The sequence below is a fragment of the Microbulbifer discodermiae genome (genome assembly GCF_040742695.1).
Taxonomy (GTDB): domain Bacteria; phylum Pseudomonadota; class Gammaproteobacteria; order Pseudomonadales; family Cellvibrionaceae; genus Microbulbifer.
Genome location: NZ_JBFLAB010000005.1, coordinates 57,672 through 112,155, shown reverse-complemented (window position 1 = coordinate 112,155; position 54,484 = coordinate 57,672). Strand labels below are relative to the sequence as shown.

Annotated in this window: 71 protein-coding genes (2 of these 71 only partly in view); 35 read left to right on the top strand and 36 right to left on the bottom strand. The window is 55.9% G+C overall.

What is annotated here, in order from left to right:
- The 29 genes from AB1S50_RS03275 to AB1S50_RS03135 form a co-directional block, all read right to left on the bottom strand.
- A protein-coding gene (locus AB1S50_RS03275; protein ID WP_367148984.1) for a hypothetical protein crosses the window boundary here: on the bottom strand, positions 1–422 show its start. The gene continues 523 nt to the left of window position 1, outside the view; 422 of the gene's 945 nt are visible here — the first part of the coding sequence; it begins with the start codon at positions 420–422; the stop codon falls past the left edge of the window.
- Between the two features lie 9 nt (positions 423–431).
- Positions 432–944 carry a hypothetical protein gene (locus tag AB1S50_RS03270; protein ID WP_367148982.1) on the bottom strand — a complete coding sequence of 171 codons (513 nt, stop codon included), beginning with the start codon at positions 942–944 and terminating at the stop codon, positions 432–434.
- Positions 945–973: 29 nt separating this feature from the next.
- Positions 974–1,357 carry a hypothetical protein gene (locus AB1S50_RS03265; RefSeq protein ID WP_367148980.1) on the bottom strand — a complete coding sequence of 128 codons (384 nt, stop codon included), beginning with the start codon at positions 1,355–1,357 and terminating at the stop codon, positions 974–976.
- 9 nt (positions 1,358–1,366) lie between these two features.
- A complete protein-coding gene (locus tag AB1S50_RS03260) occupies positions 1,367–3,358 on the bottom strand; it encodes a hypothetical protein (RefSeq protein ID WP_367148979.1) in 1,992 nt (663 codons plus the stop codon).
- On the bottom strand, positions 3,355–4,890 hold the full coding sequence (locus AB1S50_RS03255; RefSeq protein WP_367148977.1) for a hypothetical protein: 1,536 nt from the start codon (positions 4,888–4,890) through the stop codon (positions 3,355–3,357). Before AB1S50_RS03255 ends, AB1S50_RS03260 begins: the two co-directional genes overlap by 4 nt.
- Positions 4,887–5,585, bottom strand: a complete 699-nt coding sequence (locus tag AB1S50_RS03250) for a hypothetical protein (RefSeq protein ID WP_367148976.1) — start codon at positions 5,583–5,585, stop codon at positions 4,887–4,889. The genes AB1S50_RS03255 and AB1S50_RS03250 overlap by 4 nt, the downstream gene beginning before the upstream one ends.
- 109 nt (positions 5,586–5,694) lie before the next feature.
- A complete protein-coding gene (locus tag AB1S50_RS03245) occupies positions 5,695–6,306 on the bottom strand; it encodes a phage adaptor protein (RefSeq protein ID WP_367148975.1) in 612 nt (203 codons plus the stop codon).
- Positions 6,307–6,636: a hypothetical protein gene (locus tag AB1S50_RS03240; protein WP_367148973.1), complete on the bottom strand. Its 330-nt coding sequence runs from the start codon at positions 6,634–6,636 to the stop codon at positions 6,307–6,309. It lies immediately after the preceding gene.
- A 54-nt stretch (positions 6,637–6,690) separates the two neighbouring features.
- The gene (locus tag AB1S50_RS03235) at positions 6,691–7,608 is read right to left on the bottom strand and encodes an SU10 major capsid protein (RefSeq protein ID WP_367148971.1); all 918 of its coding nucleotides are present in this window, start codon (positions 7,606–7,608) and stop codon (positions 6,691–6,693) included.
- Between the two features lie 9 nt (positions 7,609–7,617).
- Complete coding sequence (locus AB1S50_RS03230) at positions 7,618–8,619, bottom strand: hypothetical protein (protein WP_367148970.1); 1,002 nt, start codon at positions 8,617–8,619, stop codon at positions 7,618–7,620.
- A gap of 6 nt (positions 8,620–8,625) precedes the next feature.
- Positions 8,626–8,871 (bottom strand): hypothetical protein, encoded by a 246-nt coding sequence (locus AB1S50_RS03225; protein ID WP_367148969.1) that lies wholly within the window; start codon positions 8,869–8,871, stop codon positions 8,626–8,628.
- A gap of 9 nt (positions 8,872–8,880) precedes the next feature.
- Positions 8,881–10,917, bottom strand: a complete 2,037-nt coding sequence (locus tag AB1S50_RS03220; protein ID WP_367148968.1) for a portal protein — start codon at positions 10,915–10,917, stop codon at positions 8,881–8,883.
- A complete protein-coding gene (locus AB1S50_RS03215) occupies positions 10,917–12,398 on the bottom strand; it encodes a phage terminase large subunit (RefSeq protein WP_367148967.1) in 1,482 nt (493 codons plus the stop codon). The genes AB1S50_RS03220 and AB1S50_RS03215 overlap by 1 nt, the downstream gene beginning before the upstream one ends.
- A complete protein-coding gene (locus AB1S50_RS03210; protein ID WP_367148966.1) occupies positions 12,391–12,915 on the bottom strand; it encodes a terminase small subunit in 525 nt (174 codons plus the stop codon). Before AB1S50_RS03210 ends, AB1S50_RS03215 begins: the two co-directional genes overlap by 8 nt.
- 12 nt (positions 12,916–12,927) lie before the next feature.
- Positions 12,928–13,176 carry a hypothetical protein gene (locus tag AB1S50_RS03205; protein ID WP_367148965.1) on the bottom strand — a complete coding sequence of 83 codons (249 nt, stop codon included), beginning with the start codon at positions 13,174–13,176 and terminating at the stop codon, positions 12,928–12,930.
- Entirely contained in the window at positions 13,166–13,390 is a 225-nt protein-coding gene (locus tag AB1S50_RS03200; RefSeq protein ID WP_367148964.1) for a phage holin family protein, read from the bottom strand. Before AB1S50_RS03200 ends, AB1S50_RS03205 begins: the two co-directional genes overlap by 11 nt.
- Positions 13,387–13,896: a hypothetical protein gene (locus AB1S50_RS03195; protein ID WP_367148963.1), complete on the bottom strand. Its 510-nt coding sequence runs from the start codon at positions 13,894–13,896 to the stop codon at positions 13,387–13,389. The genes AB1S50_RS03200 and AB1S50_RS03195 overlap by 4 nt, the downstream gene beginning before the upstream one ends.
- Positions 13,896–14,273, bottom strand: coding sequence for a D-Ala-D-Ala carboxypeptidase family metallohydrolase (locus AB1S50_RS03190; RefSeq protein ID WP_367148962.1), 378 nt, complete (start codon positions 14,271–14,273; stop codon positions 13,896–13,898). Before AB1S50_RS03190 ends, AB1S50_RS03195 begins: the two co-directional genes overlap by 1 nt.
- Positions 14,274–14,357: 84 nt before the next feature.
- On the bottom strand, positions 14,358–14,768 hold the full coding sequence (locus AB1S50_RS03185; RefSeq protein WP_367148961.1) for a hypothetical protein: 411 nt from the start codon (positions 14,766–14,768) through the stop codon (positions 14,358–14,360).
- The gene (locus tag AB1S50_RS03180) at positions 14,765–15,628 is read right to left on the bottom strand and encodes a DUF6731 family protein (RefSeq protein ID WP_367148960.1); all 864 of its coding nucleotides are present in this window, start codon (positions 15,626–15,628) and stop codon (positions 14,765–14,767) included. Before AB1S50_RS03180 ends, AB1S50_RS03185 begins: the two co-directional genes overlap by 4 nt.
- 389 nt (positions 15,629–16,017) lie before the next feature.
- Positions 16,018–16,710 carry a hypothetical protein gene (locus AB1S50_RS03175; protein WP_367148959.1) on the bottom strand — a complete coding sequence of 231 codons (693 nt, stop codon included), beginning with the start codon at positions 16,708–16,710 and terminating at the stop codon, positions 16,018–16,020.
- Entirely contained in the window at positions 16,694–17,134 is a 441-nt protein-coding gene (locus AB1S50_RS03170) for a hypothetical protein (protein WP_367148958.1), read from the bottom strand. The genes AB1S50_RS03175 and AB1S50_RS03170 overlap by 17 nt, the downstream gene beginning before the upstream one ends.
- The gene (locus AB1S50_RS03165) at positions 17,106–17,603 is read right to left on the bottom strand and encodes a recombination protein NinB (RefSeq protein ID WP_367148957.1); all 498 of its coding nucleotides are present in this window, start codon (positions 17,601–17,603) and stop codon (positions 17,106–17,108) included. Before AB1S50_RS03165 ends, AB1S50_RS03170 begins: the two co-directional genes overlap by 29 nt.
- The gene (locus tag AB1S50_RS03160) at positions 17,596–17,835 is read right to left on the bottom strand and encodes a hypothetical protein (protein WP_367148956.1); all 240 of its coding nucleotides are present in this window, start codon (positions 17,833–17,835) and stop codon (positions 17,596–17,598) included. The genes AB1S50_RS03165 and AB1S50_RS03160 overlap by 8 nt, the downstream gene beginning before the upstream one ends.
- A gap of 1 nt (position 17,836) precedes the next feature.
- The gene (locus AB1S50_RS03155) at positions 17,837–18,196 is read right to left on the bottom strand and encodes a hypothetical protein (RefSeq protein ID WP_367148955.1); all 360 of its coding nucleotides are present in this window, start codon (positions 18,194–18,196) and stop codon (positions 17,837–17,839) included.
- Complete coding sequence (locus AB1S50_RS03150; protein ID WP_367148954.1) at positions 18,153–19,004, bottom strand: helix-turn-helix domain-containing protein; 852 nt, start codon at positions 19,002–19,004, stop codon at positions 18,153–18,155. Before AB1S50_RS03150 ends, AB1S50_RS03155 begins: the two co-directional genes overlap by 44 nt.
- Positions 18,994–19,203, bottom strand: coding sequence for a hypothetical protein (locus AB1S50_RS03145; protein ID WP_367148953.1), 210 nt, complete (start codon positions 19,201–19,203; stop codon positions 18,994–18,996). Before AB1S50_RS03145 ends, AB1S50_RS03150 begins: the two co-directional genes overlap by 11 nt.
- A 60-nt stretch (positions 19,204–19,263) precedes the next feature.
- Positions 19,264–19,578 carry a CII family transcriptional regulator gene (locus tag AB1S50_RS03140; protein WP_367148952.1) on the bottom strand — a complete coding sequence of 105 codons (315 nt, stop codon included), beginning with the start codon at positions 19,576–19,578 and terminating at the stop codon, positions 19,264–19,266.
- 51 nt (positions 19,579–19,629) lie between these two features.
- Positions 19,630–19,890 carry a helix-turn-helix domain-containing protein gene (locus AB1S50_RS03135; protein ID WP_367149023.1) on the bottom strand — a complete coding sequence of 87 codons (261 nt, stop codon included), beginning with the start codon at positions 19,888–19,890 and terminating at the stop codon, positions 19,630–19,632.
- 83 nt (positions 19,891–19,973) lie between these two features.
- Between AB1S50_RS03135 and AB1S50_RS03130 the strand changes: the two genes are divergently transcribed.
- From AB1S50_RS03130 to smrA, 15 genes are all read left to right on the top strand, one after another.
- Entirely contained in the window at positions 19,974–20,645 is a 672-nt protein-coding gene (locus AB1S50_RS03130) for a LexA family protein (RefSeq protein WP_367148950.1), read from the top strand.
- 208 nt (positions 20,646–20,853) lie between these two features.
- Positions 20,854–21,243 carry a hypothetical protein gene (locus AB1S50_RS03125; RefSeq protein ID WP_367148948.1) on the top strand — a complete coding sequence of 130 codons (390 nt, stop codon included), beginning with the start codon at positions 20,854–20,856 and terminating at the stop codon, positions 21,241–21,243.
- Positions 21,240–21,734 (top strand): HNH endonuclease, encoded by a 495-nt coding sequence (locus tag AB1S50_RS03120; RefSeq protein ID WP_367148946.1) that lies wholly within the window; start codon positions 21,240–21,242, stop codon positions 21,732–21,734. The genes AB1S50_RS03125 and AB1S50_RS03120 overlap by 4 nt, the downstream gene beginning before the upstream one ends.
- Positions 21,731–22,057: a hypothetical protein gene (locus AB1S50_RS03115; protein WP_367148944.1), complete on the top strand. Its 327-nt coding sequence runs from the start codon at positions 21,731–21,733 to the stop codon at positions 22,055–22,057. The genes AB1S50_RS03120 and AB1S50_RS03115 overlap by 4 nt, the downstream gene beginning before the upstream one ends.
- Before the next feature lie 10 nt (positions 22,058–22,067).
- The gene (bet, locus tag AB1S50_RS03110; protein ID WP_367148943.1) at positions 22,068–22,835 is read left to right on the top strand and encodes a phage recombination protein Bet; all 768 of its coding nucleotides are present in this window, start codon (positions 22,068–22,070) and stop codon (positions 22,833–22,835) included.
- Positions 22,832–24,433, top strand: coding sequence for a YqaJ viral recombinase family protein (locus tag AB1S50_RS03105; RefSeq protein ID WP_367148941.1), 1,602 nt, complete (start codon positions 22,832–22,834; stop codon positions 24,431–24,433). The genes bet and AB1S50_RS03105 overlap by 4 nt, the downstream gene beginning before the upstream one ends.
- Before the next feature lie 79 nt (positions 24,434–24,512).
- Positions 24,513–24,965 (top strand): hypothetical protein, encoded by a 453-nt coding sequence (locus AB1S50_RS03100; protein WP_367148940.1) that lies wholly within the window; start codon positions 24,513–24,515, stop codon positions 24,963–24,965.
- A gap of 107 nt (positions 24,966–25,072) precedes the next feature.
- Positions 25,073–25,429: a hypothetical protein gene (locus AB1S50_RS03095; protein ID WP_367148939.1), complete on the top strand. Its 357-nt coding sequence runs from the start codon at positions 25,073–25,075 to the stop codon at positions 25,427–25,429.
- 59 nt (positions 25,430–25,488) lie between these two features.
- Entirely contained in the window at positions 25,489–26,313 is an 825-nt protein-coding gene (locus AB1S50_RS03090; protein ID WP_367148937.1) for a DUF2303 family protein, read from the top strand.
- Positions 26,314–26,381: 68 nt separating this feature from the next.
- On the top strand, positions 26,382–26,915 hold the full coding sequence (locus AB1S50_RS03085; protein ID WP_367148936.1) for a hypothetical protein: 534 nt from the start codon (positions 26,382–26,384) through the stop codon (positions 26,913–26,915).
- 453 nt (positions 26,916–27,368) lie between these two features.
- Positions 27,369–27,935, top strand: a complete 567-nt coding sequence (locus AB1S50_RS03080) for a BRO-N domain-containing protein (RefSeq protein ID WP_367148935.1) — start codon at positions 27,369–27,371, stop codon at positions 27,933–27,935.
- Positions 27,936–27,988: 53 nt separating this feature from the next.
- On the top strand, positions 27,989–28,723 hold the full coding sequence (locus tag AB1S50_RS03075; protein ID WP_367148934.1) for a phage antirepressor KilAC domain-containing protein: 735 nt from the start codon (positions 27,989–27,991) through the stop codon (positions 28,721–28,723).
- 573 nt (positions 28,724–29,296) lie between these two features.
- Entirely contained in the window at positions 29,297–29,749 is a 453-nt protein-coding gene (locus AB1S50_RS03065; RefSeq protein ID WP_367148932.1) for an acyl-CoA thioesterase, read from the top strand.
- Positions 29,750–29,779: 30 nt separating this feature from the next.
- On the top strand, positions 29,780–30,643 hold the full coding sequence (locus AB1S50_RS03060; RefSeq protein ID WP_367148931.1) for an SDR family oxidoreductase: 864 nt from the start codon (positions 29,780–29,782) through the stop codon (positions 30,641–30,643).
- Positions 30,644–30,860: 217 nt separating this feature from the next.
- Positions 30,861–31,457, top strand: a complete 597-nt coding sequence (smrA, locus tag AB1S50_RS03055; protein WP_367148930.1) for a DNA endonuclease SmrA — start codon at positions 30,861–30,863, stop codon at positions 31,455–31,457.
- A 178-nt stretch (positions 31,458–31,635) separates the two neighbouring features.
- On the opposite strand, the gene AB1S50_RS03050 is transcribed toward smrA, so the two are convergent.
- The 4 genes from AB1S50_RS03050 to AB1S50_RS03035 form a co-directional block, all read right to left on the bottom strand.
- A complete protein-coding gene (locus AB1S50_RS03050; protein ID WP_367148929.1) occupies positions 31,636–32,139 on the bottom strand; it encodes an META domain-containing protein in 504 nt (167 codons plus the stop codon).
- A gap of 61 nt (positions 32,140–32,200) precedes the next feature.
- A complete protein-coding gene (locus tag AB1S50_RS03045) occupies positions 32,201–32,674 on the bottom strand; it encodes an META domain-containing protein (protein ID WP_367148927.1) in 474 nt (157 codons plus the stop codon).
- Between the two features lie 140 nt (positions 32,675–32,814).
- On the bottom strand, positions 32,815–33,621 hold the full coding sequence (gene znuB, locus AB1S50_RS03040; protein WP_367148925.1) for a zinc ABC transporter permease subunit ZnuB: 807 nt from the start codon (positions 33,619–33,621) through the stop codon (positions 32,815–32,817).
- A complete protein-coding gene (locus tag AB1S50_RS03035) occupies positions 33,622–34,473 on the bottom strand; it encodes an ATP-binding cassette domain-containing protein (RefSeq protein ID WP_367148923.1) in 852 nt (283 codons plus the stop codon).
- Positions 34,474–34,496: 23 nt separating this feature from the next.
- Between AB1S50_RS03035 and AB1S50_RS03030 the strand changes: the two genes are divergently transcribed.
- Positions 34,497–35,357: a metal ABC transporter solute-binding protein, Zn/Mn family gene (locus tag AB1S50_RS03030; protein ID WP_367148920.1), complete on the top strand. Its 861-nt coding sequence runs from the start codon at positions 34,497–34,499 to the stop codon at positions 35,355–35,357.
- A gap of 54 nt (positions 35,358–35,411) precedes the next feature.
- On the opposite strand, the gene AB1S50_RS03025 is transcribed toward AB1S50_RS03030, so the two are convergent.
- Positions 35,412–35,723, bottom strand: a complete 312-nt coding sequence (locus AB1S50_RS03025; RefSeq protein WP_367148918.1) for a hypothetical protein — start codon at positions 35,721–35,723, stop codon at positions 35,412–35,414.
- A gap of 304 nt (positions 35,724–36,027) precedes the next feature.
- Between AB1S50_RS03025 and polA the strand changes: the two genes are divergently transcribed.
- The 5 genes from polA to AB1S50_RS03000 all read left to right on the top strand — a co-directional run bounded on the left by polA (position 36,028) and on the right by AB1S50_RS03000 (position 42,336).
- Positions 36,028–38,769, top strand: coding sequence for a DNA polymerase I (gene polA, locus AB1S50_RS03020; protein WP_367148916.1), 2,742 nt, complete (start codon positions 36,028–36,030; stop codon positions 38,767–38,769).
- 547 nt (positions 38,770–39,316) lie between these two features.
- Positions 39,317–39,976 (top strand): phosphoribosyltransferase, encoded by a 660-nt coding sequence (locus tag AB1S50_RS03015; protein WP_367148915.1) that lies wholly within the window; start codon positions 39,317–39,319, stop codon positions 39,974–39,976.
- Between the two features lie 136 nt (positions 39,977–40,112).
- Positions 40,113–41,078 carry a ribose-phosphate diphosphokinase gene (locus tag AB1S50_RS03010; RefSeq protein ID WP_367149022.1) on the top strand — a complete coding sequence of 322 codons (966 nt, stop codon included), beginning with the start codon at positions 40,113–40,115 and terminating at the stop codon, positions 41,076–41,078.
- 603 nt (positions 41,079–41,681) lie between these two features.
- Positions 41,682–42,140 carry a hypothetical protein gene (locus AB1S50_RS03005; RefSeq protein ID WP_367148913.1) on the top strand — a complete coding sequence of 153 codons (459 nt, stop codon included), beginning with the start codon at positions 41,682–41,684 and terminating at the stop codon, positions 42,138–42,140.
- 16 nt (positions 42,141–42,156) lie between these two features.
- Positions 42,157–42,336 (top strand): hypothetical protein, encoded by a 180-nt coding sequence (locus AB1S50_RS03000; protein WP_367148911.1) that lies wholly within the window; start codon positions 42,157–42,159, stop codon positions 42,334–42,336.
- Between the two features lie 120 nt (positions 42,337–42,456).
- Here AB1S50_RS03000 and yihA read toward each other — a convergent pair whose 3' ends face one another.
- Positions 42,457–43,104: a ribosome biogenesis GTP-binding protein YihA/YsxC gene (yihA, locus tag AB1S50_RS02995; protein ID WP_367148910.1), complete on the bottom strand. Its 648-nt coding sequence runs from the start codon at positions 43,102–43,104 to the stop codon at positions 42,457–42,459.
- A 153-nt stretch (positions 43,105–43,257) separates the two neighbouring features.
- Here yihA and AB1S50_RS02990 point away from each other — a divergent pair, with 153 nt between their 5' ends.
- The 8 genes from AB1S50_RS02990 (at position 43,258) to AB1S50_RS02955 (ending at position 49,048) form a co-directional block, all read left to right on the top strand.
- On the top strand, positions 43,258–43,920 hold the full coding sequence (locus AB1S50_RS02990; RefSeq protein WP_367148909.1) for a c-type cytochrome: 663 nt from the start codon (positions 43,258–43,260) through the stop codon (positions 43,918–43,920).
- A 133-nt stretch (positions 43,921–44,053) separates the two neighbouring features.
- Complete coding sequence (locus AB1S50_RS02985; RefSeq protein WP_367148908.1) at positions 44,054–44,728, top strand: thiol:disulfide interchange protein DsbA/DsbL; 675 nt, start codon at positions 44,054–44,056, stop codon at positions 44,726–44,728.
- Between the two features lie 119 nt (positions 44,729–44,847).
- Positions 44,848–46,077 carry a c-type cytochrome gene (locus AB1S50_RS02980; RefSeq protein ID WP_367148907.1) on the top strand — a complete coding sequence of 410 codons (1,230 nt, stop codon included), beginning with the start codon at positions 44,848–44,850 and terminating at the stop codon, positions 46,075–46,077.
- Between the two features lie 44 nt (positions 46,078–46,121).
- Positions 46,122–46,586, top strand: a complete 465-nt coding sequence (locus AB1S50_RS02975) for an ecotin family protein (RefSeq protein ID WP_367148906.1) — start codon at positions 46,122–46,124, stop codon at positions 46,584–46,586.
- A gap of 226 nt (positions 46,587–46,812) precedes the next feature.
- On the top strand, positions 46,813–47,373 hold the full coding sequence (locus AB1S50_RS02970) for a hypothetical protein (protein ID WP_367148905.1): 561 nt from the start codon (positions 46,813–46,815) through the stop codon (positions 47,371–47,373).
- Positions 47,374–47,436: 63 nt separating this feature from the next.
- Positions 47,437–48,063: a hypothetical protein gene (locus tag AB1S50_RS02965; RefSeq protein WP_367148904.1), complete on the top strand. Its 627-nt coding sequence runs from the start codon at positions 47,437–47,439 to the stop codon at positions 48,061–48,063.
- Positions 48,064–48,141: 78 nt separating this feature from the next.
- Entirely contained in the window at positions 48,142–48,291 is a 150-nt protein-coding gene (locus tag AB1S50_RS02960) for a hypothetical protein (protein ID WP_367148903.1), read from the top strand.
- 28 nt (positions 48,292–48,319) lie between these two features.
- A complete protein-coding gene (locus tag AB1S50_RS02955) occupies positions 48,320–49,048 on the top strand; it encodes a hypothetical protein (protein ID WP_367148902.1) in 729 nt (242 codons plus the stop codon).
- Positions 49,049–49,354: 306 nt separating this feature from the next.
- On the opposite strand, the gene AB1S50_RS02950 is transcribed toward AB1S50_RS02955, so the two are convergent.
- On the bottom strand, positions 49,355–50,068 hold the full coding sequence (locus tag AB1S50_RS02950) for a 4'-phosphopantetheinyl transferase family protein (protein ID WP_367148901.1): 714 nt from the start codon (positions 50,066–50,068) through the stop codon (positions 49,355–49,357).
- A 718-nt stretch (positions 50,069–50,786) separates the two neighbouring features.
- Here AB1S50_RS02950 and AB1S50_RS02945 point away from each other — a divergent pair.
- The 6 genes in view from AB1S50_RS02945 to AB1S50_RS02920 are tightly spaced (at most 11 nt apart) and all read left to right on the top strand, a layout consistent with a single transcriptional unit that may run on beyond the window.
- A complete protein-coding gene (locus AB1S50_RS02945) occupies positions 50,787–51,515 on the top strand; it encodes a beta-ketoacyl synthase chain length factor (protein ID WP_367148900.1) in 729 nt (242 codons plus the stop codon).
- A complete protein-coding gene (locus tag AB1S50_RS02940; RefSeq protein ID WP_367148899.1) occupies positions 51,505–52,290 on the top strand; it encodes a lysophospholipid acyltransferase family protein in 786 nt (261 codons plus the stop codon). Before AB1S50_RS02945 ends, AB1S50_RS02940 begins: the two co-directional genes overlap by 11 nt.
- Positions 52,287–52,544 (top strand): phosphopantetheine-binding protein, encoded by a 258-nt coding sequence (locus tag AB1S50_RS02935; RefSeq protein WP_367148898.1) that lies wholly within the window; start codon positions 52,287–52,289, stop codon positions 52,542–52,544. The genes AB1S50_RS02940 and AB1S50_RS02935 overlap by 4 nt, the downstream gene beginning before the upstream one ends.
- Positions 52,545–52,555: 11 nt before the next feature.
- On the top strand, positions 52,556–52,807 hold the full coding sequence (locus AB1S50_RS02930) for an acyl carrier protein (RefSeq protein WP_367148897.1): 252 nt from the start codon (positions 52,556–52,558) through the stop codon (positions 52,805–52,807).
- Positions 52,807–53,370, top strand: a complete 564-nt coding sequence (locus AB1S50_RS02925; RefSeq protein WP_367148896.1) for a COG4648 family protein — start codon at positions 52,807–52,809, stop codon at positions 53,368–53,370. The genes AB1S50_RS02930 and AB1S50_RS02925 overlap by 1 nt, the downstream gene beginning before the upstream one ends.
- A 5-nt stretch (positions 53,371–53,375) precedes the next feature.
- On the top strand, positions 53,376–54,484 hold the 5' portion of the coding sequence (locus AB1S50_RS02920) for an AMP-binding protein (RefSeq protein WP_367148895.1). Its footprint extends 607 nt past the window's final position; the window shows 1,109 of its 1,716 coding nt (coding positions 1–1,109); its start codon is at positions 53,376–53,378; its stop codon lies beyond the right edge, outside the window.

The window sequence follows — 54,484 nt, the reverse complement described above, 5'->3', positions numbered from 1 at the left end:
TGTTCATTCAGACCACGATATATATCCCGGGTACTGGCGGTGATTTGCGAATCCAGCAGGTCGTTATCGATCAGTGAGTTCACGGTGTTCATATTCACACCGTTCTGCATAGGGGCGTTGAACCCCCCATTCCCCATCACCTGGCTCAAATAATCCTGCATGGCGTTGGCGGTATTCCCGAATCCACCAGCCATATCCGCCATCTGGTTGCCATATCCCTGGGCTGTATTGCCAAAACCCATCGCCGCCTGAATGTACTGCTGCATCTGAGGCGATAGATCCGCTACCGGCGACTGCCCGGAATTGTATAGTTGTTGAGCCTGGCCCCATATATCCTGCAGGTAGGGAAGCTGATCCCCATCCAGGAAAGTGTGGCTTTTACTCTCGCCATTGCCACCAAAAAGACTGTCCAGAAAACTCATAATGTCACCCTATGAAAAGAGACTCAGTATCCCCTTGACCAGTGGATCCTTTTTAAGAGAATCCTCAAACGATTTTCCAGCGTTGGAAAAATCAAATGTAGCCAGATCCCCCACCATGCGCATGGTATCGCCGGTATTGGTGCCGAGCTTCCCGTCCAACTTGTCCAGTGCTGGCGCCCAGCGTTGATGCGCGTCCTGCTCAAACACTTTGCCGTCGATTAGATCAAGTGCGTAGTCACTGGTTTTCTCGTCCCTGTAGCCATTCTTTTGGGCATGATTCTCGTTAATGGCAATGATTGCCGCCAATGCTGCCCAAGGCCCCATTGAAGCCATCCAGCTCGAGCCACTCCCGACTGAGCTTCCCGCCACAGATTCGCCACCCGCAAATTGCTGGTACATATTCCAGCCCTGCATCGGGTTTAGGCCACCGTTCTGTTGCCCGGACTGCTCCAGCAAAGGCAGTAGCTCCGCCTGCTCAACTTCCCAGTCAGGTAAATAGGGGTTGTAACTGTAATTGATCATAATCAGTCATTCCGACTTTCTAATGGCCTTCAGGCACCCGGTATTCCCATTGTCGCGATCGACTGGTGCACTGCTAGGCGATTGCACACATCGACAATACAGCTGGACACCAGGTCGCTGACTTCATTGGCGACCTGTATTTCGCCTCCGTCAGTCTGCAAGGTTTTAGTGGTCACATAGATTCGATCCATCTGATCGCCGGCCGCGTCGGCCTGCACGTTGTTTTGGTCGTCTATGACCGCAATGGTGCACTTTAGTACTGCTGTCGCGGGGGATTCGCTGTTGGCCATCTCGTTGGTTTGTGTCACTGAGGCCCGCAGGATGGTGCCGGCGGAGTGGCCATCATCGATCACATAGGCAAATTGCCAGGATTCCAGTCCGGGCACCGTATCCAAAGGGGAAAAGCTTGGCATGTCTGTTTCCTATGGCTTGTGCGGTTGGTTGTGGGTAATCACCCGGTGTTGGGGATCGATGCCAGCTGCATAGCTGATACCGCCCACACTGATCTTGTACACGGTGCGCAGACCTGCGCATTGGACATGGGTAACGGTTTCCCAGGTCAGTGGCTGGTCTTGGTGCAACACGCCCAGCAGGACACCTTTGGCATTCTGGGCTTCGTAGACGATGCCCTCCCGGTCGGTGACTGGAGTTTCCCGGCTGCAGATGACCCGGGCACCACTGCTGGTGGTAAGTTGAACACAGGGCACGGCATCCTGGGGTTTCACGGATTGAATAGCGCCCTGATGAATATCCGGCTGTCCAGTATCCCAGCAGCCGATCAGATCGTCCACGCTACAGTGGTCCGCTTTTAGGTCATCCCGCAACCACATGCCTGCAGCAACGCACCAGGGGTCCGGCGGTGTGGTGCTGCCGCCGCCATTAGCGGGTGTGGTGATAGTGCCCACCTGGCGACGCCAGGTGTGGGCGGCAAGCGTATGAAAGTTCCTGGTGGCTTTATAAGTGACGGCCCCACCTTTGGTGCCTGGGTCATCGCAGTAGACATAGTATTTCCGGCTGAACGACAACCCGCTAATACTGCCGGCGTTGTAACTGACCAGACCAAAATCAAACTGCACGTTATGGGCAGCAATATTAATTCTGGCGGTGCTGCCGGCATCGACGGCGGAAAGCGCGGAGCTGGTGGGCAGGCTGGCGATGCCGGACTGGATCAGCGGCAGATTGCGCTGGTCCTGAACTTCCACCACATCCACCTTGACGTAATCCACCAGCATACGGCCGCCGTTGCCCTGGTAGTTGTGCCAGATCATCGGCTGAAAAAATCGCACATCCTTCTGCAGCTTGGCGGGACTGCCGATATGGTTGCCACCGAGTGTATTGCTGTATTCCGCATTACCCGCTGCGTTGCCCTTAAAATAGGCCACAAAGGTTTTCCAGTACAGATGACTGGCGGCCACTTGGCTGTAGGCGGCGATATAATGCTGGCCGCTATAGCTGTCCAGCGAACCACTTTTGCCGCACAACCGTCCTTCGTAGTTGAAGCCGTTTAAACCAAGGTAAAACCGTCGGGAAGTGTCGCCAGTGCTGTAGTTGTAAATGCGAAATTCAATCCGATAGAGCTTATCCGGGTCGAACGGCACCCGCTGATCGAGCGGCGGGCAAATGCGTATCAACGCAGTGTTGGCGGAGTCGCTGCCTAATCTGGCTGCGCCACCGCCAACCTTAGAGCTGCCCGCATTGTATTGGGAGATAGACCCACCTGCGCCGGCCGAGTCTATCCACACATTCCTCCAATCACTGGTCGGTGAAAAATCCTCCAGAAATGTATTGCGCATAGAGCCGATCAGCTGTCGCTCACTTGCCGTGGCGCCCACAGTGGCACCGTCTTCCGGCTTGCCAGGACCGTAGACTTTCCCCCAATCCGCCAGGGAGCCGGCAATCTGGTCGATTTTGTTGAGCAGGATTTGTCGGCGGCTATAAACCTCCTGCCATTTTCCGTTCCAGGAGCTGCGACCAATACTCGTGGTGCTATTGGTTGCATTCCACGTTGGCGTCAGGCCCTGCAGATAGCTGGTGAGCGCAGAAATTGCACTGCTGTAATTGGCTTTTTCGGTTGATATGCCCAAAGTCTCGGCCTGGCTCTCAATACCGGATTGCTCTGCAATAATTTCATTGTATTCCCGATTCGCAGTTAGTTTCTCTGCAGGGTGAAGCTGGCCATCCGCAGCGATGTTATCGAGATCTTCGAGAGCCTCCTCGGCGTCAGTCTGGGCGGTAGCGGCTGCCTGTGCAGCGTTGTCAGCCCGCGTGCGCGCATCATCCGCATCACCTTGGGCATCCTTCGTCTCTTTCTCGACACGGGTGTACAAACGCTCGATGGACATGAATTCGCGGCGAATAAACTGCCAGAGTTCAGCCAGGGAACGCGGGACACCCGGCCCCGTCCTATAACTCATCGCCCATCCGCCGGCATTAAATCAAGATCCCAGCCGGTCAGCCGCCAGAAACCACCGCTCACAGACTCCACCTTGATGGCCAGATAACGCGCCTTTATACGAAAGTGCAGGTCCAGGCCGCTCGCAACGTCGAAGACCTTGGGGTTTTTCCAGCGCACTGGACCCGTGGCGGTCTTGGCGCCGCCCACTGTGATCTTCACCTGCCCTACACCACTAAACTGCGGAATAATGCGGCGCAGGCTTTTCAATCTACCCGCCGCTTGTGGCAATACTTGATCGAGATCGATACCCGAGCGCTCCAGGTACACCGATTGGGTGGCATCACCCGTCGCCAGAAAGTCCGTTTCCATGAGGTCCGTGTCAGTGAGGTAATACATCACCGGGAAATAGGAGGTGTCGGTCAGCTCGCCAAAGGTCAGGTTGAGGTCTGAAAAGGAGACACCCATCGCATCCAGATCATCAAACGTAATGACCTCGCCGGCTTTGGCCGCAAAGAATGCGCAATGTACTTTGGGCAGGTCGCAAAAGGTGAAGGTATCATCCAGCCAGTTGTACACCAGCGCCCGATTCGCCGGACCCTCGGCGTTGGTGCTGTAGATGGTCCAGATCTCTTTGGTTTTATGGTTGGTGACACAGCGTACGGACTCGCGTTGACCAAGCTCACCGTAAAAGGTCCGGTTGACGCGACGGTGCGCCATGGGCCTTATGGAAAGGCCGTCATGTACGAAAATCTCTGTGGCGCCCACCACAAAGTGCTGCCGGTCAAACGCCGCCACGGCATCGCGACAGAGTATCCCTTGATCGAAAATAGTTTCGAAGGAAAACACATACTCCCCACCCACCAGCTGCATCAAATAGGTGGCATCACGGCTGTAGACGATGTTGGCGGAGCCCATTGGAAGGCAGTCGACCAGCTTACTCGCCCCGGAATCAATCGGATTGGCGCCCGCCAGATTGGATGTATCGGCAACGTCCCACGTCTCAGGTACAGCGCCCGGCTCAGCCTCATCACTCCAGCGCACAGTATTGGGGTATTCCACTCCGCCCTCTATGACCCCCAACGCGATCAGAAAATTCTTATACGGCCGCACACAGTCGGCTCGCAGGTCCGAGGGCCAATTGGGCAGGTCGATAAACGCTATATCATTGGGGCCCTTGATCTGTGGTACATCCACGCCGTTGTTGAAAATAACGGACTCACCCCAGGTGGTGGAATGCCAATCACTTCCCGTATAACCCCCATCGGTAAAAGCGGCGCCTGTACGATCGACAAAGGATTCGTTCTCACGGAAGTAGAGCCGGCTTGCACTGGCATAGGCGAGCTGTGGGGTCTCATTGGCGATCCAACCGGTGCCCCATACCGGTACATCCGCCAGGGATTCAATAGAGACAGGAGCCGGCATGGTCTGCGCAGCGCCATTGGAAAAGCGCACGTTTTGCGCCTGGCTGAATTCGTTTATTTGCAATTCATAGGCAGGCGAGTCCGCATTGACGCCACGCTCGCCGAGTTGCCGCACTGGTATCAACGTCATTCGTCCGGATCCGCGTCACTCAAGCTGGCCTCGATCATGGCGTCAGCAATCGCTGTGCCAATCGATTCAGAGGTCACTTCGGAGGTCTTAATGATCCAACTCAGCGCCATGCTAGGCGGAATAGTGCTGACTTGGTGCTTGTGTTTCCCACTATCGGGAATCCCGTGTGCATGGGGCTTTCCGCCACCCTCGCTTCGAATGGTGAGGGTCTCGCCATCTTTGTCGGAAGGGTCATAGTCAGGACCGAAGTTCGAGCCCTCATTGCCAGGATAGGCGAGCACCCGTTGACCACCCGCGCCGTGGCCGTGTTCCGGTATCTCCTCGATGGTTAACGTATGTCCTTCAGTCTTCCCGTCGTGGTTGTGGTCACCTGCCTCGCTGGTGTCGGCAGTGGCACTACCGTAATTGCTGCCCTCTTCGTATGTGGTGTCCGCACCGATAACGGCCCGACCGCGCAGATCGGGCGTATCATTGGTACCATCCGCCAATTGCCAGCCTTCGGGAATGGGTGCGTAGCTGGTGAGCCAGGGCTTGATAGACCCCTTTTGCTCCAGATGAGGCAGGATCGCCACACCAAGAGCGGTACTGACGGCAGACACACCTGCCGGCAGGGCGTTGACCCTCTCCTCTGACAAGGTGACATTCTCGGTACCAGTGAAACCGCCAAAACTGCTTTTGAGCGCAGCTTTAATCATCCGCACATGGTCATCGGCCGTGCCGGCGGCGTCCCCTCGAACCGGGTTTGTCGCCACCAGTTCAGAAATGTTCGTAGCGTTTTCTAAAGCCATGGGCCGCTCTCAGTTTTTAGTAGGCCGCGCTCGATATGGACGCGGAACCGGAAATCTCTTCCGTACTGGCCGCGTCGTTGAGCATTTCGATAGCGTTGGCAAATTGTGATTCCCACAAACTTATCCGTTGATCGTTCTCAAGGAATGGCTCGGCAGCCACCAGAGCACCAAACAGGTAGGCGTCAGGCGCAACGCTTAACACTGCATTCGAGGTCTCGGTGGTGGACAACTCGAAACTCCGCCAATACGAAAGCATCCATCGATAATCCGCATCGGGAACCGGCCATACCTTCAGCGTATCGCCATAGCGAATAAAGCTGGTTGGCATGCCGACCTTGGCTGGTTTACTAAAGAACTGTACGTCCGTGAGCCTGGTTAGCGGTAAACCGTTGATGTAGAACCGCCTCGCCTGCCTGTAACCGACGGGAAGCGCCCACTCGTCACCATCAATCGCGAGGCGATCCGTCACAGCGATACTGGAGTTTTCGGCAATACGCAATTCGCGAAAGAGACGCGCTTCACCCAACCGGATAAAGTCGGGCACCCGCGTCAGGATCTCATCGTCATCACTGCGACTTATCCAGTCCGCAACGGCTTGCTGCAGTTCCCTATAGTTGGAAATCGCCATTTAGGCCCCCTGGAAGTATTTTTGGGACCATCCCCCCACAACACACTGGGGATATTCGCTATGGATGATCCGGTCAAATCTGCGTTGCATGGCCGGAGACATTTTCCCGTAGCTGGCCGCATCCATGTCCCTGCCGTGTTTCTTCCAGATTTCCATCTGCACAGTATTAGGGATACGAAAACGTGTGCGACGGTATTCGCCATCAACCGCACCTGCTTCAACCTGGTGCCGGCAGTTTTCCATCATGGTGCGAAAGGCGGCATCATCGTCCCGACGCACCTGATAGACCTTGCCATCCTCGACACGGAAGTCTTCTACGGTTCTAGTCATCATCCACCCAATAAAAAAGGCGCCCGGAGGCGCCCTGCTGCTGCGATTTATGAATTAAGCGGCTGGATCGATATGGTCGATCACAAACCACGTCTTATTGTTGAGGACATCGCCACAACCCTCCCATTTCCACATCATCGGCTGGGAGTGACCAGTGACCGCCAGAGTCTTCAGCTTGGCCGGCTGCAGGACGGCCACATCAGCGTACTCGGAATCGATTCCAAGAATGGTGGTACTGTCCATGAAGCGGCCCTTCACCACCGACAGGGAGCCGTGTGGCGTGTCGATAATGTCGATACAGTCCACAAGGCGCTTGTCCTCAATATCGCGGTTGCGGCCGGTCTGCTGAGCAAAGCCGGCAATAGCGTCCGCGTGCTCTGGATTGATCAACAGCGTATCCGGGTTGCCGCCGGAGTTGTACGCCACCAGTTGACCCTTCTTGATAGAAGCCTCTCCGTTGGCGGCTGTGAATTTGGTCGGTGTAGTACCGCCATCCCCGGAGTGATCCACACGGTTGTCCGCATGCACTTGACCAGCGAGGCCCGCCATACGTGCCGCCGTGCTGGAACCATCACCGGCCACTGCGGCCTGAGTGGGCATACCGGTCATGGCGTGCTCGCCATCGTTCTTGAGTTCCCGCAGCTTTACTGCTGACTGGTCGCGCAACTCGGATTTGCGGCCGTGCTTTTTAATCTCCTCCAGGGTATCGGAGATTTTGAAGGCCTTGTCCATCAGCTGCACGCGATTGGAGCGCGGCACAGTCGGGGTGTAGGTCTTGGTGGGGTTATCGTCACCTTCCACAACCGCATTGTCACCGGCCGCAGTCAGGTCGCGCTGCTGCCACTCGTGCAGTTTGCCGGTCGCCTTGGCTTTCTTGGCGATGTTCATATAGGGGGTGTCGATGGTTTTGGTATCAAAGATCGCGTCTTTGAAGTCCTCGGCATTGCCGACGGAATCATAAGTAGTCGTCATGGTAATTCCTCAGAGCCCAAGCTGGGCATCCACCTCTGCCGCAATCACCCGGTTCTGGGCGCTGCGATCACCTTTGGCGGCCAAAGTGCGGTCACGCTTCAGTTGATCGGCGCGCTTCTGCGCCTGGGTGCGGGGCTTCGATGCTGCCTTTTGCTTGATAGTTCTCTTAACAGATTGGGGTTTGGGTTCGGCCTTGACCTTTTGCGCCTTTGCGGAGCGCATATTGGCAAGCAATGCGCTAATCACCCAGGGGCGAACCTCCTGCGCGATCTCTTCACGCGGCACGCCGCTTTCCACGGCGTAATCCAGTACCTGGTGATAAAGTGTGTTGCTCCAGTCCGCATGCATCTCCTTCAGGGTGGCGACAGCCTCTTGAGCCTTGCGCTGAAACTCGGAATCGCGCTGCTCTTTCGCCTTGTCCTGTAGTTGCTTGACGGCCTGCTCTACTTGCCGGTGGCTAGTCATGGCCTGCTGAAACTGACCCTGCAGCGCCTGGTATTTGGCCGGGTCGCTGACTTGCAGCGCTTGCCAGTCAATACCCTGAAACTGCTGTAACGGCGCTTTCAATTGCGCCTCCAGGAATCCCAGAATTTGCTCCGATTGCTCCAGCTTGGAGTCCGCGCTCTTCTGGGTTTCGGCCAGCTTTTGATACTTCTTGGTGTACCCCACCTGAAAGTTTTTCTCGGCATCGCGCCAGGCTTTCACCTGCTTAACCGATACCTCTTCGCCGTCGATATTGAGCGTGGCGCCGTCGGACAGCTCAGTGCCACTCTCGTCATCTTCGGTGTTCTCTGACTCTTCTTCCTCAGTATCGGCATCGTCCTCGGTCTGCTCCTCTTCGGAGTCCTCGGATTCAACCTCCTCCTCGGTTTCAGTGTCAGCTTCAGGTTGGGATTCTTCCTCATCTGCGGTCTCGGCTTCTGGTTGGCCTTTCGGCTCCTCCACCTCACCCATGATTTCGGAAAGTGCGTTGTCGAGCGCGTTGCGCTCTGTGTCTTCGGAGTCCAGCATGACTGGTTATTCCTCGATTGGTTGGTAATAGGCTTTTAACTTTTCCGTAACGCGGGACAAAGCGCGGGTCTGGCGGTGCAGCTCTTCCCGCTGATTGGCGTTCTCGCAGTACAGCCACTCCCGCTGCAGGTCCGCCATCACATCCTTGACCGCCTGCTGAAAAACCGGCTGTTCCAGCAGTTCCCGGGCCCGCGCCTTGCGGTCAAGCGGGTGCAGGCAGGTCGATCCGACCCGCTTCAAAAGCTTTTTCATGGGGGTTTCCTATACGCTGACAGGACGCTGTTGGGTGCGCTCCAGTACCAGCTCAGCTTCGTCGATCATCTGCTCATGCGCCTCGGCATCTTCGGCCAATGTCTGCTTGCGCTCACCGAGCGTGAAGTCCTGGCTCTGCTTCTGCGCCTTCAAGGACAGGTCGCCTTGCACCTTGGCTGCACGGGTCTGGGCGTCGGTCTGCTTAATATCCAACTCGGCCTGGCTGACCTGCTGCACCACACCCTGCAGTTGCTGATTCTGCATTTGCAGCTGCTGCATCTGCTGGCCCATCTGTGCCAATTGGTTCTGCAGTCCTGCTAGATCCGACTGTGGGTCGGTCAGGAACTCCGGCGATGGTTGACCGGAGAGCTTAAATACTTCGCGCAACAGCGCGTACTTGTTCTGGGGGCCATAGAGTGTGGCCATGGACGGATCCAGCTGCATCCCTTGACTCAGGGTGTTGTGCAACACCAGAAGTGTCCGCGCACGGCTCTCGGCATCGTCAGGGGTGAGCGCCGTGGTCACCTCCATATCCACCGCGTCCCCCAGCTGCTGCGGCACCAGCTGCTGCCATTCGCCATCCACCTCCGCCATCAGGCCCTGCTGGTCATGCTCAAGACCCAGGGTGTAGATTTCCTGGAAGATCGGAATCAGGAACAGTTCGGCATAGCGCCTGGCCATACCCATAACACGGCGCATGGCGGCGGTGGTCATGCGGTTGATCATGTCGTCAGCGTTTTGATTGCTGATCACGGCCTGATTAAGGCCGGCGGTCAGACGCGAAACACCGGCCCGGTGCTCTTTGTCCTGGTTCAGCATCTCTAGCGTGGGCATGGTGTGCGCGGAGAGTTGGGGCGCCGGCGCGGGCAAGGCCACATCGGCCATAGTGCCGTTGAAGTCTTTCTTCACCCAGTGAGTCGCACCCACCGGGTTATCAATCCAGTCTGCAGGGTTCACAAACGCGCCCTGGCGAGCAATGCGAGACTGGTTATTGGTGATCATCAGGTTATCGACGATCTGACGCTTGATGGTAGATTTGAGCTTTTGAATATCGCCAATGATGTCGCAGGTCGACAGACCATCGTATCGATGCGCGACCCGCAACGCCGCCCAATTGAAATACGGCATGCGCTGGACCTCCTCCACATCGAGGAGGCTGTTGCCCACCTTGAACACCTGGTGCAACTGGGCGGTGCCATCGTCCTCGGCGTCCCACCAGATAAACAGCTCATAGAGCTCCAGTGTCTCCTGTGAGGGCTCGCCCAATAGATCCTCACCAGTGGCCACACCTTCGCGCGCCTGCTCTTCCATCTCGTGCTGGGCATCACCATCGGCGGTCAGGCCGGCAACCAGCTCAGGATCAAAACCCATCTCCACCAGCTCGGCACGGGTCACATCGCTTTTCTCACCCCAGAAACGAGCCTCGCCCGGCTCGGTAGCGTTCGGATCCCGAATCACCCGCTCAGGCGCAATAATCTCAACAGCGATGTGGGAGGCATCCACCGGGACTCTGACCTCGGCATCAATCAGGCTAGTGGTTTCGTCCTGCTCGGCCTGAATGATCTCGGCGTCCGAGTGTTCCAGCTGTGCATAGTCCTCCGGGGGAATGCCTTGCATCAGCTTGGTTTTATATTCGGTCTCCTCACTCCAATACACCTTCGCCGTGCAGTTCTTGGCCAGCAGCGCATCCTGGATGGAATCGTGCAGGACGGAATAGCCGGCGTTGTTTTTGTTGAACACCCGATTGCAGTAGTTGGTGCGGAGCTTGGCCTGCAACACATCGTCCTGGTCCTGCGGGGTGAACTTCACCGTCTCCCGGTTGGAACCAAATACCTCCAGCAGAATCTCTTTGGTGTCCTCCACCGCATCAAACACATCGCGGCTCACATAGTCGGAACGGTCGCCACGTTCATTACCGAAGGGCTCGCCGTAGTAATACTTGTACGCCTTGGCACGGTCATCCGCGTTGGTGGAATCATCGTCACCCTCAGATAACCGGATGCACTGCTCGGCCAGCTTCAGAATGTCGGTTTTGCTTTTTGCCATCAGTAACGGATTCCAGGGTTGGAGCGGGAGTAGTCGAAGTCGTCATCATCGACTGCCACTTCGGCCATGCACATCATCAGTGCGTCGGCCATGTTCGGGGACTCGATCCCCAGCTTTTTCATATCGGGCTTGCTCAGCAGTTGAATCTTACCGCCGGCCACGTATTTGCGTGGGATACGGCACACCTCGGAACGCAGCTGCGCCAGCTCCTCAATATCACCACGGATGCTGATCAGCTCATCAGGGCTGATATACCTGCCCTTTTCCACCGCCAGCCAGGTCTTGAACATCCGATCCCGCAGCATCCAGTAGAACTGGGCTCTCCGATTCGCGAATGTCTCTCGATTGGTCTTTGGCTCCGCTATCTCGCCATCTTCCGGCTTGTAGATAGCGTCCGGGGATTCTGGAATAGCGGCACCATTGAAGCCCACCAGCTCGATCTTCTTGCCGGCCAGGCCGCTACTGACCTGCCCTTTAAGGCCGGCGCCAATACCGACCACATCCCAGATAAAGGCGTCCGGCTTGCGCCGATTGGCGTAACTCAGGGCCCAGTTGGTCGCACTGTCCACATCACCGGCATTGGTTGATCGCACATCCAACACCACTGAGCCGTGAACATGGGCCACTGCTTTTGCATCGCCAGCATCAGCGGGGTCGTAGCCGATACGCTCCTGGCCTACAGGCTCGAAGCCCAGCTTTTTGTGGGCATCCACACAGGCATCGAACCACTCGGGTTCTATGATGGCGTTGTCCACGGTATCGGCGTAAGCACCCAGCCAAATGTGGTTGTATTTCGCCCGGGGGAGTAATTCAAAGTCCCGCGTGCGGTCCCGTTCCAACACCTCCGGGAACCAGGGGTTGTCCGGGTAGTTGATCTCGATAATCAGCAGGTCGTCATCCTGATAGATGCCATCCTTTGCCAGATGCTTCTCATAGGGGGCCAGGTACCGCTTCGCAAACGGATCAGCACTGGCACCCCGATTCAGAGTAAACAGCAGCTGCGAGCCCTCTTCCCGTACCGTGGGCGCCAGAAGATCCAGGCTCTTTTCCGACAGGGTTGCCGCTTCCTCCACCCACACGCCATCGAGCGCAAAGGTGGACTTCATCGACTCCAGGTTGCGCGCAAGACCCCGATAAAAGCCCTCGCCACCGCAAGGGCCATACACCCGGGTTCCGTCGTAGCGACAGCCCGACAATTGCAACTCGTCCACCTGCGCCTTCACCAGCGCGTGGACGGAATCATCAATACTGTTTTGGAACTCCCGCGCCATCATCCAGCGCTGGCCGGAATCAATGCGCCTCGCCACAAACTTTGCGGCTGTATAAGACTTGGCGGATCCACGGCCACCGACCAGGATGATGGTTCGCTGCCTGGCACTGAAAATACATCGAAGACGTGGAGGGATACCCTGCAGAAACACACGCTCGCGCTCCAAGACCTCCAGGGCCTCGGCGAGCTCTACTTCCTCCGCCTCAGTCACTGCCGCCGACTGTCTCCGGGTCTATGCCGTGACGCTCCAGCACCTCCCGGGCCCTTGTCGGGGTCATCCGGTGTTCATGCTTGATGGGGCCGCCGTCCTTGCCGGTCAGCTCCTGTGTGGATTGATCCTTCAGGCCCAGGTCACGAGCGATGATGTTGGAGTTGAGCAGCCCTGCCGCAGCGCCTGTGAACTTCTGCTCTCGAACCACGTTATCAACCCTATCTACGACTCGAACGAAATCTTCACTTTCGTTTTCCCGCCAACGCTGCCAACACCTTGTGGTAATTCCCAAAAACAGGCAAAGCCCTTCAATCGTCATGGCCCGCATCTTAAACATGGGCATGCTGACAGGCTCACCGTTGGAGCTGACGATCTTGTCTTCCCAAAGGGGGTTGGCCTCCACCCACTCGAAGTACTGGCAGCAAGCCTCCCACAAAGCGTCAGCGCTGGAGAACAACTTCTCTCGGCCGTGCCTTGTTCTGGCCTTCCAGAACTGATTACCTTTGGGTGCTGCCATAGTGTTCGCGTCTCACTGGGGAAGAATGAAGATATGACCACTGTCATAGCTGTTCAGCCATGCGCGCTTCCACACAGACGGCATGCCATCCACATTGAAAGTAACCGTCTCCCGGTCACTCTCCAGTACGCGCAAGGTTTTTGTTTCGATACGTACCAGCACTCCGGGCTTGAAGGGATCCGGCTGACCCTTGAAGAGGGTCGCGATCAGACCCCGCTTCTCCACGGAAGCTTTAGGTGCTTTGCGGTCTTTACGCGCCATTACGTTCCCTCCTGTTACGCTCTCTGGCCAGTTTGTGGCGCTGGTAGCTGTAGTACCAATTCATCACAAAAGAAGCGACCGCTACCAAAGCACAGATGAAGCCAATGGGGTTTTGGGTAAATAGGCTGTAGAGACTACCAATCGCACCGGCGGTTACCGTAGTGGCGTGGCCAGCCTTCTCCGCCAGCTCCCGCATCAGGTCGTGTAAGGTCATGGTTTCACCATCGCCTTTGTCTTTTCCTTACTTCCTTGGCTGGAGCCGTACCAGAACTGCAGGATCATTGGTATTGCGCCGGTGATCACGCCGAGCATCAGGGTTCCGGTCTGTTCGAATGCCGGAGTTACCTCTACGCTGCCGGAGAACAGTAGGTAGGTCAGGAAGAAATAGCCGCTGATAAACACAAACGACAGCACCGCCTGAACCCACAGGCCCCCTTTAATGCCTAGTTCCCGTGCACTCTTGCGGTCCTCCACTTCCAGCTGGTACACATTGATGTCCAGCTCGCGCATCTTGAGCTTGAACTGGCTATCGAGGCTGCGCAGTTCCAGTAGCTGTTCGGGGCTCGCCGTCAAAATGGTGTTGGCAATATCCTGTTCAGTGGCCTTCTCATCACCCAGTAGGGTGCCGGCCAAGAATTTGACTGCCGTTCCTGCAACAGGGCCACCCAAAGCAGCACCCAGGGTCGGCGCCACGCTTTTAACTATCGCTTTCCAGTCCATTAGTAGCTCCAGATTATGGGGCGGATACGCTCACCCGGTACGGGTTCAAGATCATCCAGGTGGAGGAATCGTCCGCCATAAGTGCCCTTCTGCTTTACGCCGATACCGGTAAACCCCTCCTTCTGCGCGATACTCAGCAGCTCATAGGCCCGCCCACCAGCAACTGATACATCCACCGCCTGCCCCGTAGTGTGCGTCATGGTGGAGCCAATCTTGGCGCAGTGCGCGGGGCAGCGAAAACCCGAGTTGATCACCATTGGTTTCTTAAACCGCTCCCTCACCCTGACCAATCGGCGCAAAGTGTCATCCGAGAAGTGGTTCTTGCCACAACAACGGCAAGCCAACTCCGCTTCCGTGAAGTAGTCGTTCTTGAACATGGGATCACCAGATACGAAAAAGCCCGCACTAGGCGGGCTTGGGGCTTGCTTAAGATTTAAGTCTGAGTATATCTAATCAAATGTTTAGCTATATTTAAATACTTTCAACATAATGTGCGTAACACGCACAAATGCTAGTAACGATCCAACTGCAAGAGAAATCCAAATTATTGAATACCACTCAGCCGCACGGTTTACAAAGTAGCCAACTACGTTGGCTGTGCAAAATATTAGGTTAAACCATATGGCCTGACCTATATAAGAAACAAGCTCATTGATATAACCGCTTTTTCTCAATTCGCAAACTAATGGAGAGTTCATGCTGATTAGAATTGCCTTGCTGGTTGCAAGAAAACCAACAAAAATGCCCGAAACGCTCAATGTAGAGGATATTATTGCGTTGTCAGACGGAAAGCCTATATTGATTATCCACCACAAACTGCCGGCAATAATCGCTAGAATATAGGGGTAGGCTTTCTCAAATTTTAGTTTCATGATGTGAGCAGGCTTCTCCACCCATTTTTAGCGCGCATTAAGATATTCCATCGTTCATTTCGCGGATACCTCAAATCGGTACCGGGCTCTATATCATTAAATTCAGAGGACAGCCTATGGCTAATTAAATCAAGCGCCTCCGTAACAGAATCTCTATCCTCTTTGCCGGCCACTTCAAGCTTGGTAACTGCATCTGGATTTTGCCCGAAAATACTTTTCAGTGGGTCGATAGCCGCCTTTGCTTTCTCCAAAAGTCCTTTGCCTTTATCACCTTTCACAGAAATTTCTAACTTTATTTTATCAGCCCCAGTTTCTCTTCCGTAGCTAATCACCTCAGAAAGGGCCTCTCCACGCTGCCTATCTTGTTCCGACATTTTACTCACATCTAAGGTAAAACCGATTTTTCTGGTAATACCTTGATTTAACAATCGACGCTCCACATCTTCATCATACTTTGGTTTAAAGGTATAAAGATTATTTACGGTCTCGTCAAAAGCACTTAAATAATCGGCTATAGCTCCAGCGCGAACACCAAAGTGGTTATATTGAATTAATATATAACCTGTATCTGGATCATACAAAGCGGCTGTTTCTTCTCCAAACCCTTCTTCGTCATCGAAATCAAAACCTTCAACTTCCGTATCTCGACTTACCCGTCCTGGGCCATGGCTTGTGCGAATTCTAACAAAATCAAGAAACCAACAATTATCGCGACGCGCAATGGATTCCGCACGAAATTCCGTTTGATTAATCATTCTAATACGTTCACGTAAGTTTTCTTCCGCCTCGATAAGTGACAAAACACTTACTAAATCTGCACTTTCAGACGTTTTTTCTACTTTAAATGCATGAACTTTCACAACTACTCCTTGTAGACCAGAATCATAGTTTTCTAAGCAATTTTTATAATCATATATATCCGTCTTACTTTTTCAAAAAGTAACGACATCAAAAAATTTTTATTATCATTCCGCACAAATTTATTTGTGAATTTTTATTATCACTAATTCCACGATACTTTTTATGCCGTCAAATAAATAGAATAAATTTCTGAGAAAGAAATGATCTTGGGTAGTACTATGGCACCAAAATTCGCCAATCCCAAATCTAGCGCAAGTATTTTCCACAGAGTATAGGAGTAGACCCCTGAATTGCAAGCACAAAAAAACCCGCCTTTAAGCGAGTTCTTGAAGTACAATGCGGAGTAACCGCAAGCTAGAAAAAAAGTAGCACTCTGGCACAAACCCTGTCAACCACTCGCATGCAATTTTTCTTTGTATCTTTCCACCACATCAGAAACCGGCCCTAATGCCTTGGCCGGAAGTGGGTCCAGACGTCTCTGAAACCGTTGCCACAAGCTCTTCCAGCGCCGATCCCAGGTGGACTTATTGCAGCCTAAAATCGTGCGGGCCTGCCTTAGATCGATAGGCCGCCCATTCACATCCCGAAGGGCACAGGCGTTGATACAGAAGAAGGCCAGCTTGCTGACCTGGGTTCTGTTGTGCGGCTCACCCCATTGGTCAAATTCGGTCATCAGATAGTGAAGGAGCACGGCACGCTCTTTGAACCGCGCTGCCGGCGGCGCGTAAGCAGCCATACCCCAGCTGTAGGCCAATGGATCGGTTTGGCGTAGCTTGGCCACCACGTTTTGAACCAGGCCCTTTTCACAGGCGTCCATGATCCGGTCGCTACTACCCTTCCCTGCTCGAGTTTCGACCGCATAGAGAGTCTGTGCTGGCATCCTGGCCGTTATTTTGCCATCTTCATCTCGAATCTCGTCCGTATAGCGCTTGGCACTCCGACCGAACACCGCTTGGGCTTTAAGGGCAGCCGCGTAGTCGGATTGCTGTGTGGGGCTATCGAAAGCATCGTGCCACGCTTGACGAGCGGTATGAAATCTCATGGTTTGACCGTAATGATACGCCTCAAAAATAGCCAACAAACTCTATTCGTCCCATATCGCCGTCCTTCTTCAGCGCCAGCATACGGCGGTACTCCTCTCGGTAATGCCTCGATATTTCGCTCTTGTGTCTTTGCTTCACATCCCGCCTAGCGAATCGGGCATTGTCCACCACCTGCTTTTTCTCCAGCAGGATGTCGTAGGCTCCCTCCCCGAGTCTTTCCCTTACCCACCGGGTGAACTCGTGAGGGTTACCCTCAAAGAAGTAGTGACAGCGGGTGCAGTGCGCAAAGGCGTTGTCCGGGTCGAACCGAACGGCGTAGCTGCCTCGCCCATGAAAGTGGGAACATTGCAGCCCGGCGCTGTTTTCAGGGTATTCGCTTTGACAGCCCTCACACCGCCACCCAGCCCTTTCCCGCACACACCTTGAGAACCATTTATCCGCGCTTGTGATCTTTACACCCACGGCTCAACTCTCCCCAAATGGCCTTGTATTCCCCCGCATAGGGGTCCGTCACGGTGATGTGCCAAAAATCAAAGACAAAACGGCGCACATCTTCCAAATACTCTGAGAACTTCTTTTTCGTCAGCTTCGTGGTGGAGCTGTACAGCGTGATGCTTTTGCCCTTCGCCTCGATGCTGCCAATGGCTAGGAACTTCTGCTTGAATATCTCGTGCAGTAGCTCCTTGGTGTAAGGATGCTCTCTGCCATCATCGCAAGGGATGACTATGCCGGCCTCATCCAGCTGGCGGGCAATCTCTGCATATACCCAGCCCCACAAGAATCGGTTCTGCAAACTGCTGCGAGTTTCCTTGAACGGTTCCACCTTGACCGCCATCGGCTTCTCAGAATCCGGTGTCAGGCGGTTCAGGTGGTCCAGGGCATTGGCCTTCTGTACCGGAGTCCGCACCACCCAGAATTCACCCTCAATCATTCATTTCACTCCTCACGAGCGCCTCAGCTAATTGGGACGGTCTGGAAAATACGCCGATCAAGCTATTGCCCTGCTCAATCCGCTGCTGAGCTCTAGCAGTGTTGGCGAATACCACGTCGTATAGCCCCTCGCACCTGTGCCCCAGCTCTTCAACACTGAAAACAGCCAAGGGGCTTTCCTCGCTTGCGGATTTCAGCCGCTGTGCAATGTCACTTACAGTCATCCAGGACATATCAGGCCTCCGCAAGCAGGGATCTCAGGTCGCCCAGTGTCTTGCTACCAATCGACCTGGAGCGCTCCTGCGCGGCCTTGTCAGGTAAAGCAAGCGGTTTGAATAGCTTGTGAGCCATTTCTCCATGAGGTTTTTCACACATTCCCAAAAAGGCGGCATAGCTCGGGGGCCACACTTCGTCGCCCTGCCTCCCCGCTTCCCTGACCATAAATTCCAACCGGTCAAAGCCCCGCTTCCATGCTGCATCGTTGAGGTGAGCTGTCTTCTGCGCCCACAGCAGGAAGTTCGGAGAGTAGCCTTCCCGCTCATTGCCCGGCTCACCCTCCTGAGACACCCATTTGTGGCCAAACAGCTGCGTCATTCGTGCCCACATCGCGTTCAGCAGCTTCTGCTGCCTCGGCGGCGGCAAAGTTGGCCGCGCATTGCTGGCGGATACGCTCGAGCTTGCTGGGTTGGCCAGAACTTGATTGATACTTCGCATGATCACTCCTCTGCTCATGGTTTTTTAGCCACTCAAGGCGGAAACTTCTCCAGCCGCGCTCACAGCACACACTGAGGCAGTCATCAACGGAGTAACCGGCGGCAGCGGCTTTGCGGAGTTCAATAGCCATCCGGTTGACAGCAGTTTGTGTAAGCTTGGCCTTGCGGGTGGCTTTCCAGTCACTCAGCACGCTAGCACTTGGCACCTCAGGCCAGGAAGCAAAGTCCAGGGAAGATTTTTTCCGTTTAGCAGGGGCGTGATTTTCTGCATTCCCCTGTATTACTCTTACTGTATTGCTCTTATCTGTACTGCTCTCTTCAGCGTTTTCCGAATACCCCCCTTCGGGATTCCGAATAGGGTTCTCCGCGTTTTCCGAATACCCCCTTCGGGATTCCGAATACCCTCCGCTTACAAAAATATTACGTTCACAAATACGCTTTCCGTCGCGTTTTTGGGTGATCGTCAAATAGCCTTTTTTCTCCAGGCTGGAGATGATTTCAGACACCCGGGATGGGGACAGATTGAAGAATTCGGCGAACGCCTTGTTGGACTTGTAACAGCCTCTGACAGGATCTACGGACAGGCTATTGATTTCCACCAGCATAACCTTTTCCTGCAGGCTCAAGTCTTTAGACAGCCACAGTTCCGCTGGAATCCAAACGCCTTCAAACGCGCGTTTATCGCTCATTGACACCTCCGCCCAGTTGACACAAATCAGCTATTCGCTTGACACAGACTCTAGGGATACGCATCAAGCCGGATGCTTGAGCGCTCTCGGTATTCACGTCTCCGAGGTTCTGGGCCAGCATCAGCACCTCATCACTCTCCGCAACCAGCCATCCCACCGTCTTGCACTCCACCACTTCCAGCGGTGGCAGGTCGCCCACCCAGGTGACTCCAGCAGCCGTAGGGCTGGGCGCTGTCCACCCAATCCACCCTCACGAGCTTCAGTCGTCCCATACCAGTGATTGACACCTCTCTGTCTGCTCCAACGCGGCCCGAGCAAATACCAGGGCAGCATCAATAATCTCGGGCTTTGCACAGCGATAGGTCGTTGGAACCACCTTCAACTCACACGCCGCCAACATCTTTGCGAACATCTCAAGGTCACCATCCTTCATCTTGCTGACCTTCGCCTCGGAGCAGCCAAGCGAACGCGCGACATTCACCTGCCCCACCCGAGAAAGGCCGGTCAATAGAGCGGAAAGGTTCTTTCTGGCTCTTTCCGACACTTGCCGCGATTCTTCACTCAACAAATCCATGCGAGGGTTCCTGTATGTTGCTCTACTCAGCTATCGCTTCGACAAATAGCCCTATGAGTCGCTACAACCGCGATTCGTCACTGTTTGCGTGGTGACAGAACCTTCTTCGGGTGCTGAACCAAAAATATCGGGGCGCAGGTCGTAGCGAGTGACGACGCCGTTAGTAGCCTGTTCTATTCTCCTACAGTGGCGGGGCGGTACTCCCCGAACACCGTTGCACCACTGTGATACACATGCCGGAGGGATCTTCAGCATGTCGGCAACTTTTTTCTGCGTCCCAACTAGAGAAACGGCTTTAGAGATAGCATTCATACAAAAAACGATAGCATACGCTATCGCATCCAGCAATAGCATTCGTCAATTTACGTTTTGCTAACATCTGAAAGAATACCGGGATGGATATAGGTGAGATCAGGCGGGAAAATCTCCGCCAACTAGTTAATCAGTACAAAAGCAAAGCGGAATTTGGCCGCCGCCATGGGGTGGATCCAACCTATGTTTCTCAGCTCCTAAACAAGCACCGAAACTTTGGGGAAAAAGCAGCCCGAAAAATGGAGGGAAAGCTGGGGCTGAAGCCCTTGACGCTTGATGATCCATCTGAAGAGAGCTCTAGTGCGAAAAAGAAATTAGTCACCCCCCATGCTAACTTGGCCCCAGGTCCTGAAATTTGCGCCAGGGTACCCCTTATTAGCTGGGTGCAAGCTGGGGACTGGGCCGAGGCTGTCGATACATTCCAACCAGGAGAAGCGGAAGAGTGGCGCGAAACAACTGCTCGCGTCGGCCCACACGCTTTCGCATTGCGTGTTCAGGGCGACTCTATGACTGCCCCTGTTGGACTTTCAATACCCGAGGGCTCCGTAGTAATCGTCGACCCTGATGCGGACTACACAAACGGCTCTATCGTCGTTGCCAAATTAGAAGATACCCAAGAAGCCACCCTTAAGCGCTTAGCCATCGACGGCCCGAACAAATACTTGAAGCCACTTAATCCGACTTACGCCCCCATTCTGATCAATGGCAACTGCCGCATCGTGGGCGTAGCCAAGAAGGTAGAGTTCGACCTATAAGCACCACCCAGGGCATGGCAAGAGGCATAGAATGTCGCTAAATGCCCCTTTACTTTTAAAAGAAGCCTCCAAGCCTATTTCTTCATACCCCCCTCTTGACGCCTTGCTCATATAGCTTCTCCGACACTCTTTCTTAAAACTTTAGCATTTGCTATTGCCTTTATGGATAGCTATTGCTATTGTTTCGATAGCAATAGGGAGAACAGTTATGTACGCCACCAGCTCAGCCAGGCCAGTAGAGGAAGCCCTGCCCGACTACGAGTGTCACCAGGACAGCCAGCGGGAAATCACCCAAAAGGACATCGAGGCAGTCGCCGAGTTCATCGAGTGCCGCTTGTTTAAAGAGCGCGGAGTTTTGAGCAAAGCTGCTGTGCGCGCCTACGAATTGTTCGCCGATGCAATGGCAGATCGGATCGACAGCCTGGCCGGGAACTTCGATAGTACCGGCCCTGAACACATCGGCTGGTTATCACTTCAAGACGCAGCAAAGGCTGGACTCAAGCTTCAAAAAGCCGCCCGCAACGCTATTGCACACATTGCCGAGGAGCATTTTGAGGAGTTCTCAGCCGAGGCTCGCTGCTGGGGTTGGCTGGAATGAGCAAGAAGCTATCCGACCGCCGCATTATCCGGTTCATAAAGTGGTTGACAGCCCAGGGCGCTGAAATGTTGCCAACGACGAATGAGCTTGAAGTAATTCGTTTCCGATGCGCTCAAGGTGTTGGCGTCCTCTATCGAAACACCAAAAACAAAAATATCTACAACAGCGGCCCAATCGTGACGGAAGCGCTAAACGCCTATTTAAACGGCAGCAAGTGGGCTGGAAAAGGAAAGCCAACGAAGCGGACCTATTGCAGTAGGCGCAAGCAACAGCTCCTGAACCGAGACGGTGATGAGTGCTTCTACTGTGGGCAACCGCTTGGCCGCGATGTCACGGAGGAGCATCTGGTTGCACTCAATCAGGGCGGCCCAAACCGATTAGAGAACCTGGTGCTGGCTCACAAACCCTGCAATCTCAAAGCCGGAAATCTGCCCGTGATGGAGAAGGTTCGGCTGCGCGAAGCAATGCGAGCGGAGGTGGCTGAGCAATGAAACCCATACGACTCAACCTCGATACATCCAGCATTAGCGCCACTGTGGTCGCCGCCAGTCGTCGGGCCAGCTACCCGTTTCCTGACCTGAAAGTAACCGTGGTTCGCGCTTGTGACATGGAATGGTGGGAAGGGGTCTGCAAAGCCATTCGCGAGCGATGCCGCCAGTCCTATCAGCGCTGGGGTCACTGTGAAAACCCTTACCCCGTCGGCGATCTGCGCCGTGGTATCTGGGTGGGTGAAAGCGAGGTCATCTTAAACGAGTCGCAGCAGAAAGCGGCCAAACGCAAAGTCAACTGGGAATGCGAAGAAACATTCATTTAAGGGAATTGCAATGAACACGAAGAAAAGCTTGGTGGAGAAATTCTCCGACCGCTATGCAGTTGACGGGGCAAAGATGTTCGAGACTCTGAAGGCCACTGCATTTAAACAGCGTGACGGATCGGCCCCTAGCAATGAGCAAATGATGGCCCTGCTAGTGGTTGCCGACCAGTACAAGCTAAACCCGTTCACTCGGGAAATCTATGCCTTCCCCGACAAGCAAAACGGCATTGTGCCGGTTGTTGGTGTGGATGGCTGGAGCCGGATCATCAACAGCCACTGCGAATTCGACGGGATGGAATTCCGATATTCGGACGACACCGTGACCCCTCGCAGCTGCGACAAGCCTTGTCACGAGTGGGTCGAGTGCGTCATGTACCGGAAAGACCGCAGCCGCCCCGTCGTTGTCCGTGAATACTTGGACGAAGTTTACCGGGAACCGTTCAAGCAAGGCATGAAAGGCCCCTGGCAGACCCACACGAAACGCTTTCTTCGCCACAAGGCCATGATCCAGTGCGCTCGCCTAGCGTTCGGATTCGTCGGAATTTACGACGATGACGAAGCCCAGCGGATCGGAGAGCAGACTGAGCGCGACATGGGTAAGGCGGAGATTGTGATCGAGGAGCCCGCCGAGCTGCCTCATTGCCCGCAGGAAACTGTCGAGAAGTACCTCCCCGTAGTTGAGTCCGGCAAGAAATCAGCCAGTGACGTTATCGCGTCGCTGGCCAGCAAATACACCCTCAGCGATGAGCAGGTCGCCAAACTGGAGAAGACCGCATGAAAACCATCAACGTCACCCAGGGTAGTCCCGAGTGGCGCTCTCTGCGCGCACAACATCACACCGCCAGCGAAGCCCCAGCCATGATGGGCAGGAGTAAGTACCAGTCCCGTTCCGCGCTGCTGGAGCAGAAGGCTACTGGTATCGCACCAGAGGTTAGCGCTGCCCAGCAGGCTATTTTCAACAAGGGTCACGCAGCAGAGGCTGCCGCCCGTGTGATCGCTGAGGAAATCATCGGCGACGAGCTATTCCCGGCCACTGCCCTTGATGATGATGAAAGGCTTCTGGCCAGTTTCGACGGCATCACGATGCTGGAGGACGTGATCTGGGAGCACAAGCTGATTAATGAAGAACTGCGTACCGCCACGGTGGAAACCCTGGACGAACATTACAAGATCCAGATGGACCAGCAGCTGCTGGTAGCTGGTGCCGAGAAATGCTTGTTCATGGCCAGCGACGGCACCCGGGAGAACTGCAGCTGGTTTTGGTATACCAGCACCCAGGTACGACTGGCAGCTATTAGAGCTGGCTGGAACCAATTCGACGTGGACTTGGCCAGCCACCAGCCGCGAGATATTGCAGAGAACCCGGTGGCGGAAACCCCGAAAGACCTGCCGGCTGTATCCATCCAGGTCGACGGCTCGCTGATCGTTACCGACAACTTCGATCGCTTCGAGTCTGCCCTGCAGCACTTTGTCAACAAGATGCTGATCCGTGATCCCCAGACCGACCAGGATTTCGCAGATCTCGAAGCCCAAGTGAAAGCGCTCAAGAAAGCGGAATCCGCCCTGGAACAAGCAGAAGCTCAGCTACTGGCCCAGGTCGAAGCCGTGGACAATGCCAAGCGCCGCAAGGACATGCTGCACCAGCTGGCCCGCGATAACCGCTTGATGGCCGAGAAGCTGGTAAAAGAGCAGAAGAAGGCTATCAAACTCCAAATTGCCCAGGATGGCCGCCAAACGGTGGACACGCACATTGCAAAGCTGAACGAAGGGCTGTCCGGCGCTACCCTCCCGCAGATCATCACCGACTTCAATTCTGCCATGAAGGGCAAGCGCACTATTGCCACCCTCCGTGATGCCGCAGACAACGAGGTCGCCCGGGCAAAGATCGAGGCTACCGAAACAGCCGCGTTGATCCGGAGCAACCTTGAGACCTTGACCGAAGTTGGCTGTGACTTCCTGTTTGCAGACCGCCAGCAGTTGGTTCTGAAACAGCCGGAAGACCTGCAGGCCGTTATCAAGAACCGAATCACAGAGCACGAAACGCAAGAGCGCACCCCCCTGGAGGAAGAGCGTCGGCGCATTTTTCACGAGGAACAGGCCAAGGCTCAAGCGAAATCGGAAGAAGCTAACCAAGTCGCCCTGAATTGCCCAGAGCAGTCGACAACCGCCCGTCATCCGTCAGTGGCAATAACTGAAACGTCCAAAAGCGACTCGGCTAATCACGGACCCTTCGCGTTGAAGCATGAGCGCCCAACCGACAAGGAAATTATTGGGATACTTGCCCAGCACTACCGCGCCCCTGAATCAGAAGTCATTGAGTGGCTTTTGGGTATGGATTTACAGAGGACCGGTGACGCCCTTGCAAGCAATTTTTAACCAACACCCTGGACATTGAAAAACGCAGTAACAGTAAGGGTAAGTAAACTCAGCTGTAATTAAAATTAAGGAGAGGGACATGTACGTTTATAAGAAAATGGAATCCGAACTTTGGACCGTTGGATTCTATACACCAGATGGTCAGTGGGAGCCGGAGTCGGATCACTCAAGCCAAGAAGATGCAGCCAATCGTGCAGCTTTTTTGAATGGCGGCAGTCCTGAGAAACAAGAAAAGCCCAAAACCAAGCACTACTACCTGCAACTGGACAATAACCCATTGTTTGTTAGTGGGCCAGAAACAGCGATTATCATCCTTGGGTATTCCCCCACGTATGAAGACAACAGCTTGCGTCTCATTTTGAAGGGGGACCATTACAAGGAATTATCCAAGCTAAGTGACAATGGCGGATTTGAAGCCTGCCTTGCATATTTTGAGGAACACATTGACCAAGCATCGCCCTACAGTGAACACCATATCCCTGCCAACAGAAAAATAATCACCAGGGTCAAAGACGATTTTGGGTCACGGTAGTACACGGTAGTAGTAATCCATTTTATCCAGCGCCCCGGCGCACTCAGTCAGCAGTAACCGTTAGGGCCGCCAGTACGGGGCCTATTTTTTACAAATTGGAGCATTTTATGACCACTAGCGTAAACCAGTTTATTTCAGAACTTGATGGTGGCGTCTTTGAGGAAAAGCTTGCTCATATTTTGAGCGATGTTGCCTCTGCGGTAACTGACTATGACCGCAAAGGCGAAGTTCAGGTCACCCTTAAGATGGGGAAAATCAAGAATAGCCATCAGGTGCAAATAGAGCATACCCTGAAATATAAAAAACCCACCAACCACGGCTCTATCTCCGAGGACAATGCCACCTCTACCCCCATGTATGTCGGTACCAAGGGCGCCCTGTCTTTTTTCCCTGAAAAGCAGGATCAGATGTTCGACAAGAAAGGGGGTATCAATAGCGAAGTAACCCCAATCCGAAAGTCGTAGCTCAAAGAGTCACCGGCTTTCACTAACCACCCGCCAAGATCATTAAAGGAAAACCCCAAATGTCCATGGATCAAAGCGCAATCAAGGAGATCAAGGAATCTCAAACCACTGCAGAGCTGGCAGCCATTATTGGCAATGCCAAACTAGATGTGCCTGTACTCGCCACTCCAAGGGATTTTGATGTCCGCAGCCTGGAAAAGTATCTCCCTGGCCGTAACCGCTATCGTGGCAGTATGGAAACCACTTCACTAGGGGATTTTATGTCCTACTGCCTGGAGTTTGGCAACGACAAGTCCGTCTGTTTTGTCAATCCTGAACGCATGGCAGCAGTGACTGTTTTCAACCTGGGCAGTGTATCCCAACCTGGCCACGGTGACTTCACTGCGAATCTTGGTCTAGTCAAGACCGCAGAATTCCAGAGTCTGCTGCAACTGAACGGCGAGCGTTATAAACAAAAGCGCATGGCGGAGTTTATGGAGGACTATTCGGAAAATATTACCTTCTATTCCAGTGACAGCGAAGCAATCCCGAACAGTAAAGCCATTGCTGCCATACGCCGACTTACCATCGAATCCTCCAGAAAAGAAGAGCACGAGGCTCAGGACTTCAATACAAGTCGTAGTGCTTTGGAAAAAATTGAAGCTCGTAGTGATGAAGGCTTACCAGCAGGCTTTAAGTTTGAATGCATCCCCTATAACGGCCTGGACTCTCGCGACTTTTATCTGCGTTTGTCCATTCTAGCGAGTGGCGATGAACCCGCGCTTACCGCCCGTATTAAACATCTGGAAGCAACCCAAGAGGATATGGGAAAAGAGTTGCAGGAAAAGCTGGCTGGTGTATTCAATCCAGATATCAGCACCTATATCGGCAGTTTTGCTGCGTAATTAACAGTCGGATGTACCCCCAAGCTTAGGGCCGCAGGTACTGGGCCCCTTTTTAAAAGGATCTAATTATGGATGTAAGAATAGAAAGTGCCCAACCCCACGAAACTGCTGAAGCATCACAGGCTGAAATCTCTGGGTGGACAAAGTTCGCAGGGAACGAAACTGGGAAACTTCCTGCAGGAATTGAAGCGGGTACCCCAATCGCCATCCGTCTGTGTCAGGGCGCAGAGCATGCTGTATTTGCCAGTGACTCGTTTGAACTACCCCTTGGGGAATGGGATCACATCGATCATGAAAAGGACATCGTGGCCTACCGCCTTATGTCTGCCAAGGAGTCGCGTGAACTTATAGAGGCCCAGGCTGTTACCGACCACGTCTCAGAAGAGTTGACGAAGATGTTGGATCAATGCGAAGCCGCTATCAACGATTTGCAAGCGAAATTCAGTAATCCCCTATTGGAATACATGATGCCAAAACTCGCTGCCGCTCTCCACACTCCTGGAAGCTTCGGATATAGAGCAGCCACTGCCAATATTGGCAAATCAGGTTGCTGGGTGTTGCAGCAAGCCATGCCAGCGTTTAGCGAACCATCCAAGGATTGAAAACTCCGAGCATTAGCAGCACTACAAGCCGCAACCACGCTGGACGAGCAAACAGATTAAGCCAGAAGAGTTGGCGCAAGCGGGCTAAGTGGAGGAAGACGTGAGATACAGCAGCGTATGCAGTGGTATGGAATCATGACAACTCAAAAGGCGCCAATACGGAAGATCATTGCCCCCCAGTTGACAGGAATTGGGGAACAGTGCCATGCTTATCCCGCTCTCGCAAAATCGAGAGTCGGGATTGGTAACCCGTATTTCTCAGGCGCCGGGAAGACGCCTTTAGCTGTATGCGTCTTTTTTTGTGCGCGAAACCTCCTTGTTATGGTGGGGTATTCGGGGGGCACTTATGCCCACCGTTTCCTGAGAGCGGTATTACCAACCCGTTTACCCCGCCACCATTTCGAGATTGGTAACTCCTTGGTGGCGGATAACCCGCTCTCTCAGGAGGCTACCATGCCTAACTCTCCTGTCATTCCGTTTGACTTTCACTCCCATACTGTTCGTGTCATAGATATTGATGGCGCAGTCTGTTTCGTTGCTGCTGATATAGCGGCAGCCTTGGAGTACGCAACAGCCAAGGATTTAGCACGCAACCTAGATGACGACGAAAAGGGTAGGCACATTGTGCCCACCCCTGGCGGTGATCAAGAAATGACCGTCATCAATGAGTCCGGCTTGTACCATGCTGTACTCAAGAGCCGCAAACCCAAGGCCCAGGAGTTCCGCCGTTGGGTTACTTCGGAAGTCCTGCCCTCCATCCGAAAGACTGGCGGCTACCACACCACTCAAACCACAGACGCCGACAAATACGCCCTGCTAAACGCCATGGTGGCCCAAATGCGCCTGCCAGATAACCCGGTGGTAGTGCCCTACCTTGACCTGATCCGCCTCGCCACCCGCTGCGACGCAATGATCAAGATAAGTCAAAAAACGGCCGCCCTGGCTGAATGCCTGACGCAAGATCTGCAACAGCTCAAGGCCGCAACCGGGCGAGGGCTTCTATTGGAGGATGGCGCATGAACTATTCACCGAATACAAGCAAAACCTCTCAAGGAACGACAAGGAGAGAAACGATGACCGACATCATTCCTTTTAATTTCCATCAGAATTTAGTGCGCACCGTCAAGCGCGAAGACGAACCCTACTTTGTCGGCAAGGATGTGGCTGAGATATTGGGCTACAAAAACACCAGGAAGGCCATTGGCGATCACTGCAAAGCTGCCGTTTCCGATGGGGTAACGATTCGTGACGCCATGGGCAGAGAGCAAAAAGTAACCGTCATCCCTGAACGCGATGTTTACCGCCTGATCATGCGCTCCAAGCTCCCAGGGGCCCAAGCCTTCGAGGAGTGGGTGGTAGGCCATGTTCTGCCCAGTATCCGCAAAACCGGCAGCTATACAGCCAAGCCCCAGGACCTGAGCCGTATGGACATCCTCAAGATAGCCATGGACTCCGAGCAGGAACGCCTACGCCTTGAGGGTGAGGTGGCCGAACTGAAACCCAAAGTGGAAGCCTACGACCGCCTCGCCACAAGCGACGGTTCCCTCTGTATCACCAACGCCGCCAAAGACCTGCAGTTGCGCCCTAAAGACCTGTTCGCCTGGCTCCAGGCACATAGGTGGATCTACCGGCGCCCAGGTGGTAGCTGGACAGCCTATCAGGGCCGTATTCAAACAGGCTATCTCGAACACAAGGTAACGACCGTGGAGCGCTCAGACGGTAGCGAGAGGGTGATTGAGCAGGTCCGTATTACCCCCAAGGGGCTGACCAAACTGGCAGCGGTGTTTGATGTTGCCGAGGCAGGCTGAACAAGGGGGCTGTTTTGGTCACGCCTTGAATTGCAGGAAGGAACAATGAACGAAGTTGAAAAGATTGTAGATACAATCACCGCAGCTCTTCGAGGTGCGCATGGCCGGCTATGGACCAGTGAAGATATTGCTACCTACTTGAGCTGCAGCGAGTCAACCGTTTTCAGGCTGACCGCAAAGCCGGGATTCCCACAGCCAGTGAAGATCACTGGTGTGGGAGGGCGCCGATGGGTATCGGAAGAAGTGCGAGACTGGGCCAAGAGACAGCGCCCCTCAAGAAATTCTGGATCTGGCCGCCCGCGAATCATATAGGTATTTTTTTGTTTGGCCTGCGCTTGGTCAGCCACATTAGCTAGTAGCAAGAGTATGGAAAGAAGTTGTATCATGGTGCACCAAATTTGCACCAAATCAAATATAACTTATTGATTTTATTGAATATTATAGCGCCCCATCGGGGCCTTCTTGCATTTTGGGTCGCCACTGGCGGCGACTTGCCGCAGCGCGGCCAATGGCATAGCCTCGTGCCGGAGAGTGCGGGGTCTGTCTGTCCCCGGTAGCTGAGGTGGAGTGACAATGAAGTGGGATTTGCCCCGGCCCTTTGAGTGGCGGGTCGAAGTGACGGGGGAACAGCTGGACGGGCTGCACCACGTGAACAACGCCGAGTATGTGCGCTGGTGTGAGCGGACCGGCTGGGCCCACAGTATTGCCCTGGGGCTGGATGTCTCCCACTACCAGCAACTGGACCGCGGAATGGCAATCCGCCGCGCCGAGTACGACTATATACTGGCCGCCAGAGAGGGTGATGAACTCCTGTTCGGCACCTGGCTGACCATGGTGGACGGGCGTATCAATTTGACCCGCAGGTTTCAGGTGTTTCGCCTGTCGGACGGCGCACTTATCCTGCGGGCGCAGTGGCAAATGGTATGCATTGAATTATCCAGCGGCAGACCGCGCCGTATGCCGCAGGCCTTCAGGGACACCTATACCCCTGCGGTTGTGACCCTGCCGGCCGCTGACCCACATTGACCAATACCGGGACCACCCTGGAGAGTGAACATGGGCGAAGAGCCGATTACCCTGAGTGAAAATACCGGAGCCCTGCGCGGCAGGACAGTGTTTATCACCGGCGCCAGCCGCGGCATCGGTCGGGCGATTGCGCTCAAATGTGCCGCCGATGGGGCCAACATCGTCATTGCGGCGAAATCCGCCCAGCCCCACCCCAAACTGCCCGGGACCATCTTCTCGGTTGCGGAGGAAGTGGAAGCTGCCGGTGGCCAGGCACTGCCGCTGCAGGTGGATGTGCGTGAAGAGGCGCAGGTGGCGGATGCACTGGCCACTGCGGCGGACAGGTTCGGTGGTATCGATGCGGTGATCAACAATGCCGGCGCCATCAATCTCACCAACGTCGAGTCCACACCCCCGAAGCGCTATGATCTGATGCAGAGCATCAACAGCCGCGCCGTGTACCTCACCGCCCATCTGGCGATTCCCTATATTAAAAAGTCCACCAACGGCCATATTCTGAGTCTGTCGCCGCCCCTGAATCTGCAGCCCAAGTGGTTGGGGCCCTGTGCGCCCTACGCTCTTTCCAAGTTCGGCATGACGATTCTTAGCCTGGGTCTGGCCGAGGAGTTGCGCGATACGGGAATCAGTGTCGCCACACTCTGGCCGCGAACCCTGGTGGCAACCGCGGCGATTGAATTCGCGGTGGGCAGTCGGGAGATGTTCGAGCAGAGCCGCAAGCCGGTCATCATGGCGGATGCAGCTTACGAAATCCTGTGCACCGAGAAGGGTGTGCTCAGCGGCCAGCAGCTGATCGACGAGGAACTGCTGCGGGAGCGCGGAGTGACCAACTTTGTGGAGTATGCGCACAATCCGGACATGGCCGACCAACTGGCTGTGGACCTGTTTCTGGACTAGCAGGCTGTTGAAATTCTTCGAATTTCAACAGCCTGCTACCGGAACATAGATGTTCCGGCAAAATCGGCGACGTCTAAGTCGTTGATTTGTAAGAAAAGTGAAAATCACATTTTTCGCTTTTCGTGTTTTGAAACAGGCAGGATGCCTTTTTCAACAACCTGCTAGGGCCTGTTCACAATAACCGAGTTAGCTCTGCTGCCACTGGAGAGACAGGACGGTGACAAGCGACAGCGATATTTTCCGCCGTGCCCTGGGGCAACTGGGTGACGTCAAGCCGCTGCAGAAAGAGCGCAGGGTGACCCTGCAAACCGAGCGGGCCCATGTTGTGCTTAATCAGAGTGCGCGGCGCCAGTCCGCCACCCGGGAGCAGTCCAGTGAGCTGAATCCGCTGGCGGGGGATGGGGAGTACCTGGAGTCGGTGGCCCCCTGGGATCCAATCGAGTTCAAGCGCGATGGGGTGCAGAACGGGGTTTACCGCAACTTGCGCCTGGGCAGGTACCGGGTGGATGCGCGTTTGGATCTGCATCGCCACACGGTGGAAATGGCTCGCCGCGCACTGTTTGAATTTGTGCGCGATTGCGTCGAGGCCGACGTGCGCTGTGCCTTGATTACCCACGGCAAGGGCGCGGGGCGGAAGCAGCCGGCCCTGCTTAAAAGCTGTGTCAACAGTTGGCTGCCGCAACTTGCAGAAGTGTTGGCCTTCCACAGTGCGCAAAAACAGCATGGTGGTATGGGTGCCACCTACGTTTTACTGCGCAAGAGCGAGCGCAAAAGGCAGGAAAATCTCGAACGGCACCAGCGGCGCCCTTTTTAATCCGGTCATTTGATTGTCACAAGCGGCAACTAAAATAAATTCGCAACGATGTCCCCGCCCGCCGCATGGGTGAATTTCGAGCGGCTGTCGGGACATTGTTGACCTTCTCTCTGTGGGATTTCTCGACTTAGAGTGATGGCGGCCCTGGGGCCGCCTTTTTTCGCGGGACCATGTGGCCCTAGTTGCCAACTTCATCGGCGCGGCGGAACACGAGCCGCGAGGAACCGCTTTTATCCTGCAGAATCAGTGTATTCTCCGAGACCACCAAACTGCCGCTGCGCGATAAAGCCTCGAGAAAATCCTCTTCCAGTGCGTCGCTGTCCTCGACATCGCCCATACGCAGAATTTTCGGGGCCTCCTGCCAGGAAAAATCGCCGTTTTGGGACAGGGAAAAGCGGGCCGTGTAGGGGTTGGCGCCAGCGCTGCCGCGCACATGGCCGAGTTTGTCACAGGTAAGGTAGGGGCGGTCGCGCCAGACTTTCTGCCACAACATGCGGTAGCGGTGCTGCCGGCCGTCCACGGAGAGGCTTTGCAACAGCCACTGGTGCTCGCAGATATAGGATTGCCGGCTGCTGTCCGCTTGCTCGGATTTCTGCAATTTTCCGCAGCCGCCCAGCAGTATCGCGCTGAGCGTTATCCACAGCAACAGGTGCACTGGCGACAGAGTGCGAAATGCTTCCACGGCGCGGACCTCTTTTTTATGCTATTAAAACGCAAAAACCGCCGCCCGTCTGCGGTCTATATCAAGGATTTACCCTGACATATTCGATATAGATGTCGCCGGAGGGGTTGCGCAGAATCAGGCGGTTGCCGCCGGACTTGGTGAGCGCCTGGCGGGTGCCGGCGAGGGCGCCCAGGTAGGCATTCTCCTGCTGCATCAGATAATCGGGCCCGCTCATCTTGGTGGAGGCAAAACTGGATGTGTCCCAGATCATCTGGCCGTTGTCGGTAATCTTGACTGAGCCGCGAAAGGTATTGATACCGCTTTTACCCACTACATCCCCCGCCGGGTTGCAGACAAAGGTGTAGCGGGAGCTGTCCTCAACCTCGACGGTTTCCCCGTTTACCCGCAGGCGCTTGAGTTGCCACTTGTCGCTGCAGACGGAGGTGGAGCTGCCTGCATGCTGGGTGATCTGTGGCTGCTCCGTACCCACCCCCAAACAGCCAGCCATCAGTGCGGCCGGCACTGCCAGCCATATTTGTGTGAACTTGCCCATCTGAATACCGCTCCCTGTCTACTGCTTGCTGCCGGCGCCCCAGGTGCCAGATTTGCATTAGCACAAGCTTAGCCCTTGCGCTCCCTTCCGGGGAGAGTTAGGGCGACATTCAACGAACCGGGGGAGAGTGGCAGGGCCGCTCAAGCGGCGCGCGCGCGCAGCAGGCTGGTCAGGAACAGTATGCCCGCCGCCAGTACTATGGAGGGGCCTGCCGGGGTGTCCCACAGGGCTGATGCCAGCAGGCCCAGGACCACGGCGCAACAGCCGATCGCCGAGGCCAGTAGCGCCATGCGCTCGGGGGAGTTGGAAAACCTGCGCGCGCCTGCCGCGGGGATAATCAGCAGTGCGGTAATCAACAGGACGCCCACCACTTTCATTGCGATAGCGATCAGCAGTGCCAGCATGAGCATCAGCGCCAGGCGGACTCTTTCCACCGGTACCCCCTCTACCGCCGCCAGTTCCTCATGCAGGGTGAAGGCCAGCAACTGCTCCCACAGAAAATACAACAGACTGCCGATGACGATTACCGCTACACCCATCAGCAGCAGGTCCCGCGTACTTACCGCGAGCAGGTCGCCGAGCAGCAGCGACAGCAGGTCAACCTGGATGCCAACCAGGCTCACGGTCACTATGCCCAATGCCAGCATGGAGTGCGACAGGATGCCCAGCAGGGTATCCACAGACAGCTGTTGACGCCGCTGCAGAGATACCAGCAACAGCGCCAGTAGACAGCAGGTGGCACCGACCGCCAGGGTGGGCTGTATCTGCAGCAGGAAGCCCAGCGTCACGCCCAGCAGTGCAGAGTGGGCCAGGGTGTCGCCAAAGTAGGCCATACGGCGCCACACCGCAAAGCAGCCCAGGGGGCCGCTGGCCACTGCCACCAACAGGCCGGCGGCGAGCGCGAGCCATATGAAGCGGCTTTGCAGCAAAACGACGAATTCGGCCACTCAGGTTTCCTTCCCTGTGGGTTCGCTGGAATGGTGTTGATGATCACAGGAGACTATGTCGCCACTGATATCGTGCTGATGGTTGTGGCGATGGGTATAGGGCACCACCTTGTCGCCGAACAGCGCCAGATAGGCGGGGTCGCGGCTGACCTGGTCCGGCAGTCCCTGGCAACAGATGTGCTGGTTGATGCACAGTACCCTGTCGGTGGCCGCCATCACCAGGTGGAGGTCGTGGGATACCAATAGGACGCCACAGCCCAACTGGTCGCGCAGCGCCGCGATCAGTTGGTAAACCTCGGCCTGGCCGCCGAGATCCACGCCCTGGGTCGGTTCATCCAGGACCAGCAATCCGGGTTTACGGGATGCGGCACGGGCCAGCAGTACCCGCTGTATCTCGCCGCCGGAGAGTTGCGCCAGGCTGGATTCCAGCAGTTGTTCCGCGCGCACTCTCTGTAGGGACGCCACTGCCTCCGCCGAACTCAGGCGCGGCTGGCCCAGTTGCAAAAACCGCAGCACAGACATGGGCATGGAGGCATCTATGTGCAGTCGCTGGGGCATATAGCCCAATACCAGCCCCGGCTGTCGCCACACCCTACCCTGGGTCGGCGGCGTCAGACCCAGTAGCAGCCGCAGTAAGCTGGTTTTACCGGCGCCATTAGGGCCGATCACCGTTGTGATTTCACCGGCGCGAACCTGCAGGGAAATATCCCGCAACAGTTGCCGGCCGGCCACTTTCAGACCCAGGTGGTCGGCGGTGATAAGGGCTGGGGACTGGCTCAGGGCGAAGCTCCGGCGTTGTGTGGAGGAAATTACAAGGCTGGCGGGGGGAGGCCGAGTGTGATTATATCCCATTCCCGTCGCCCCCCACGAGTCAGATGATGGTTGTGATGCGCCTGTTGTTCCTGTTCGTCCTGGCTGCGGTTGCGGCCTGCAGTAAAGAAGCCCCACCGGCTGCCACGGAAATCGTAGTGAGTATGCGCCCACTGGCACTGATCGCGCGCGAAATCGTCGGGCCGGACATACCGGTGCGCACTCTGATGACCGGTGACGACCCTCATCGCTACGCGCCCAGTGCATCCCAGCGGGCAACCCTGGAAAACGCCCGCCTGGTGGTCTGGATGGGACCGGAGCTGGAGGGGGTGCTGGCGCGCCAGCTGGCATCGCTGCCGCGGCAGCGACAGCTGGCGCTGCTGGATGCCGGAGGTTATGAGACCGCGGGCGCCTCTGCCGGGGATCCCCACCTGTGGCTGCGACCGCTCAATGCGGCGGTGATCGGCGCCCATATCGCAGACCGCCTGGGAGAGCTGGACCCGGCCGGAGTGGAGGGTTACCGCCAGCGTGCCCGGGATTTTTCCCGTCGCATGGCCAACGCACAAAAGGTTTTGAACCGCGCATTGTGGGCTTATCGCGAAGTACCGATAGTGGTGACCCACGACGCTTACGGGCATTTCTTCGGTCCCGCCGGCGTTCGCACCCGGGCCCTGAGTGACAGCAGCCATACAAAGCGCGGCGCCCGTACACTGCTGGAGCTGCAGGGATTGGGGGATGGTTGCCTGTTCGGTAAGGCGCCGGCCAACGACCGGGACCGGCAGACGGCCGCTAGCCTGGGGCTGCGCTATGGGGCACTGGATCTGCTGGGCAGCGACCTGCCCCGGGAAGCCGATTACGGAGCCCTGGTCCGGCAGCTGCTCACCGATGCGCGCGGGTGCCTGGCAGAGACATCCGCGCAACGGTAGAGCCGGCGCAATTCACCGGCGGGAACCCCGCCGACAATTTCCCCTCGCTGCGCGCTAGTGTTCCTCTTCCGTTTCCGTGCGGCCGCGGGTCCGTTTAAGCTGCTGGCGCAACTGTTCGATGGGTTTTACCTGAGTCTCCCGCAAGCGGCGCAATTGCTCCCGCCGATGCTGTTGCGGCAGCTGTCGCCTCTGGTCGCGGACCTGTCGAGCTTTTTCCTCGTCATCACTGGGTTCCGGGGTGCCGAAAACTTCCAGATACTCCATCGGTCCGGCTTGCTGTACCTGCTGGCCTGCTGCATCTGCCAGAAGGGGAGTTGAACCGATGGTGAACAACAGTAACAAAGCGGAAAAAACGACTCTCGACATAGCAATATTCCTTGCATGAACTTTGACCAATATGCATAGGTATAGCAGCCCAACCGAAGCGGACGTGGGAGGGGGAGCCGGATTTCCGTTATGGGGGTGGCCACAGGCGCAGGGGCGCTGCAGTGGACTGCCCGCGGCGCGCTATGGCCCTGGAACCAGGGTTGTAAATGCCGCTGGTATCGCGGGAGGATGCGGTGGTCAGTGCGCGTAATCGAGTATCGATACAAGCGAAAAAAAACCAACGCGGGTATCCTGTTGTGCTATGTCGATGACCCACCACTCACTGCTAGATTTCCGGAAGATTATGCGTAACAAACAAGCTCCTGCCGCTCCCCTGATCCTTGTGGATGGCTCCTCTTACCTGTATCGCGCCTTTCATGCGCTGCCGCCGTTGACCACCAGCAGCGGCCAGCCCACCGGCGCGGTACGCGGCGTAATCAGCATGCTGCGCCGCCACCTCAAGGAGCACCCTGACAGCACGGTCACGGTGGTGTTCGATGCCAAGGGCAAAACCTTTCGCGACGCACTGTTCGCGGACTACAAGTCTCACCGGCCTCCCATGCCGGATGACCTGCGCGAGCAGATCCAGCCGATTCACGACATCGTCGATGCCATGGGGCTGCCGCTGTTGATCATTGACGGGGTGGAGGCGGATGACGTTATTGGCACCCTGGCCCTGGAGGCGCAGGAGCAGGGCACAGAGGTAATTATTTCCACCGGCGATAAGGACATGGCGCAACTGGTGCGCCCGGGGATAACCCTGGTGAATACCATGTCCAATACCGAGCTGGACGAAGGGGGGGTGAGGGATAAGTACGGTATTGGGCCCGAGCTTATCATCGACTTCTTAGCCCTGATGGGCGACAAGTCCGACAATATTCCCGGCGTTCCCGGGGTCGGCGAAAAAACCGCGCTGGCGCTGTTGCAGAACCTGGGTGGCCTCACGAATATCTACGCCGACCTCGACGCCATAGCGCCACTGGGGTTTCGCGGTAGCAAGACACTGGCAAAAAAAATGGCGGAGCACCGCGAGGTGGCAGAGCTTTCCTATCAGCTCGCCACCATCAAGACCGATGTGGACATGCCCTATAAGCCGCAGGAGCTGCACAATGAAACCCCGGATAGGGAAAAATTAATTGAGCTGTTTACAGCGATGGAGTTTCGCGGCTGGCTGGATGAGCTGAGCGGTGGTGAGGGTGCGCAACAGGCCATGCAGGAAGCGGCGGAGCGGGATTACCAGATAGTGACCGATATGGCGGAGTTCGATCACTGGCTGGGAAGGCTTCGCGATGCGTCCATTTTTGCGTTCGATACCGAAACCACCAGCCTCAACTACATGCAGGCCAGGCTGGTTGGGGTGTCCTTTGCCGTACAGCCGGGAGAGGCCGCCTATGTGCCACTGGCGCACGACTACATAGGGGCACCGGAGCAGTTGCCTTTTGACCAGGTGCTGGAAAAGCTAAAGCCGCTGCTGGAAGACCCGACGCAGAAAAAGGTGGGTCAGAACCTGAAATATGACAGCCATATTCTGGCCAATTACGGAATTCACTTGCGCGGCATCAGCCGCGATACCATGTTGGAGTCCTATGTGCTGGACAGCACCGCCAGCCGCCACGATATGGACAGTCTGGCACTTAAATACCTGGGCGAGCACACGGTGCACTTTGAGGATATCGCCGGCAAGGGCGCCAAGCAGCTTACCTTCAACCAGATTGAGCTGGAGAGGGCGGGTCCCTATGCCGCCGAGGATGCCGATATTACTCTGCGTCTGCACGGTGAGCTGAGCCGTCGCCTGGCACTGGAGTCGTCGCTTGAGAAGGTACTGAATGAGATCGAAATGCCACTGTTGCCGGTACTCGCCCATATGGAGCGCAACGGTGCTTATATCGATGCCGGAATGCTGGCCCAACAGAGTATCGAGTTAGAGAAGAAAATGCGCGAGGCGGAGCAGCAGGCATTTGCAGTCGCCGGCGAGGAGTTCAACCTGGGCTCCACCAAGCAGCTGGGGGCGATACTTTTCGACAAGCTGGGGATTCCGGTGATCAAGAAAACCCCCAAGGGGGCGCCCTCCACCGCGGAGCCGGTGTTGCAGGAGCTGGCCCACAGCCACGAGTTGCCGGCGCTGATCATGAAGTACCGCGGACTGGCGAAGCTGAAAAACACTTATACCGATAAGCTGCCACAGATGATCGACCCCTCCACCGGACGGGTGCACACCTCCTACCACCAGGCGGTGGCCGCCACCGGGAGGCTCTCTTCCAGCGACCCCAATCTGCAGAATATTCCCATCCGCAGCGAGGAGGGGCGCCGTATTCGCCAGGCTTTCGTGGCCGATCCACGCATTGATGGCGGCAGCGTGATTATCGCCGCGGACTACTCACAGATTGAGCTGCGCATCATGGCCCACCTGTCCGGAGACAGCGGTCTGGTGGAGGCCTTTGCCCGTGGCGAGGATATTCACCGCGCCACCGCTGCGGAGGTTTTCGAAGTGTCGACGGAGGAAGTCAGTGGCGAGCAGCGCCGCCGCGCCAAGGCCATCAACTTTGGCCTTATCTACGGTATGTCGGCATTTGGCCTCGCCAAACAGTTGGGAATTCCCCGCGCGGATGCCCAGACCTATATCGACCGTTACTTCGCGCGCTACCTCGGGGTCCGGGCCTACATGGAGAATACGCGCAGGCACGCGGCGGAGAAAGGCTATGTGGAAACCCTGTTCGGCCGCCGCCTGTACCTGCCGGAGATCAACGCCCGCAACGGCGCACAGCGCCAGGCTGCAGAGCGCACCGCTATCAATGCGCCCATGCAGGGCTCGGCAGCGGACATCATCAAGCGGGCCATGATCCGGGTGGAGGCGTGGCTGGCGGAGCAGCAACTGGCCAGCAAATTGATCATGCAGGTGCACGATGAGCTGGTGTTGGAGGTCGTGGAAACCGAGGTGGATCGGGTCCACAAAGGTATCTCCGAGTTGATGCAGGGTGCGGCGGAATTGCGTGTCCCCCTGATTGTCGATGTGGGCCAGGGGGCAAACTGGGATCAGGCCCACTAGCAGGTTGTTGAAAAGGGCATGCTGCCTGTTTCAAAGCGCGAAAAGCGAAAAATGTGATTTTCACTCTTCTCCCAAAATCAACGAGTTAGGCGTCGTTGATTTTGCCGGAAAATCGATATTCCGGTAGCGGGGCGTCGAAATTCTTCGAATTTCAACAGCCAGCTAGAGCTTTGCTACACCAGCCGGATCCCAGACACTCGGGGTGATGGAGGAGAAATAAGGCGCCAATTAACGGGAATTTACATTTTTTAACCCTCACTGGGGAACCTGGGTGGCAATGGCCGCTCTAATCACACGAGATCGTTGGAATGCGTCATCATCCCCCAAGGAAGTCAGATGTTAGCCCCGGACCCCCCCCAAGTCCGGGGCTTTTTTTATGCGCCGGCCGCCGTCGCGATTCCGCAACCCACTAAATTGCCGGTTTAATGACAGCGGGCCGGGCATTACCCTTTTGCCGGCGGAGCTGCTCCTTGCACAATCAATCAGCGGTCAGTGTTTGCTAGTCTAATTTTATTGAGCAACCGACGATGTGAGCGGGGAACGGGCTGTGACCACGCCCTTCGAGAACCGCGAGGAGGCCGGGCGCCTGCTGGCGGAACGTCTGAGCGAATACGCCGGCCGCAGTGATGTGATTGTCCTGGCCCTGCCCCGGGGCGGAGTGCCCCTGGGCCTGGAGTTGGCGCGGGCGCTGCGGGCACCCCTGGACCTGATGCTGGTGCGCAAATTGGGGGTGCCGGGGCACGAGGAACTGGCGATGGGTGCCATCACCGGTGAGTCCCGGGTCATCAACGAAGATGTGGTCGCCAGCTGTGGCGTCGACAATGAGGCCCTGGAACAGAGGACCCGTGCGGAACAGAGAGAGCTGGTGAGGCGCGCCACCCGCTACCGGGGCGACCGCCCCTGGCCCCAACTCCGGGACCGTTGCGTCATTCTGGTGGATGACGGTATCGCTACGGGCGCCACCATGGAGGCCGCGGCACGCGCCGTCCGCGGGCAAAAGCCAGCCACTTTGTTACTCGCCGTACCAGTGGCGCCACCATCGATCGTGCATCGTTTCGAACCGCTGGTGGACCGTTTTATTTGCCTGCGCTACCCGGAAGCGTTTTGGGCCATCGGCGCCTGGTACAGGGACTTTTCCCAACTTACGGACGAGCAGGTTATCGCGATGATGGAAACAGCCCGGCAGCTTTCGGGGGCTTCGCCGTGACCGGGCGAGTAGCATCGCGGGCCTGCGGGCCCGTGGGCCACAGCACAAGCGACAATCACCTGTGTGAAGCGTCAACTGTCGTCGATCAGATTATCACCCTCGATCCTGCTCCGAGCCCGGGGATGACTTTCCGGTGATGCGTCTGAAGCTGTTTAGTCTGACCGAAGGCGCCGCCTTCGCGCACCGGGTGGCCGTGCAGTTGCGGGAGCCGCTGGTCCCCCATGAGGAGCGCAGCTTCGAGGATGGGGAGCATAAGCTGCGCCCACTGGACGATGTGGAGGGTGCGGATGTCTACCTGATTCAGTCCCTGCACAGCGGCGCTGACAGCAGTGTCCATGACAAACTGGTAAAACTGCTGTTTTTTATCGCCACTCTCAGGGACGCGGGCGCCACACGGGTGACCGCGGTGATTCCCTATCTCTGTTATGGACGCAAAGACCGCCGTACCAAAGCGCGGGACCCCCTGTCGAGCCGCTATCTGGCCGATTTGTTCCAAGCCGTCGGCACCGATTGCGTGATCACGCTGGATGCGCACAATCTGGCCGCATTCGAAAACGCATTTCGATGTCGTACCCTGCACCTGCAGGCACGGTCATTCTTTGTAGATTTTACCGCCAGCCAGCTGGCGTCAATCCAGGCCCCGTTGGTGGTGGCTTCGCCGGATATTGGTGGAGTCAAACGCGCCGAAGCCTTTCGCCTGGCGCTGGCGGAAAGGCTGCGGCGACCGCTGGGGCACGCCTTTGTGGAAAAGTACCGCAGCAACGGTCAGCTCACCGGTGGCACTCTGGTCGGTGAGGTACAAGGCGCGACGGTACTGATCGTGGACGACCTGATTGCCGGTGGCGGTACCATGATCCGTGCTGCTGAAGCCCTGGGTCAGGCCGGGGCCAGTGAGGTTTACGCTTTCGCCAGTCACGGCCAATTCTGTGACAACGCCCTGGCCCGGCTGTCCGCCCTGCCCCTGCGGGGATTGGTAGTGACCAATTCGCTGCCGCAGTCCACACAGACTTCCTCCCTGACAGTCATCGATTGTGCACCTTTGATCGCTGAGGCTATTGGCCGACTGCATCGCGGTGGTCCCGCCGCCGAGTTGAGCCCTTGAAAGGACAGCAGGGCAAGCTCAGTTAGTCTGAAAAGGCTTTAGAGACATTTTGTGCATGATTGGCATTTACTCTTCTTTACTCAGCGGGTGGGAACCGGTCCTTTCATTGCCTCTCTAAGGTTACAGATCGTTGATCACCCAACCCCAAACTGGAAGTTATCTTCCCCTCGCCCCGAACCCTCCGCTGTGTCGGGGCTTTTTTTTGTTTGGCGATGGGGTTGATAGACCCAGACAATCGAAGCGATAGAAATGCTTTGCCTGTATTGCGGGGAAAAAGCAATACAATGCTCAGCAGATTGTTTGAATCCGGTGCGACCGCTAGTGCAGTAGCCGCATTGGGAAATCCACCGGTAGCAGCTTACCTTAGACCCAGTGGAATAGAGAATGTACGTGTGAGAACCCAACAGATGTACCCTCCCCCTGGGTACACCTGCTTAGGTGCCCATCCCCAAGGGCACTGACCCCTGGCCGGCAGCTCCCATCTGCCGGCTTTTTTTTGCATTGCCCTAAGCCTTCAGAAGTCTTTGTAAAATGATTGCGCCACTATTGCAAATGATAATCATTATTATTATATTTAACTATGTGGAAGCAAAGGAGGTCGCCGTGAATCTACGTTACCTGTGTGCAAATCACAGCCAGTGGTTGATTGCCGACAAAGGCCGTGCCGAAAAGACATGGCTCGATTGGATGGAGAGGGGCAAGATCTTGTCCGAGGAGGGCAATGGTGCGGATGCAATCCCCTACCTGGGGTCCGCTTTCGACCTGGCGGGATTTTTGCTGACCAAGCAGTGGCCCAGCTATGCAGTGTCGGCGACGCGCTTTAGTGAAAATGCCCTCTGCTTAATGGCAGCCTACCGGGAGTTGGGTGATGAAAAACTATGCAACTATATTCGCGCGGGTGCCAGTTCGCTCCTTGCGCGCCAGTTGCGGGATGGCTGCAAACAACGGGTTACCGCTGACTGCATCAGCGTCCTCTACCCCGAGGATCGCCCCCGGTCGGTGCAGGGTCCCGGGGCGGGCAGCGAACCTTTCCCCGTTGCCGGCGATACCCACCTGCATTGATAGGATGGCCGGTGCCATGCGCAGAGACTCTTCGCCCCTGCTGACGGTCGCCATTCGCGAGGACACACTGACCGCGCTATTGGCCCAGCGCCACCTATGCGCTGAGGAGCTGCACTGCGAAACGTCGGGTGCGCGCCAGCAGTTACAACGGCTGTTGCTGCGCTCCCTGCTGCCTCGCCGGGGTGTGCAAAAGTAGTGATTACCGCGCAATGATCCCGCACTATTCAAGCAGTTACACGCTTGATTTGCGGCCCGAATATCGCTGTTCGGGAGAGCTGGCTGTTGATATATACTTTTTCAACAGCCAGCTAAGGGGTTAGCTGTCCCGCTGAGCCTGTGTTTCCCGGGGTGCGAGCCAGTCGACCAGCTTTCTCTCCAGCTTGTCCAGCCCGGTCCGCTTGGTGGAAGAGAAAGTCTGGACGGTAACGCCGGTATTCAACCCCTTCTCCTTCAATGCCTTCTCAACCGCGAAGCGGGTGTTGTTGGCCGGGCCCTGCTTCAATTTGTCCGCCTTGGTCAACAAGAGATGTATCGGCAGCCCGGCAGTGGCTGCCCAGGTGATCATGTGCAGATCGAATTCTTTCAGCGGATGGCGGATGTCCATCAGCAGGATCAGGCCGCGCAGACACTGGCGCTGTTCCAGGTAGAAAGCCAAGTGTCGCTGCCACTCGTCCTTCATTGAGCGCGCCACCTTTGCGTAACCGTAGCCGGGCAGATCCACCAGGCGCAGGTTATCGCGGATGCGAAAGAAATTAATCAACTGGGTACGCCCGGGGGTTTTTGAGGTGCGGGCCAGTTTGTTGCTTCCGGTCAGGGCGTTGATGGCGCTGGACTTGCCCGCATTGGAGCGGCCTGCGAAGGCCACCTCCGCGCCCTCATCGGGTGGGCACTCCGCCAGTGTCGGCGCACTGGTTAAAAATTCAACATTGCGAAACTGGATCGCTTCGGGTTTCGGTTCTGACATGGTCGGCCCGCAGATTAGGTACACTCGCTTGGCGCGCAAGTATATAATGCCGCGGTTTGAGCGTCGCCTCCGGCTTTTGTCGTCTGGCGCCGCGGCGGTCCGGATAGGATGTAAACGCCATATTTCAGCATTCAGCGCGCTATGGGACGACGTATGAAAAGCATTATTAATAACACCGCTGTAGCCCTGGTCCTGGGCCTGGCCGGCGCCCTCGGGGTCGCGACCGCCACGGCACAGGGGGACCCCAATGCAGGTCAAGCCAAGGTTGCCACCTGCGCCGCCTGTCACGGCACCGATGGCAACAGCATCGCGCCGGCCTTCCCCAAGATAGCCGGCCAGGGAGAAAAGTACCTGTTCAAGCAGTTAATGGATATCAAATCCGGCGCGCGGGCGGCTCCCCAAATGATCGGCCAGCTGGATAACTCCAGTGAACAGGATCTCCGCGATATGGCGGCTTATTTTGCTTCCCAGCAGCTGCAGGTTGCCGGCGCCCAGCCGATTTCGGTGATGCTGAATAGTGGCGAGAATGTCGATGGCCTGGCCCTGGGCCGCGACCTGTACCGTGCGGGCAATCCGGCCACCGGCGTGCCCGCCTGTATGGGGTGTCACTCCCCCTCCGGCCTGGGCAACGAACCCGCCGGTTATCCGCGCCTGGGCGGCCAATACGCGGGTTACATAGAGGCCCAGCTGAAGGCGTTTCGCACTGGCACCCGGGCCAATGACGGTGATACCCGGGTGATGAGGAGTGTGGCCAAGCAGCTGTCCGACGCTGAAATAAAGGCTTTGTCCCAGTACATTGCCGGACTGACCCCCTGATATTGTGAACACAGGAGCAGACAGGTTGTTTCCGTCTGCTTCTTGCTTGGTAACGCGGGAACTTCAATAATCGGTGCTGTCTATTGACATGCCGGGGAGCCCCCAGGTCCACGCTAATAAATAGGAGAATTTTATGAGAGTGCTAGCCGCAGTAGCCACGCTTTTGTTCAGCCTCGTTGCCTGCGCTCAGGACAGCGGTGAGTTCAAGGTGGGTGACTACTACCAGGTACTGCCGCAGGCCGTACCCCAGCGTGATACCAGCAAGATCGAAGTGACCGAACTCTTCTGGTATGGCTGTGGCCACTGCTACCACTTTGAGCCGATCCTGAACAAGTGGATAAAGGATATGCCCGCGGACATCAAGCTGACCAAGATCCCGGCGATCTGGCAGCCGGTGATGGAAGTGCATGCGCGCATGTACTACGTGGCCGACGCCATGGGGGTACTGGGCAAGATGCACGAGCCTATCTTCAACGCCATCAACAATCAGCGCAAGATGTTTGCAACCCGCGACGGCCGGGATTGGAATCCGGACCTGGCGGCGATCGAGGAGCTGTTCAACTCCCACGGCGCGGATGGCGCCAAGGCCGCCAAGCTGATGAATTCCTTCTCCGTAAACAGCAGGGTCAAGCAGGGCATGGCCAACCAGCGCGCCTACCAGTTGGCCGGCACGCCGGAAGTGGTTGTCGCCGGCAAGTACCGTATCAGTACTTCCCTGCCGGGTTTTAAGGGCAAGAGCAATGGTCAGGAACTGATGCTGCAGGTAGCCGACTATTTGATCGCCAAAGAGCGTGCCGACCGCGGCTAAAACACAGTTTTCACCGATCTGAAACCAAAAAGCCCCGCTCAAGCGGGGCTTTTTGGTTTCTGCCGCCATTCCTCCGGACTTGCTAACCTGAAGGAGAAGTCCGGCCCTACAGCTTGCCCATGAAATCAACCCGCTTACAGTGGTGTTTCCTGTGTCAGCACCACCGCCTTGCCGCCCTGGAGCTGCCCGGATTGTGCCTGGCCCTGTTGTTACTGGCGGGCCCGCTGGAGTGCCAGGAGTCCCGGGCGGCGGAGGCCATCAACTTGCTTTCCTATATCGCGGTGGACTACGGCGCTGCGGTGCAGGGCGGCCGGGTGGTGGACGAAGCACTTTACCGCCGGCAACGGCGCGATATCGCCGGGGCTCTGGAACTGGTGCGCAGGCTGCCGGACCGGCCCGGTCGTGACACGCTGGAAAGCCGTTTGTTGAATCTGGACATCGCGGTGGCGAATATGCGTCCGGGAGAAGAGGTACGCCGGCTGGCCAATGGCATTGCGGATCGCCTGGCGTCACTCTATCAGCTGCCCCGCTCACCGGTGGAAGCACTGCCGGCGGCGGCCGAAGCCGCCCCTATGTACGCTACTTATTGCGCCAGTTGCCACGGTGAAGCGGGGCGTGGAAGCGGAGCCGCACCACCTCTGAACGACCTGGCACGCATGGGGAGTTTCAGTCTCTACGATCTTTACAATAAGCTCGACCCTTCCGTCACTCCCAGCCATGCCGCCATTGCCGCTGGTAATGGATTGGACAGCCGCCAGCGCTGGGCACTGGCGGTGGCGGTGGCAAACCTGGCGGTGGCGGATATACCCCCGCCGCCGGTAGAGATGGCCCGGCGTTACCCCAATCTGACTGGACTGCCGGGTCTTGCCACAGTGCGCCCGGTGGAACTCCCGGACGAAGTGGCTTCAGCGCTGCTGTGGTGGCGCGGTCACCCGCGCCAGGCAAGTGCCCTACAGCATCCCCTGGCACGGGCGGAAGGCCTGCTGCAGGTGGCGGAAACCACCTATAGGGCCGGCGACTCCGTTACCGCCTACCGCCGTTTGATACTGGCCTACCGCCAGGATTACCTGCCCCTGCGCGCAACCCTGACGCAACGGGACCCGCCCCTCGCAAACCAGTTGGAGTCTGGTTGGCAGGTGCTGAGGGAGCTGATCCTCGACGATGCCCCCAGTGCAGAAGTGATCGCCGCGTTTAAACAGCTGCGGGAAACTCTGGGGCGCGCACAAACCCGGCTACAGGTGGTGGCACCACAACCCCCGGGTTATTGGCTTGCAGCGCTACTGTTTTCCGGTGCACTCTCGCTGGGGCTGTTGCTGTGGTGGGCGCTGCGTCGTCGCAGCAGGGTTTAGACTGAAAACAGTATCCAGCGAAAACGACCCTAGCGGAGTTTGCCATGGTGTTTCGATTTGTGCTGTTCTGTCTGCTGGTTGGCCTTTCCACAGGTGTCCGGGCGGTGGACCTGAATGTCTTTCCCTCCACTTTTGAAGACAAGAGGCGTCATGTGGTCACCCTACCCAAAGTGGTGGATGAAAGCCGGTTTATGGTCGAGCTGATGCCGGGCAGGGTCGAGCAGGTCGACTGCAATCCACGCAGCTACCAGGCAAAACTCCGGCGCGAGGTGCTGGTGGGCTGGGGCTACCCATACTTCGTCCTGTCTGATCTGGAGCCGGCCAAGTCTAACCGCAAAGCCTGCCCAGAAACCGCGAAAAGGCGCCGGTTTGTGCGCGTGCGCGGGGAGAACCTGATGCTGCCTTACGCCAGCGGCACACCGCTGGTGGTGTTCCTGCCACCGGGGTTTGATTTGAAGTACCGGATCTGGCGTGCCGACAAGAACTATTCCAATGCCCGCATAAAATAGCGCCAATGGCGGCAAAATAAATTATTTAACGCTTTCTCTGCCAAGGTGTGATTTAGCGACTAGCCTTTAACTACATGGGACGTGAAAAACCGCGTATTTGCGATTTTTCATGCCGTCCGGTAGCTGGCATCAACCGGCCCGGGCGGACAGGAAAACCGGCAGCGCCGCAGGCACTGATGCTGCCAGTCGCAAACGTCTACTTGTAGTAGCAGTAGCGGAGTCGCGCATGAAGTTTTTGCGTTGCCCGTCCCCCCCCAGGGTAATTCTTCCCTCGGATCACCAGGCGCCACTGCCAGACAACACCCTCACCCGTGGCCCGGTGCCAAGATCGGTGCTGCTGACACTGTTGCGGGTGTACCTCGCGATACTGGTGTTGTTTCTATTACTGCCATTGGCGGCGGCGGCCCAGCAGCCCGACCAGCGCAGCTGGGCCGGCAACTGGCTGGTGGTGAGCGAGAGAGATCAGCAGCTGGTATGGCAGTTGAATGAGGATGGCTCGGGTTTTGCCTACGGCTTTCTCCCCAACGGTAAATTGTCACACGGGTTCGCCATCAACTGGCGGCTCGATGGCGACCGGGTCAGTGTCCGCACCGGGGCCTCGGTGCGCTGCAGCGACGGAGTGGTCGCCGTGGCGTTTACCGGCTGGAGCGCCGCGACCTTAAACTTCGCCATTGTAGACGGCCGCAATTGGTTGCAGGCCAACGGCAGCATATTGAGTTTCCAGCGCCGTCTGCACAAGTGGAGTACCCCCAGAGCCGGCGGAGAATGCCCGAATCTGGCTACCTAGCCGGTGAAGCCCGCGAAACACCTACGACCTCAGGGACGAGCCACGCACAGTTGGAGTCCCGCTGTGATACAGCCTCGCCTTATCGTTGTCCTGCTGGTATCGCTACTCCCGGCCAGTGTGGTGGCCGAAGCTGGAGACGAGAACTGGCGGGCCGAATCGCGTTTTGAGGCCGCCCAATGGGTGGGCTCCTGGCTGATTTCCCGGGATGGCGAAGCGCGTCACGTCTGGAGCCTCAATGCCGACGGCACGGGGCGCTCCTACGCGTTTGTCGAGCACAAGGGAAAAATGCGCTTTGCTTATGGTTACGATATTCACTGGTATTACGAGCCGTTCACTCAAATGGCGAATATCAGGACCGAGCGCCGAATCGTCTGTCGCGGTGGCCGCGTTTACCCTTATTTTCTCACCCTGAAATCCTACGAAAGCGATTACGCAGTACGCGGTAAATACGCCTGGCAAACCACCTGGACTGAAGCCAGTATCGGACAGAACAACCTGCACAAATCCCTCGTGGTGTTCGTCGCACCACTATCTGCCTGGCACAACCCGGACAAGGATGCCCCCTGCCCAGAATTTCCCAGCCTGCCCCTGGAACGCGACATAGACACAGCGCTGCAGAGGTGGGACAAAGAGGCGGAGGGGGATCAGGCGGCAGAGGCGGGAAATGAAGCACTTGATGGGTCCCAGTAGAGGATGTCGAACTGCGGCGGGGGTTGAGTACCTATCTCCGTATGGGCCCGTCGGCCAACGGTATTGGCGGATCAATTGATGAATACAGCAGTTCCGGTGGGAAATTTACTCCGCGATAGCAAGGTGATCGCGGCGCTGCGCCGTCACTCTGTGTTGGTTCCCCAGCACAGGGCCGGTGAGAGGCTACGGATTCCGCGCGGTGTCGGCAACCGGGCGCAGTACAGCTGATGCAGGTGCCAGGTAATGCGGCAAGGCTATGCAGATCGATTATCCTCCGCCGCAACCGCACGGTGAAATCCGTCGGCTGCTGCCGGACTTTTTCTGTGTCCCGGGCACCACCAAACTGGCTCCCGCCACGCTGATTAACCGCAATATGGGCATTGTCCGGTGCGGCCGGGAACTGATTTTGGTCAATCCTGTGCGGCTGAGATCGCCCCAGGAGGAAAAACTCGCGGACCTGGGTCAGGTTCGCCACGCGATCCGGCTCGGCTACTATCACGGCTGCGATGACCTCTATTACCGCGATCGCTTCAATCTCACCTTTTGGTGCCAGGCCCACTCCGACCGCTATCCGGCGCCGCCCGCCGACCGCCTTCTGCGCGAGGGTGGTGATTGCCCTGTACCGGGTGGCCGCTTTGTAGAATTCAGCCACGGCCGATATCCCGAGGCTGTCCTCCTGGTGCCGGATCACGGTGGTCTGTTGCTGACCTGCGATGCATTGCAATACTGGCGGAACTGGTACGGCTGTAGTTGGTGCGGCCGCAACCTACTGCGGCTGTCGGGTTTTCGCCGCCGTATGCAGATTGCCCCCGGCTGGTGCATGCGCATGGCTCCCGTCGGCTGCCCCCAGCGTCTGTATCAGGATTTCGAGCGGCTTCTGGCGTTACCCTTTTGCCACTTGATGGCTGCCCATGGCAGTTTCTGCGCAGATCGCGCCCATGAAGAAGTTGCGCGGGCAGTGGCTGCAGCCTTTAGAGCCCACTGATTCACACCGTCAGTATGACTTTGTCTACAAGATCAAGATAGTTTATCGGTCGATGTAGATAGTTTTCGCCGACAAGTACCAGAGAGCCGCCGGCCATTGTCACACTGTACGGTGATGCTTGGACTACGCCATAGCCGGCGCAGGGCTTGCACCAGCAGTATCGCTCAGCATTGCAGCGGCTAGGAAAACTACCCAGCAGGGTGTGACCACAGAAGACATACAACGTTATTAAACAGCAGTTGTCGGGGTAGCCTTTACTCAGGGTGCATTGGGCTAAACGTCGTACTCAAGTCCACCTCCAACGGTTTATTCCGACAGGGGGACTAAGGGAATAGGTGCTGCGTCCAATGGGTTACAGGGCATGGGGATATAATGGCCATGAGGGCGGAAAGCTGGCGCTTTACACTTGCTCACTAAACTCAGCTGTAGTCCTTCGAAGTCCTGCGTGCACCAGGCGCGGTATTGGCTAAACTGCGCTGGCCAGTGTGCCATACCATTGATCAGTTTAGCTTCCCCCAGAATGGTACCCAGGGCAAGGCCGGCAGATTTGGCCAGGGCCTCTTTTACAGTCCAGCTTTGCAGGAATTTAGTTTCTGCTATTTCTCGGGGCAGTCGCAGCAACCATTCGGCCTCCTCCTGGGCAAAGTATTGTCTGCAGATTTTTCGCCACTTACGTTTGCCACCAGTACGCTCACAGTCTACGCCGATTGGGTGAGACCCTATGGCGACTGCAATCCACGGCCCTGAATGGCTGATGGAAACGAAGCCCAGCCTACGACCAGTAACATGGTACGCACATACCGGTGCCATTGGGTCTAACTCAATATCTATCGGTTCACAGGAGAAAATGTTTGCCAAGCTTTGACGCAGCAGGAGGCGTGCGGCGAGAAACTGGCAGCGCCGGGCCGAGCTGCCAAACTGGTCTAGGCGTGCGCGCTCTGGAGAGGTAAGCCATTCATGGGTTCGGGCTTGCCAGCCGTCCTCCCAGTTTTGGATATTGGAATAGACCAAATAGAGCAAAGGCTCCTTTCCACTTAGTGACTTCATCCCAATCTAATACGCCGATGACCGGCGCGTCTGTTCCATTTCCGAATTAAAGAGCAAGCTATTTTAAGCATTTTCCGGAAATTGAGTATACTTTTGGCCATAGAGTTAAAAAGCTGAATAAGCTAAGCGGTTATGAGCTTGGTTAGCTTACTAATGCAAGTATTTATCGTTCAATGGTGGCCCGAATAAGGGAAAGGGTATTTGACACTCAAAAATCTTTTGGCAATAAAATAAAGTTTCAGAATTTGATCCGGTAAGAACCCGATGATTGGCAGTGGTTGGCTTAGTGAGTAGCAAATATCGCTCGCCCCAAGCCTAACCAGCCCCGCTCGCAGTATCAGCATGGTGATAAGAGGTGGATACAAATGATATATTGGCATTTGGTGACATTGCTTGTCATTAGTTGGCGTTTGGTCCGTACGAGAATTACTTGAATCATATGTCGTTACACACTATTGACAGAAGTGTGGCTTGTCGCGATGTAGGCCTGCCCAAAGCTACTCATGCAATGATTGGTAGATTTTGCTGGCGCGGATTGATCGGCTTGTATACTATACGCGGTCATTTCGACCGCTGTGCAAGGAGCCCCAAAGTGGCCAGATTGTTACGGGCCATGCCGACAGTGTAGAAGGAAGAAGTGCAGGCGATTATATAAAAGCAAGGGGTATCGGGCCGGATCCTGTAAATAGCTGTGTCTATTGATTTCGTTATTTCAGCTTGGCAAGCCTGGGCGCCGGGAATTGAGGATATGTCGGACTGGCTTCGCTGGCGTCGTATGGACCTAGTCCTAGCTGGCGCCGATAAGCCGGACGTATCCTTTTTACCAATGATGCAGCGCCGTAGGCTTAGTCCATTGGCCAAGGCAGCCGTCGCTGTTGCCTATCCTTTGATTGGGAATCGGGATATTCCCCTGCTGTGTTGCTCTGTGCACGGTGAGGCCCTTCGCACTTATTCGCTTCTAAGCGATGTGGCGGCTAACGATGCGCTGTCGCCCACCGACTTCGGACTGTCGGTACACAATGCGATTGCTGGGCAGCTTTCCATACTTTGCGGAATCCAGTCGCCTGCGTTGGCATTGGCCGGTGGCAATTACCCGCTGCAAGTGGGTTTAATAGAAGCAATGGGCGTGCTGGCTGAGGGTGAGCAAGAATTGCTACTGCTCTTTTACGAGGAGTCGCTTCCGGAAATGTACTTGGGTAGCGCGCGGAGCCCGAAGTATATGTGCGCGACGGCGCTGCATCTGTCCAACATGTGCACAAATACAAGTGGGCTGCGTGCCTCACTGGTAAGTGGTACAAAACAGGTCGTTTCGGCCTTTGAAGAGGCGGAATATCAGTTGCCATTGATTGCGGCACTCGTTGATGGTGCCGGTCGCCTGCCGGTGGGGCAAGGCTGGGATTTAATTGTGCATGAAAAATAAGCAGATACCTGCATCGCACAGAGACAGCTATTGGTTGCGTCTAGTGGCGACCGCAGCAGCCTTCAGTTTGTTTGGTTTGGGTGGTTTAGTATTGCGGTTCATCCTATTTCCTCCGTTGAAATTCCTCTACCGTGATAAAGAACAGCGTAAGCGCAAGGCGCGGCTGCTAATTCACAATGCGTTTCGCGCATTTATAGGCTTTATGCGCTTAACCGGGATTTATACGTATAATTTTCAAGGCGAGAAACAGTTGCGGCGCCCGGGGCAGTTGGTGGTTGCGAACCACCCGTCCCTGATTGATGTGGTGTTCCTGATTTCGCGGATTCCAAATGCTAACTGTATCGTCAAGGCAAGCCTGTTTAGAAATCCATTTATGCGCGGTGCGGTAACTACCGCTGATTACATCCCTAACGATGATCCGGAGCGCATAATCGACATGGCTGCCAAGTCACTGCGGCGGGGCGAATCTCTGGTGCTGTTTCCAGAGGGTACGCGATCCGTACCCGGCAGGCCGTTGATATTTCAGCGAGGCGCCGCCTATATCGCCCTCCGCGCAGAAATTAAGCCGACGTTGATAACTATTCGCTGCAATCCACCAATGTTGATGAAAAATATACCCTGGTACAGTATTCCGCTGTCCCGCCCCCATTTTCAGTTCAGTTTCAATGATAGCGAAGAATTGCTGCAACCATGCAATATGAGCGAGTCGCCCCTGGCGGCTCGAGATATAACCAAGAGATTAAAAAAACATTTTACTGAGGGGTGTGCCGCGTGAGCGAATTGGTGGATGAGCTAAAAAATCTAATTATCGAAGTGTTGAATCTAGAAGATATTACCCCTGAAGAAATAGACGCCGATGAGGCGCTTTTCGGCGAAGGGTTGGGGCTCGATTCCATAGATGCGCTAGAGTTGGGGCTAGCCATACAAAAAAAATATAGTGTTTCTATTGATGCTGAAAGTGAAACTACGAAAAACCATTTCGCTAGCGTCAACAACCTGGCTGCGTTTGTCCTAGATAGTCGCAATTGAGAAAAGCAACGATGTTGAATAAAAAAGAGGAAATTCTGCCGGAGTTGACGGATATTCTGGTAGAAATGTTTGAAGTGAATGCAGATGACGTATCCATAGATGCGCATTTATCAGATGATTTGGATATCGATAGCATTGACGCAATTGATCTTATCGTGCGTTTGAAAGAATTAACCGGCAAGAAAATTGCACCAGAAGAATTTAAAAATGTGAGGACCGTTGGGGATGTTGTCCAGGCTATACAAAAGGTGATGTCGGAGTAGTGAGCAAATTAGGGCAAAGAATGCTGGCGCTAATAATCGCAGTCTATCCACTGGCAGTATACCTGGGGATTCAGCACTTTTCGCTTAAAAGCTTGCTGGGATTCTTGCTGATAATTGCAGCCTTACGGTTCCTGCTGAGCCGGGAGGGAGGCAAAGTGGGCGCGAGGTTGATAGCAGCTGCCCTGGCTATAGTTGTGAGTATGTCCTGGCTGCGCAACGATGCAGCTGCCCTGCTGTGGTACCCAGTACTATGCAACGTCGCTTTATTAGCGGTATTTGCATGGAGCTTACAACAGCCTCAGACAATTGTTGAACGACTCGCGCGCCTTAGACAACCAGAGCTATCAGCTGGAGGTGTGGCATATACGCGTCGAGTCACCAAAGTGTGGTGCGCTTTTTTTGTTGCAAATGGTGTTGTAGCTACTGGTACCGTTCTGCGTGGGGATATGCAACTCTGGGCGTTGTACAACGGTTTGATCTCATACGCCTTAATGGGGCTGTTGCTGGCAGGTGAATGGCTTGTGCGACGAAGTATTCTCAAGTCAGAGCTTGGTGGAAGCTGAAGAGAATGTTGTTTGAATCTGTATTCGGTTATCGAAACGACAACGACCTGATTTGTCACTCTCCTACCGGAAGCGTGGCCTTCTCCGAATTCAAGTATCAGTTAGCGTTGGCTACACGGTTCCTGAGGGGGCGCCTTACATGCGACCAATGTTGTCAAGTTGCACTGTACAGCGAAGACAGTTACGAATTCAGTGTATTGTTGTTCGCTGCGTTGGCCTGCAATGCGCAAGTGATTATTCCCGCAAATAACAAACGTGGCACAGCTTTACAGATAGGCACAGTAGCCCTGTGGCTAGGCGACTGGAAAACTAAAGAAAATTCTAATCTAGAGAATATAAGAGAAAATGAAAGCCCTATTGGGGGCTCTCTTAAGGCCGACCTGCCGCGTGTATTCAACGGTGGAATAAGCCTATTCACCTCTGGTAGTAGTGGCGAGCCTCAGCGTGTAGATAAGAGCTTAGCCCAGTTAATGACAGAGGTGGCGGCTCACCAAAGGCATTGGGGTATGGTTGCCAAGGGGGCCATTACACTCGCAACCGTGAGTCACCAACATATTTATGGTTTGTTGTTCAAGGTGCTGTGGCCGCTATCCAGTGGTCGACCATTTGCGAGCAAGACTTACATGGATATAGGTGGGTTGTTACGAGAGATGCAGCAAACCACACCAGTTCTATGGGTTGTCAGCCCGGCACAGCTGAGTCGTTGTATGGATGATTGGCCCTGGCAGTCCAGCCGGTCGTTAAAAGCCATTTTTTCATCTGGAGGCCCCCTGTCTGCGGTGGACGCTCAACTGATTGAGCGGCTCAGCGGAGTAGCACCGCAAGAAATATATGGTAGTACGGAAACGGGTGGTATAGCTTGGCGGCAACAGTCCATATTTGAGCCTTGGCAGCCGCTCAAGGGCGTCGAGGTTTCGGCGGATTCCAAGGGAATGATACAGGTTAATTCGCCCTGGTTAGAGATGTCCTATTCCGGTCAGGACAGAGTTAGCGTGAAGAGAGATGGTAGTTTTCGCCTACTGGGCCGAATGGATCGAATTGTAAAAATTGCGGAGAAAAGGATTTCGCTCTCTCAGGTAGATACATTGCTAAGCCGAAGTGAATGGATCCAAGA

Bases quoted from the DNA above. Each gene is read 5' to 3' on its own strand.
- AB1S50_RS03150 (WP_367148954.1), bottom strand. From the start codon at position 19,004: ATGAGCGATAAACGCGCGTTTGAAGGCGTTTGGATTCCAGCGGAACTG.
- AB1S50_RS02940 (WP_367148899.1), top strand. From the start codon at position 51,505: ATGAAAAATAAGCAGATACCTGCATCGCACAGAGACAGCTATTGGTTG.
- AB1S50_RS02955 (WP_367148902.1), top strand. From the start codon at position 48,320: ATGCAGATCGATTATCCTCCGCCGCAACCGCACGGTGAAATCCGTCGG.
- AB1S50_RS03200 (WP_367148964.1), bottom strand. From the start codon at position 13,390: ATGACCTTACACGACCTGATGCGGGAGCTGGCGGAGAAGGCTGGCCAC.
- AB1S50_RS03115 (WP_367148944.1), top strand. From the start codon at position 21,731: ATGAAACCCATACGACTCAACCTCGATACATCCAGCATTAGCGCCACT.
- AB1S50_RS03030 (WP_367148920.1), top strand. From the start codon at position 34,497: ATGATGGTTGTGATGCGCCTGTTGTTCCTGTTCGTCCTGGCTGCGGTT.
- AB1S50_RS03185 (WP_367148961.1), bottom strand. From the start codon at position 14,768: ATGAAACTAAAATTTGAGAAAGCCTACCCCTATATTCTAGCGATTATT.
- AB1S50_RS02990 (WP_367148909.1), top strand. From the start codon at position 43,258: ATGAAAAGCATTATTAATAACACCGCTGTAGCCCTGGTCCTGGGCCTG.
- AB1S50_RS03100 (WP_367148940.1), top strand. From the start codon at position 24,513: ATGTACGTTTATAAGAAAATGGAATCCGAACTTTGGACCGTTGGATTC.
- AB1S50_RS03260 (WP_367148979.1), bottom strand. From the start codon at position 3,358: ATGAGTTATAGGACGGGGCCGGGTGTCCCGCGTTCCCTGGCTGAACTC.
- AB1S50_RS03225 (WP_367148969.1), bottom strand. From the start codon at position 8,871: ATGAAAAAGCTTTTGAAGCGGGTCGGATCGACCTGCCTGCACCCGCTT.
- AB1S50_RS03065 (WP_367148932.1), top strand. From the start codon at position 29,297: ATGAAGTGGGATTTGCCCCGGCCCTTTGAGTGGCGGGTCGAAGTGACG.
- AB1S50_RS03140 (WP_367148952.1), bottom strand. From the start codon at position 19,578: ATGGATTTGTTGAGTGAAGAATCGCGGCAAGTGTCGGAAAGAGCCAGA.
- AB1S50_RS03250 (WP_367148976.1), bottom strand. From the start codon at position 5,585: ATGATTAAAGCTGCGCTCAAAAGCAGTTTTGGCGGTTTCACTGGTACC.
- AB1S50_RS03095 (WP_367148939.1), top strand. From the start codon at position 25,073: ATGACCACTAGCGTAAACCAGTTTATTTCAGAACTTGATGGTGGCGTC.
- AB1S50_RS03230 (WP_367148970.1), bottom strand. From the start codon at position 8,619: ATGCTGGACTCCGAAGACACAGAGCGCAACGCGCTCGACAACGCACTT.
- AB1S50_RS03000 (WP_367148911.1), top strand. From the start codon at position 42,157: ATGCGCAGAGACTCTTCGCCCCTGCTGACGGTCGCCATTCGCGAGGAC.
- AB1S50_RS03195 (WP_367148963.1), bottom strand. From the start codon at position 13,896: ATGGACTGGAAAGCGATAGTTAAAAGCGTGGCGCCGACCCTGGGTGCT.
- bet (WP_367148943.1), top strand. From the start codon at position 22,068: ATGAACACGAAGAAAAGCTTGGTGGAGAAATTCTCCGACCGCTATGCA.
- AB1S50_RS03035 (WP_367148923.1), bottom strand. From the start codon at position 34,473: ATGGGATATAATCACACTCGGCCTCCCCCCGCCAGCCTTGTAATTTCC.
- AB1S50_RS03010 (WP_367149022.1), top strand. From the start codon at position 40,113: ATGCGTCTGAAGCTGTTTAGTCTGACCGAAGGCGCCGCCTTCGCGCAC.
- AB1S50_RS03205 (WP_367148965.1), bottom strand. From the start codon at position 13,176: ATGGCGCGTAAAGACCGCAAAGCACCTAAAGCTTCCGTGGAGAAGCGG.
- AB1S50_RS03220 (WP_367148968.1), bottom strand. From the start codon at position 10,917: ATGGCAAAAAGCAAAACCGACATTCTGAAGCTGGCCGAGCAGTGCATC.
- AB1S50_RS03270 (WP_367148982.1), bottom strand. From the start codon at position 944: ATGATCAATTACAGTTACAACCCCTATTTACCTGACTGGGAAGTTGAG.
- AB1S50_RS03235 (WP_367148971.1), bottom strand. From the start codon at position 7,608: ATGACGACTACTTATGATTCCGTCGGCAATGCCGAGGACTTCAAAGAC.
- AB1S50_RS03240 (WP_367148973.1), bottom strand. From the start codon at position 6,636: ATGACTAGAACCGTAGAAGACTTCCGTGTCGAGGATGGCAAGGTCTAT.
- AB1S50_RS03265 (WP_367148980.1), bottom strand. From the start codon at position 1,357: ATGCCAAGCTTTTCCCCTTTGGATACGGTGCCCGGACTGGAATCCTGG.
- yihA (WP_367148910.1), bottom strand. From the start codon at position 43,104: ATGTCAGAACCGAAACCCGAAGCGATCCAGTTTCGCAATGTTGAATTT.
- AB1S50_RS03085 (WP_367148936.1), top strand. From the start codon at position 26,382: ATGGATGTAAGAATAGAAAGTGCCCAACCCCACGAAACTGCTGAAGCA.
- AB1S50_RS03210 (WP_367148966.1), bottom strand. From the start codon at position 12,915: ATGGCAGCACCCAAAGGTAATCAGTTCTGGAAGGCCAGAACAAGGCAC.
- AB1S50_RS03165 (WP_367148957.1), bottom strand. From the start codon at position 17,603: ATGATTGAGGGTGAATTCTGGGTGGTGCGGACTCCGGTACAGAAGGCC.
- AB1S50_RS03135 (WP_367149023.1), bottom strand. From the start codon at position 19,890: ATGAATGCTATCTCTAAAGCCGTTTCTCTAGTTGGGACGCAGAAAAAA.
- AB1S50_RS03245 (WP_367148975.1), bottom strand. From the start codon at position 6,306: ATGGCGATTTCCAACTATAGGGAACTGCAGCAAGCCGTTGCGGACTGG.
- AB1S50_RS03130 (WP_367148950.1), top strand. From the start codon at position 19,974: ATGGATATAGGTGAGATCAGGCGGGAAAATCTCCGCCAACTAGTTAAT.
- AB1S50_RS03080 (WP_367148935.1), top strand. From the start codon at position 27,369: ATGCCTAACTCTCCTGTCATTCCGTTTGACTTTCACTCCCATACTGTT.
- AB1S50_RS03105 (WP_367148941.1), top strand. From the start codon at position 22,832: ATGAAAACCATCAACGTCACCCAGGGTAGTCCCGAGTGGCGCTCTCTG.
- AB1S50_RS03025 (WP_367148918.1), bottom strand. From the start codon at position 35,723: ATGTCGAGAGTCGTTTTTTCCGCTTTGTTACTGTTGTTCACCATCGGT.
- AB1S50_RS02930 (WP_367148897.1), top strand. From the start codon at position 52,556: ATGTTGAATAAAAAAGAGGAAATTCTGCCGGAGTTGACGGATATTCTG.
- AB1S50_RS03190 (WP_367148962.1), bottom strand. From the start codon at position 14,273: ATGTTCAAGAACGACTACTTCACGGAAGCGGAGTTGGCTTGCCGTTGT.
- AB1S50_RS02960 (WP_367148903.1), top strand. From the start codon at position 48,142: ATGAATACAGCAGTTCCGGTGGGAAATTTACTCCGCGATAGCAAGGTG.
- AB1S50_RS03255 (WP_367148977.1), bottom strand. From the start codon at position 4,890: ATGACGTTGATACCAGTGCGGCAACTCGGCGAGCGTGGCGTCAATGCG.
- AB1S50_RS02980 (WP_367148907.1), top strand. From the start codon at position 44,848: ATGAAATCAACCCGCTTACAGTGGTGTTTCCTGTGTCAGCACCACCGC.
- AB1S50_RS03160 (WP_367148956.1), bottom strand. From the start codon at position 17,835: ATGTCCTGGATGACTGTAAGTGACATTGCACAGCGGCTGAAATCCGCA.
- AB1S50_RS03045 (WP_367148927.1), bottom strand. From the start codon at position 32,674: ATGGGCAAGTTCACACAAATATGGCTGGCAGTGCCGGCCGCACTGATG.
- AB1S50_RS03075 (WP_367148934.1), top strand. From the start codon at position 27,989: ATGACCGACATCATTCCTTTTAATTTCCATCAGAATTTAGTGCGCACC.
- AB1S50_RS03155 (WP_367148955.1), bottom strand. From the start codon at position 18,196: ATGACGCAGCTGTTTGGCCACAAATGGGTGTCTCAGGAGGGTGAGCCG.
- AB1S50_RS03060 (WP_367148931.1), top strand. From the start codon at position 29,780: ATGGGCGAAGAGCCGATTACCCTGAGTGAAAATACCGGAGCCCTGCGC.
- polA (WP_367148916.1), top strand. From the start codon at position 36,028: ATGCGTAACAAACAAGCTCCTGCCGCTCCCCTGATCCTTGTGGATGGC.
- AB1S50_RS03120 (WP_367148946.1), top strand. From the start codon at position 21,240: ATGAGCAAGAAGCTATCCGACCGCCGCATTATCCGGTTCATAAAGTGG.
- AB1S50_RS03090 (WP_367148937.1), top strand. From the start codon at position 25,489: ATGTCCATGGATCAAAGCGCAATCAAGGAGATCAAGGAATCTCAAACC.
- AB1S50_RS02970 (WP_367148905.1), top strand. From the start codon at position 46,813: ATGAAGTTTTTGCGTTGCCCGTCCCCCCCCAGGGTAATTCTTCCCTCG.
- AB1S50_RS02985 (WP_367148908.1), top strand. From the start codon at position 44,054: ATGAGAGTGCTAGCCGCAGTAGCCACGCTTTTGTTCAGCCTCGTTGCC.
- AB1S50_RS02975 (WP_367148906.1), top strand. From the start codon at position 46,122: ATGGTGTTTCGATTTGTGCTGTTCTGTCTGCTGGTTGGCCTTTCCACA.
- AB1S50_RS03125 (WP_367148948.1), top strand. From the start codon at position 20,854: ATGTACGCCACCAGCTCAGCCAGGCCAGTAGAGGAAGCCCTGCCCGAC.